This window comes from Pedobacter nutrimenti (genome assembly GCF_003208655.1).
Classification (GTDB): Bacteria; Bacteroidota; Bacteroidia; order Sphingobacteriales; family Sphingobacteriaceae; genus Pedobacter; species Pedobacter nutrimenti.
Window position 1 is genome coordinate 173,015 of the sequence record NZ_QKLU01000004.1, and the last position, 57,671, is coordinate 230,685.

A 57,671-nucleotide genomic window follows, 5' to 3' on the forward strand; every position below is an offset into this window, starting at 1 on the left:
TGGTTTGACCAGGTAATCATCTGCGCCGCTGTCCAGGCCTGTCACCACATTTTCTGTACTGGACAGGGCCGTTAGCATCAGAATAGCCAGATCATCATTGACCTTTCTGATTTCCCGGCAAAGCTGTATACCGTTCATTCCCGGCAGCATCACATCCAGGATCAGCAAGTCAAACTGGTGCTTTAAGGCCATTTCCAAACCTGTCGTCCCATCGGCGGCGGCACTGACCTCCATCCCGGCATCGCTAAGGCCCCTTACAATCACCGAAGACAGTGCAGGTTCATCCTCCACCAATAAAATTTTTATTTCTTTTTTATACATCCGTGATTTTGTATTCCTCCATTTTCCGGTACAAAGTAGTCAGGCCAATTCCCAGCAAACGGGAGGTTTCTGTTTTATTTCCCCTGGTATATTTAAGTACTTTAATGATATGGTGTTTTTCAATCGCCCTGATGGACATCGAATCATCCTGCCTGCTCGCATGCAAATGAAACTCATGTGGCAGCAGGTCCTCTGTCAGCACCTGAGCGTCAGCAAGAATCACCACGCGTTCCATTACATTTTTCAATTCCCGGATATTTCCTTTCCAGTTGTGTTGCTGCAGTAAATGAACAAAGCTTTCTTCCATCGTAAAAGCAGGCCGGTTCACTTTGGCCGCAAATTCTTTTAAATAATGCCTGGCTATTAAAGGAATATCTCCTTTTCTTTGGGACAAAGGCGGCAATTCTATAGAAAATACCGAAAGCCGGTAGTAAAGGTCCAAACGAAATTTGCCTGCCTCGGCTTCCTCTTTTAAGTCCCTGTTGGTGGCCGCAATGATCCTTACATTTACTTTTTTTGTCTGGGTATCCCCCACTTTAATAAAGGTCTGGTTCTCCAGTACGCGAAGCAGTTTGGCCTGCAGGTCCAGGTTCATCTCTCCAATTTCATCCAGAAACAAAGTACCCTCACTTGCTTCTTCCAGCAAACCTCTTTTATCTTTCAATGCACCTGTAAAAGCACCTTCTTTATAGCCAAACAATTCACTTTCCAGCAGTTCCGGGTTAAAACCACTGCAATTTAAAGCCACAAAAGGTTTCAGGCTTCTGGGGCTTTCATAATGGATCGCCTGTGCAAAAACCTCTTTACCAGTGCCTGTTTCCCCCAAAAGTAATACCGTTGTATCTGTTGCCGCGACTTTACGGGCCAGTTCCAGGGCTTCTTTAATCGCTTTGGACTGGCCCAATATGGCGTCAAAATTGTATTGTCTGGCCACCTTGTTTTCCAGTTCGTACACCCGCAGTTGCAGGTTGGCTTTGTCCATGGCTTTGTAAACCAGCGGAATGATCTTATCATTGTCATCACCCTTGGTAATGTAATCAAAAGCCCCGTTCCGCATGGCCATCACCCCATCCTGAATGGTCCCAAAAGCCGTCAGGTTAATCACTTCGGCATAAGGTTTTAATTTTTTGATCTGTTTCACCAGCTCTACCCCATTCACATCCGGCAGTTTTACATCGCTGATGACTACCCCAATCTCATTGGCCGCCAGCAGCTTTAATCCTTCTTTCCCTGTATTCGCCTGAAAAACTTTAAAGCCTTCCAGCTCGATGATCCGGGCCAGCAGACTGCAAATCTTCTTTTCATCATCTATAATCAGGACGGTATGCTGCATAACTGTTAATTTAGACAATATTAAGAATTATCCTTCATTCTGTTTGAATTTATGCCTAAAGATGACCCGGAACTACCTGAAATAACCCGTAATCAGACGTTGTTTTTCTGCATCCAGGTGTGTTTCCAGCTCGGGCATCACCTCCTCCAGCAAATGCATAAATTTTGAATTGTCAAAAGGGTTAATGTCTACCCTGTTTACGGTGAACTGGCAGCTCGTGTGATTTTTTACCGTAACCAGAATTTCTTTTTCAGTATAACTATTGGTAAAATCAATCTGTACGGTAAAATGACAGGACCCCGGATCATACTGGCTGGCTTCTATCTGCGTGACTTTCATTTCTACCGGATCGGGCAGGTTACCCTCAATCGGAAAAACAAAAGAGGAGAACCATTCCATATCTTTTATGGCCATGGCCAGTTGGCCTGCCGGAGCAACACTGCAACCCAAAACAAGGCGGTTCAGAGGCGCAGCAGATGGCTGTCCGTTTAAATTTTTGAGCGTTTTATACAATGCTGTGAGCGCATTTCTGTTTTCTATAAAATCAGTGTTCATGATCATTCTGTTTTTTATTTACAATTCGATTCTATAAGCCCGGCAGCTGCAGGTGCAGCCGCAGCAGGATCATAGAGCATAGCTGTACACAAACAATTACATCTTTTTTTTCCTTCCAGAACATTATAATTCAGGCAGCTTTTACAGCCCTCCCAAAAACTTTCATTACCGGTAATTTCCGAATAGGTCACCGGCTCAAAGCCCAGGGCAGAATTCATTTTCATAATGGTCAAACCTGAAGTAATGCTAAAGATTTTTGCCTTTGGATAGGCTTTACGCGATAAACTGAAAATTCTTTCCTTAATAGACCTGGCCACCCCGCAATTGCGAAAGGCCGGGGCAACGATCAGCCCGGAGTTGGAAATAAATTTTCCATTGTCCCAAACTTCAAAATAAGCAAAACCTGCCCATGCACCCGTACTGCTTACTGCAATAACGGCTTTTCCTTCACTTATTTTTTTTGCAATCAGATGGGGAGAACGTTTAGAAATCCCGGAACCCCGGGCTATAGCAGAAGATTCAGTTTCCCTGGCAATTTCTGCCGCATATTGTATGTCATTTATGGTTGCGATCCTGATAAAGATCAAATGATTGTTCATATCCTTTTAATTTGATACCAATCGCAATCAAAAGCAATGCCCGGTACATAAATCGCGGATACAACTCCGTTTAAACCATAAAGAAGGCAGAATTATTTTTTTAAAATGATTTTCATAAAAAAAACCACCCTATCAAAATGGAGTGGTTTTTTTCATTTAGGCATCGATGGCCTGCCAAAGCATATCTTTGAGTTCTGTAAGTCCCTTTTGCGCAACAGAGGAGATAAATATAGAAGGAATATTTGCCGGCAGTTCTTTTTTCATTTCTGCGATCAGCTCCTCATCCAGCATATCGGCCTTTGTTACAGCCAGCAAATGTGGCTTCTGCATCAGCTCCGGATTGTACTGCTGAAGCTCTGTTTTTAAAATTTCATATTCCTGGGTAATGGTCCTGTTGGTATCGGCCGGCACCATAAACAACAGTACAGAATTACGTTCTATATGACGCAGAAAACGATAACCCAAACCTTTTCCTTTGGAAGCCCCCTCAATAATTCCGGGAATATCGGCCATCACAAAAGATTTTCCACCCCGGTAGGAAACAATACCCAAATTAGGAACCAGAGTGGTAAAAGGATAATCTGCAATTTCCGGTTTAGCAGCAGAAAGCACAGAAAGCAAAGTCGATTTACCTGCATTAGGAAAACCAACCAGTCCTACATCAGCAAGGACCTTAAGTTCCAGGATCATCCACCTTTCAATTCCCGGCTCTCCGGGTTGTGCAAAACGGGGGGTTTGCAGGGTTGGTGTTTTAAAATGGTAGTTACCCAGTCCGCCACGTCCACCAGGGGTCAGGATTTTGGTTTCCCCTTCTTCTGTGATTTCAAACAAAACCTCTCCGGTTTCAGCATCCTTGGCTATGGTACCCAGGGGCACATCCAGAACCTCGTCCTTTCCGAATTTCCCGGAAGATAAACTACTCGATCCCGGCAATCCGTCTTCGGCGATAATGTGTTTACGGTATTTCAGGTGCAATAAAGTCCAGAACTGTGTATTGCCCCTTAAAATGATGTGACCGCCGCGACCGCCATCACCACCATCCGGACCACCCATTGCCGTTCTTTTATCGCGGTGCAAATGTGCAGAACCTGCCCCACCTTTACCGGAACGGCAGCATATTTTAACATAATCTACAAAATTCGAACCCTGCGACATAATTTATTTTTAATAGAAATAGCGGGAAGAACATACATCCGTCCCGCTATCTCCGGTATATTTTATTAATACTGATCAATAACTGCACAAAGATCAGCAAAGACATCCTCGATTTTTCCGATGCCGTTTACTTTTTTTAACTTTCCCTGTGCCTGGTAATAAGGTAAAACATGTACTGTTTTATTGAAGTACTCTTCAATGCGTTTTTGCAGTTTGTCTGCCTGGTCGTCAACCCTTCCGGTTTCCTTTTGGCGTTGCGCGATCCTTTTGGTCAATTCGTCCTGATCAACATCCAGGGCAATAACACCAGCAATATTGCTGCCTTTGCTCTCCAGAAATTCATCAAGTGCCTCTGCCTGAGGTACAGTACGCGGGAAACCATCAAAAATAAATCCCTTTGCTTCGGGATTTTTATCAACTTCTTCTTCCAGCATTGCAATCGTTATGGCATCCGGGACCAATTGTCCATCTGCGATTAAGCTGCTCACTTTTTGTCCTAAAAGAGTTTGATTTTTAATGTGTGCCCTAAAAAGGTCACCTGTTGAAATGTGAATTAACTGATACTTATCAATTAATTTTTGTGATTGGGTGCCTTTGCCTGCACCCGGTGGGCCAAAGAGAACAAAATTCAGCATTTGGGTTGTCTTTAAAATTTAAAAAGCCTTACTGCCAGTGGCGGAAAGGCTTTCCTCGTTTGAGATCGCAAAGTTACGGATCGCCAATCAATTTAACAAGAATTTAATAAAAATAGACACAATAAAACTCTGATTTTCCTATGGTAAGACTCAGAAATTCAGTACCGGCAGATCCCCTATCCTTTAAAATAATCCAGCAGCACCGATCCGCTCATCCAGGTCATAATGCAAACCACCAGAATTCCAAAAACGGTTAACCATAGGGGATGTTTATACTCCCCCACAATCTTGCGCTGATAAGCTGCCAGTAAAATTACAGCCAGGGTTACCGGTAAAATGAGGCCATTCAGCACCCCGGCCAGGATGAGCAGGCTGACTGGTTTTCCAACCCATACAAAAATGAGGGTAGATACCAGGATAAACGCAATAATGACCTTATTTTCCTGTTCCCTGATCTTAGCACTAAAAGATTTGATAAAAGAAACCGAAGTATAGGCCGAACCGATAATAGAAGTGACCGCTGCGGCAAACATCACCAATCCAAAAAGCCGGTAACCGATATTTCCGGCAGCCAGCTGGAACACAGAAGCCGTTGGGTTCCCAGCATCGATCAGCAGGCCTTTGGCAATTACCCCAAAGGAGGCGAGGAATAAAAAGATCCGGACTGTGGAGGCTACTGAAATTCCCATCACCGCACTCCTGCTTACTTCAGGTATGGCCTGTTTTCCTTTTATGCCGGCATCTAGCAAACGGTGCCCTCCTGAAAAAGTGATGTAACCGCCAACCGTCCCTCCAACCAGGGTAATGATGGTCATCAGGTCAATTTTTGCAGGAATTAGGGTTCTCAAAGCGACCTGGGCAACTGGTGGGGAAGAACTAATGGCAATATAAATAATGGCTATGATCATCACAAAACCCATCAGCTGGGCAAACCTGTCCATGGCTTTTCCCGCCTCCTTAATCAAAAATATAGCGATGGCCACACCCGCAGAAAGCACTGCACCGGTAATCACCGGAATGCCCAGTAAAGCCTGAAGTCCCAGACCTGCGCCGGCTACATTTCCAATGTTAAAGGCCAGACCGCCCAATACAATCAGCAGGGAAATAAAGCCCCCCAGTCCGGGCAATAGCAGATTGGCAATATCCTGCGCCCTTTTTTCCGAAATGGCAATGACTCTCCAGATGTTGAGCTGCACACCAATGTCGATCAAAATGGACGTGAGAATTACGAATCCAAAACTTGCCCCCAGGCTTTGTGTAAACACCGTCGTTTGTGTAAGAAAACCTGGTCCTATGGCTGAAGTAGCCATTAAAAAAGCTGCACCAATCAGTACGCCTCTGTTGTTCGTTTTTTTCATTTTATACGGATCCCTTCCTTTTGAAATTCCCTGTAAATCAGGGAAGCAAATTCCAGGGCTGAAGGCCCGTCCCCGTGAATGCAAATGGTATCTGCTTTGATATTGACCTCTGTGGCCTGTAGGGAAATGACCCGGCCTTCCCTAACCATTCCGATTACCTGTTTTATCGCCGCCTGGTTTGTTTTAATTAAAGCATCCGGATCTTTTCTGGAAGTCAGTGTCCCGTCCTGCTGATAGGTCCGGTCTGCAAACACCTCATTGGCCACTTTTAATCCGACATTCAGTCCCGAACGGATCAGTTCACTTCCGGATAAACCATATAAAACCAGTTCAGGATCTATCTTATAAACAGCTTCGGCTATGGCATCCGAAAGAGCTTTACTTTTTGCAGCCATATTGTAAAGGGCACCATGCGGTTTCACGTGATGCATTCTGGCACCTTCTGCTTTCACAAATCCGGAAAGGGCCCCTACCTGGTACATCACCATATCGTAGGCCTCTTCTGCAGAAATATGAAGTTCCCTCCGGCCAAAACCCTGAAGGTCCGGCAATCCAGGATGGGCCCCTATTTTAAGCTGATGTTTCAGCGCATTTTTCACTGTTTTTTTCATCACCGAAGGGTCGCCTGCATGAAAGCCACAGGCAATATTTACCGAAGAGATAAAAGGCATAATGGCCTCATCATTTCCCAGGTTCCAGGCCCCAAAGCCCTCCCCCATGTCACAATTTAAATCTGTGGTGTAATGGTTAACCATATTTTAAAGTTATTGCTTTTTGAAGTTCTTCCAGTTGCTGTTTTCTTTTGACCAACAATTCCTGCGCCTGTGCCAGGCCGATCCCTTCAAACCGGATTTGATGTCCGGCCTGCATTTGGGCCATGCATGTCAAATCGGCTGTAATGACCTGTGCAATTCTGGGATAACCACCTGTGGTCTGGTGATCGGCCATCAGCACAATGGGTTTGCCCTGAGGTGGCACCTGTACCGTCCCAAAACTAACCGCAGCAGACAACAGTTCCCCGTTCTGGTCCCGGTACAACAAAGGCCCGTCCAGGTAATGGCCCATCCGGTCTGCCTGGGTACTGAGGCTAAAAGACTGCTCAAAAAAGTCCGATCTGCTTTTGCGGGTAAAACTTTTAAATTCAGGACCTTCCAGCACCCGGATCCGGTTGCTCTGCAGATCGGGATAAATACCTGGCACCGACGACCAGTTGAATTTCTTTAAACTTTTGGTATACAATCTTTTAAAGGGGATCAGATCATCCCGTTTCAGGGCCCTGCCCTTCCAGCCTCCGATACCAGCCTTTAAATAAGTCGAGGCGCTGGATAAAACCTCCGGCAGGTTAAAACCACCATACACACAAAGGTAGGTCCGGCAACCCTTTACCGCTTTCCCGAAGGACAAAACAGCACCACGATGAACGTAAAGGGGCTTCCACATAGGAACTGCTAAGCCATCTATCTGAGCGCTCAGGTCTCCACCTGTGAGGGCAATCAGCTGATCTTTTTCAAAAACAAGTACAGGCCCCAGCAGGGTACATTCCAGACCGGCAGTTTCTTTAGCATTGCCCAACAGCAGGTTTCCGATCTGCAGGGCAAGCCCATCCATTGCACCGCTCACAGCCATACCCGACTTCTGATAACCATAACGGCCCAGGTCCTGAATACTGCTCAGCAAACCTGGCTTAATAACCCTAATGCCCATGTTTTGCTCCTTTAATTTCGATAAACGTAGTCTGGTCTATGGCTTTAAAACGAACCCGGTCCCCGGCTTTTAATAAAGCCGGCGCCGCCCTGTCGGGATCAAAAAGGTTCAATGGCGTACGCCCTATAATCTGCCAGCCACCAGGAGTTTCTATCGGATACACCCCGGTTTGCTGACCGGCAATACCGACCGATCCGGCCGGAACCACAGACCTTGGCACATCCTTTCTTGGGGTGGCAATCCGCTCGTCGAGCCCGCCCAAATAAGGAAAACCGGGTACAAAACCAATCATGTAAACCAGGTATACGGCCTGACTATGGACTGAAATCAATTCTGCTGTACTTATTTGATGGAAATCGGCCACATATTGTAGGTCAGGGCCCTGTTCTGCTCCATATAAAACCGGAATTTCAATAATTCCGGACTCATCCGGCTCCTGGATTTCACCAATATCTGCAATCATTTCCTTCATCAGGGACAGCAATTCCTTGTAGTCCAGTATCCAGGGTTCATAATACACCGTAATGGTGGTAAAAGCAGGGACATATTCGACAAAGCCTTCAAAAGTATATTCGTCCAGCCAGGCCGTCACCGCCCGGATCTGTGTATTGATCAGCGGATTTACACCCTCACCGAATTGAATCACAATCGCGGAGTCACCCAGGGGATAATATTGAACAAGGCTGGGATTGATGCTGATCATAATACTGTGTTTCAAACAAATATATATGAAATTCCACTTACATTTGTTACAGCTAAAATTTGGATGGCCCAAAACACAAAAGCATGGAAACGGTAGCGCTCCACAGTAAAGAAGGCAAATGGATTATGGTCTCTGCTATAATGGCCTCTTCCATGGCTTTTATTGATGCAACTGCTTTAAATGTTGTTTTACCTGCGCTTCAAAATAGTTTAAAAGCAACCGGACCGGAGCTTTTCTGGGTACTTAATGCTTATCTGCTGATGCTTGCCGCATTAATTCTGGTTGGCGGCACCTTAGGTGACAGACTTGGCCGTAAAAAGGTCTTTATGACCGGGATCTTTATTTTTATCCTGGGTTCCACTGCCTGTGGTTTCTCCCCCAATGCCGGCCTGCTCATTCTGTTCAGGGTACTCCAGGGCATTGGAGGTGCCCTAATGATTCCCGGTAGTTTGTCGCTGATCTCTTCTTCTATTGATGAAAAACAACGGGGCAAAGCCATTGGTACCTGGTCTGCTGCAACTACACTGGTCACTATGGGCGGGCCCGCCCTTGGTGGTGCGCTGGCCGATGCAGGTTTATGGCGCTATATTTTTTTCATCAATGTTCCCATTGGCCTGCTGGCCCTGTTTTTTTTAGGGTCAAAAGTAAAGGAAAGCCGGAACCTGAATACCACTGAAAAACTGGACTGGGCCGGTGCCATTACCATTGCTTTAAGCCTTGCGCTGCTTACCTTCGGTTTTTTGCGCATCCCTGCTGTTGGTTTTATGCACCCGCAGGGCTATGGTTCAATTGCAGCTGGACTGTTGCTGTTACTGCTGTTTATCCGGATAGAGCAAAAAAGCCCCTCTCCCATGGTTCCCTTAACTTTATTCCGCAATGCCATTTTCAGCGGAACCAATCTGCTGACCTTTTTTCTCTATGCAGGCCTTGGGGCAGGGATGCTGTTTCTTTCCCTGAATATGGTACAGGTCCAGGGCTATAGCCAGCTCCAGTCGGGCCTTACCTTTTTACCATTTACCATATTAATGGTTTTGCTTGCCCGTTTTTCCGGAAACCTTGCCGATCAATATGGCCCAAGGTTTTTTCTGATTGGCGGTCCCTTTCTTGCCGGAGCAGGTTTACTGCTGCTGTCTTTCTGCAAACAAACAACAGGCCCCCAGGAATACTGGAGCACTTTTTTCCCGGGCATTTTTCTTCTGGGCCTGGGCATGTCCCTCACCGTTGCGCCTTTAACTGCAGCAGTGATGGGCTCTGTAGATGAACACCTTTCAGGCACTGCCTCGGGCATCAATAATGCGGTATCCAGAATTTCAGGTGTTTTTGCAAATGCAGTTTTTGGTGCCCTGGCCGTATTGTTTTTTTCTGCGGCCCTCCAAAAAGAATTAAAATCCATTCCCCTGCAGCCCCAGCAGCAACAGCAGGTTATGACCCAGGCCCTGGACCTGGGAAATGCAAAAGTACCCCCGGCACTCCCGCCATCCCAAAAAAAACAGGTAACCGCCGCTTATCATCGGGGATTTATTGAAGCCTATGGAAAAATTATGAAACTGGCTGCAGGACTTGCTTTTCTGGCCTCGCTGATGAGCCTGATGTTCATTAGATCAAAGCCCGGGAAGGCGCCCGGTTCCCAGTTTCAAAACAAAGGGTAATTGAATATCAATTACCCCCGGTCGTATAAATTACAGCGCGGTTTGTATCCTGCTTTTTCCCAATCCTTTCCAGGTGGTCCTGAAACAGGTTGTGTTCTGCGGGGACAGCTGTCGCCAGGGCAGCGAGCCTGTATTGTTGTTTTGCTTTTGCAAAATTCTGCTGCTCTTCGGCATACAATCCAAGGTATTCATAGATCCTTGCTTTACAAACACCAGGTACCCTCAGTGCTTTTTGGGCAACCTCCTCGACAGACCTATCCATTTTCAGGGTGATGAGTAATTTTAGGTAGTGCTCATAAACATCCGGAAATTCCGCTTCCAGCGAGATGCATTGTTTATAATAATAACCCGCTGTCTGATAGTTTTTAAATTGATAAAAGTAACAACTACCCAATTGATAATAAGCCCTGGCGTATTCGGGGTCTGCACTTAGCACTTCATTAAATAAGTGCAGCGCCTTAGGCAATTCGCCGTAATAAAGTTCTTCTATAGCCTGTAAGTATTTTTCGTCTACAGTGTATAAAACATCCATGTGGAAATATATTGTTTTGTTAAGGCCTTTATCCGGCCTCAGCAAATAGATTTAATAAAATGAAAATTGAAATTGTAGGAATGAAATCCGGATGGTTCTAGAAGCCCGGAGCGGGATTAAAACCCATACCCTGCTCCTTTAGCCATAAAGACTGGCCAACTCGGTTTATGCGGATATGTTTAAAATATAACATGACAGTAATTTTTTTTCAAAGATAGAAAAAATTCTTAAAATAATCTCAAAACAAAAAAGCCCTTCTTTTCAGAAGGGCTTTTTTAGCAGCAACTTAACTTATTCTCCGCCGTTTTTCATTTTCATGAGCAGTGCATAGGCATTTTTAAGCACGATACTTTTTTCCGGAAGGGCCGACTTGATTTCGGTAAAACCTGCTGTGGAAACACCAGGCTGTACATTAATCATTTTATAGCGGTATTGCCCTTGGTCTGTGAACACATAAAACTTCCCCTCCCATTTTACCAATGCCTCTTCGGGCAGGGCAGTTACCGTCGCATTTTCCAGTTTAATGGTAGCATTCATGTAAGTACCCGGTAACAATTCCCTGCCGCTGTTTTCCAGGTCGCAATGGACACTGGTGCTGCGGTCGTCCTCAATGTTAGGGGTAATGAGGTGAATGGTTGCATGGTATTTCTTCTCGGGGTCTTTATTGCTGTAGCAAATGATCTTCTGCCCTTCTTTAAGCCTGGAAGCATCATTTTCCAAAACCGTCAGGCTCAGGTGCAGTTTTCTGGGATTGATCAGTTCGAATAAAACATCTGCCGGATTTACATATTTACCGGAATTTACATTCACCTTCGTTACATAAGCATCAATAGGCGCATAAATCTGTATGGTCCTGGAGATATTTTTATCCGATAAGGCAGCCGGATTTAAGCCAATTAAACGCAGTTGTTCTGCCAAAGAGCTCAACAAAATTTTCTGCTGATTAAACTCACTTTCGGTTTGCTGGAAGATTTTATCACTGGTTGCTTTTGTTAAATTCAGGCCTTTTTGCCGGGCATAATCTGCTTCTGCAAATTTCAGCTTGTTTTTTGCTGCCAGATAATCCTGCTGGAGCAGAATGTATTTCTGGTCTTCCATACTGGCCAGCACGCTTCCTTTTCTGACCATCATCCCGGGAATCAGGTTCGTTTTTTTGATAAATCCACCCAGTGGGACCGTAATGGAAAACACGTTTTCCGGTGGTGCCTCTGTCAGCCCGTTTACATTCAGGGTCGCATTCATCTCTTTTTGCACTGCTACACCTGTTTGTATGCCCGCATTTTTAAATTGCTCGGCCGTCAATTGGACCAGGTCATTTTGAACAGTATTGCTTTCTTTTTCCGTCTTGCTTTCTGTGTTTGCCTTTTTATCACCTGTACAGGAGCAAAACAAGAACAACAACAGGATGCCAATTAGGTTATTTCTTCTCATTTGATATTTCTTTTTACTTGATTGCACTTATTCTTTCCATTTCAAAAGCCGATTCATTTAACTGCTGAACCGTTGTAAAATACTGGCTCCGGATCTGTATGGCCTGATTGATCAGCAAAGCCCAGTCTAAATAGCCAATTTCACCTGCACCGAGTTTCTGGGTAGATGTTTTGATGATATTTACCGCATTGGGCAACATCGAAGCCTGATAGGACTTCAGGACACGGTGGTGCCGCTGGTAATTACACACCGCATCTTCCAGTTCAGCCGTCATTTGCTGCCGGAGGGCTTCAAGTTCCTGCTGCTGCTGAACAATTTTCACATTTGCCGCCTTGATCCTTGATTTCTGTGCCGTAAAAAACACAGGGATCCCCAGGCCTACACTTAAGGAAGAAAATCTTTTGTCTTTTCCAAAATACTGTTCGGCACCCGAACTGTTGCTTTGCCAGCCAATAATTGTACTGTTGTTGTAGCCCAGGTTTAAGGAAGGCAAAAGTTTTGCCTTTTCCAGATCAGACTGTTGTCTGGAAAGCGTAATCTGCTGCTCGCGCAGGCGCAGCAGCGGATGTCCTTTTATTTCCAGGAACGCGGCCGGAGAAGGCACATATACCGCCGTATCAGCGGCAGGCAACAGCTCGGCAGGGCTGTTGAGTAAAACTTTAAACTGGTGCAGCAGTACCAGTTTATCTGTTTTGAGTTCTTCCAACTGATTGGCAATCTGCATGCGCTGGTTTTCTGCCATTGAAAGTTCCAGTACATCTACATCACCAGCTTTAAACCTTTGTTTTGACTTTTCAAGAAAAGCGCTGTAAATCTGATCTGCCTCCAACAACAATTTTTCTTTTTCCCCAAGCACCAGCAAATGATAAAAACGCTGTTTCACCAGGCTTTTCAAATCCAGGACACGTTGCTGCAACTGTATTTCGCTCAGCTGCACATTGGTTTTATGAATGGCAGACTGCCTGATATACACCGCAGGGAACTCTATGCGCTGGCTAACAGAAATCTTATTGTCATTGCTCAGACTGTTGAACTTTCCGTATTCCAGGTCAATATTGGTTTTCTCCAGGTCAAAGGCCGTTTTTTTCAGGGCCTGATAATACAGGATATCGGTACCTGCCGCTTTCATAGAGAGGTTATTTTTAACGGCACTGTCCACCGCGGCAGCAAGGCTTATTTTTTCCTGCGCGTGAACCTGCGTAAAAGCCATACAGAGCAATAACGCTGCCGTAAGCACCCTTTTACGAGGTTTAAAATAGGCAAAGCCTTTTTCAAAAAGTATATACAACATAGGTAAAACAAATAAGGTTAAAAGGGTCGAAATCAGTAGTCCTCCAATTACGACTGTGGCCAGGGGTTTTTGTACGGCCCCTCCGGCCCCTGTACTTACGGCCATTGGGATAAAGCCAAGGGAAGGCACAAGGGCGGTCATCATCACTGCACGCAATTTAGACTTGGTGCCATGAACAACAATCCGTTTTACATCCTGCCAGCCCTCTTTTTTCAGGCGGTTAAATTCAGAGACCAGCAATATGCCATTCAACACTGCCACACCAAATAAAGCGATAAAGCCAACCCCGGCAGAAATACTGAAAGGCAGGTCCCTTGCCCATAAAGCAAAAATTCCACCCATGGCAGATAAAGGAATTGCCGTATAAATCAATAAGCCCTGCTTTACAGAACTGAACGCAAAGTACAGCAACAGGAAAATAAGCAACAAAGCAATGGGCACCACAATGCTCAACCTGGCCTTGGCTGCAGTCATATTTTCAAAAGAGCCTCCATAAGAGATGGTATAAGCTTTGGGCAGTTTCAGTTTCTGTGCAGCCTTGCCCTGCAATTCCTGTACTATGGATTGCACATCCCGGTCTTTCACATTAAAGCCCACAATAATCCTGCGTTTGGTGTCTTCTCTTTGAATTTGATTGACCCCTTCCACTTCTTCAATGCCAGCCACCAGGCTTAAAGGGATTTGCATCCCACCAGAAGCAGAAACCATCAGGTTCCTGATGTCCGATACATTTTTTCTGGCCCCCTCTTCCAGGCGCACCACCATATCAAAGCGTTTCTCCCCTTCATATACCTGTCCGGCCACCTGTCCGGCAAAAGCAGTATTGATGACCCGGTTGACATCCCCAACATTCAAACCATATTTGGCCATCCCGTCCCGGTCCAGTTTCACTACAATCTGCGGCATACCGGTCACCTTTTCTTCATAAACATTAACAGCTCCTTTTACCGTTCCGATAATTTCGGTCAGTCGGTGGGCATATAAAGCAAGGGAATCCAGGTCTTCTCCAAAAATCTTACACACCACGTCCTGTCTGGCCCCTGTCATCAACTCGTTAAAACGCATCTGGACAGGAAACTGAAAACCTACCGTAATTCCGGGAACGGCTTCCAGTGCCCTGGTCATTTTTTCACTCAGCTCGGGGAATGTTTTTGCAGAAGTCCATTCTTTTTTATCCTTAAGGATCACCATCATATCCCCTGCTTCAAAAGGCATCGGATCTGTCGGCACTTCTGCACTTCCTATTTTAGTGACCACTTTTTTTACCTCCGGAAAATCCCTAAGCAGTATTTTGGAGGCCTGCTGGGTAGTCTGAATGGTATTGTTCAGGTTGCTTCCAGTCAGTAAACGGGTCTCCACGGCAAAATCACCTTCTTCCAGCTGGGGGATAAACTCCCCACCCAAACGGCCCATCACCAAAACAGAAATACCAAATAAGATAAGGGTAACGGCCAGAATACTTTTGGGAAAGGACAGCAAACGAAGCAAAATTGGCTGATACTTTCTTTCCAGCCAAATCACCAGCCTGTCTGTTAAATTCTTTTTATGCCTGATTTTTTTATTCAGGAACAAGGCCGACATCATCGGCACATAAGTAATGGACAATAAAAATGCACCCAAAATGGCAAATGCAATGGTAAAGGCCATGGGCTTGAACATTTTTCCTTCAACACCTTCCAGCGAAAGAATAGGCAGGTAGACGATCAGGATAATGATCTGACTGAAAACCGCCGACTTGATCATAGAACCTGTTGATTTGGTTACTTCCAGGTCCATTTGTTCCTGGCTGACCCGGTCGAGTTTGCGGAAATGTTTGGAATGCGCGAAACGGTGCAAAATGGCCTCGACCACAATTACAGAACCATCGACAATCAGACCAAAATCTATGGCCCCAAGCGACATCAGGTTTCCGCCAACCCCAAACTTATTCATCAAAATAATGGCAAAAAGCATGGACAAGGGAATCACCGAAGAAACGATCAGTCCTGCACGCAGGTTCCCCAAAAAGAAAACCAGGACAAAAATCACAATTAAGGCCCCTTCCATCAAATTGGTTTCAACCGTCCGGATGGCATTATCTACCATTTTTGTCCGGTCCAGGAACGCTTCGATCACCACCCCCTCGGGCAGCATTTTCTGGATCTCGGCCATCCTCGCTTTTACCCTTTTCACCACGACAGAAGAGTTCTCTCCTTTGAGCATCATCACCACTGCACCGGCCACCTCACCCTGGTCGTTATAGGTCATGGCCCCGTAACGGATGGCCGAACCGTACTGTACTTTTGCCACATCTTTCATCAGCACAGACATCCCGCCAGCCAGTTTTTTAACGACAATTTTTTCTATATCCTGGGGACTTGCCGTTAAGCCCTCACTCCTGATGTACAATACCGAAGGGCCCTTTTCGATATAAGCCCCGCCCGTATTCTCATTGTTTTTTTCCAGCGCACCGAATATATCGGTTATGGTCAGACCATGCGCCTTTAACTGCTCTTGTCTGACGGCAATTTCATATTGTTTTAATTTCCCTCCAAAGCTGGACACCTCGGCCACTCCGGGCGTACCCAAAAGCTGGCGCCGGACAATCCAGTCCTGAATGGTTCGTAATTCTTTGGCATCATATTTACCTTCGTAACCTTTCAGGGGCCGTACCACGTATTGATAAATTTCACCAAGTCCTGTAGAAACGGGCGCCATCTGGGGTGCCCCAATGCCCTGGGGAATTTCCTGCTGGACTTGTTGCAACCTTTCGCTGATCTGCTGGCGGGCCCAGTATACGTCGGTTTCCTCGTTAAACACAATGGTCACCAGTGAAAGCCCGAAACGGGAAAAACTCCGGATTTGCTTCAAGCCTGAAATACTGCTGCAGGCCTGTTCTATGGGGAAGGTAATGAGCCTTTCAATATCCGGAGCACCCAATGCAGGAGATACGGTAATCACCTGCACCTGGTTATCTGTAATGTCCGGAAGCGCATCTATGGGTAATTTTGTCAGCTCATAAGTACCCCAGCCAATTAGCGAGAGTACAAACAAGCCTATAATCAGCTTATTCTTTACAGAAAAGCCAATGATCTTATTTAGCATAATAACCTGATTTTTTTGAATCAACACTACATCCGGAAAGCAAGCAAATGCTTCTTCTTACCGGAAAAAATTAGAATTCTGAAAACAAAGGTTAGGCTTTGGGCGGCCTGAACAAACAGCCGGGAGCAGGATCGGCATGACTACTGGATTGTAAACTGGTCTTTTGCCTGGAAAGCAGAAGAACAGGCAGTTTAAGCATCACCACAAATTTAACGGGAATTGCAAACTGGATCATCGCATGGCCTTCTATTTTTTTAAAAGGGAGCTCCATATCTTCTTTCTGATCGTCATCATCAATGTCCTGACCAAAATAGTGCATGGCCATAAAATCAATAAAACCGATGCGGTTGTCCAACTCATGGTGATGGATAAAGTGTGAAACAAGCTTAGGCAGCTTAAATACCTCGGACAAAGAGGCATTCAACACAAATACCGGAAAGAGCAGAAATAAGCAAATCTTGTTCACCTTGCAAATATAAAGGACCCAATCCAAAAAGCAAGCCTTAAAGAGATATTAAGCCTGTTACAAAGTCCTCAAAAAGGAGCGCTTATCCAGTTGCTTTTTCCATGAATTTCCGTTTAAAATGCTGGTCAAAGCCCCACATCACTAAACCGTAAAAAAGCAAAAACACCGGCAGGGTAAAAACGAACAGAAAAACATAACCATGTCTGCCCAGGGCTTTATCCCCCAAAGTCCAGTCGATAAAATCATAAGATAAAAAGTAAAACGCATACACCAGCAAACCGACCAGAAAAATACCCAATGGCAATATCCGTTTATAACCAGTTCCAGAGGTTCTGTATTTCCGGATCAGCCTGAAATGCTGCCAGCAAAGAAGGATCATGGCCATTACTGCTAAGCCAAAGGGGCTGATCCATAGTAAAATTGCCGATAAGGCAGATATTTTTGGAGAGAATTCCAATTGTAAATCACCGGAAGGAAGTTTATCCAGGGTCCAGGAGTATAAATTTGCATGTTGCGCCTGGGCCTGGCCAATGGAAGATGCTTTGATTCGGAGTTTTTCAGGAACAGATACCTCAATGTTCACTGGCCCAAAGGACTTCCAGTATTTGGAGGGAAATAAAGCGTACTCCAGTTTGTAATTCCTGATGAAACCAAAATTATTGCTTTCCAGCCGTCCGTCATAATCAACCGTAATCGTATTGATGCCTTTTTTTAAATTACAGGTAAAATAAGCCAGGTCATTGATGCTGATTAATTTTGATTCGTTCTGCTGATAATAGACAAATACATAACCATCCTGATAGGGTTTTATAAAAGAATAGGCCTTCAATTCCGCCGCAGAATTGTCCTTGAGCCTGCTCACCTTAAGCGGCTCATTATTGATCCGGACAACAGGATTCCCGAACAGGTTTACTGCAATAAATAAAAGTGGAAGCGACTGGTCTTCAGGGCTCCGCAACTCATAAGTAATGGCATACCTGGCGATATTCTCGCCCTGCGTCATTAGTTTAATCCCGATGTGCTCTTTTAGCACCTCAACAGATTTACTGGAAAACAAAACGGAGTGGTAGCTCCCATCCTCATAGGGTTTGGCCATATTCCCATACACCTGTCCGCAGACAAAAGAAAGCAACAGTAGATAAGCGTATCTGAACATTGTTTTTTTTATAGGTAGACCACAAAATAACATTTTTTTTAAAAATAATTTGAATTACCAGAACATTGCTCTACATTTATAGAGCAAACACTACAACAATAGAACATGAAACTCACTGGAGCTGAAGAACAAGCAATGGAAATTATCTGGAAAAAAAACAAAGTTTTCCTGAAAGACATCTTAGAATCTTACCCCGATCCTAAACCTGCAACCACCACGCTGGTCACTTTGTTAAAAAGGATGCAGCAGAAAGGATTTATTGATTACAAGCTGATGGGAAATTCCAGACAATATTATGCCCTGGTTAAGAAGTCCAGTTATTTTTCCAAGCACGTCAACCAGCTGATCGATAATTTTTTTGGCCGTTCCGCTTTCCAGTTTGCTTCCTTTTTTACCAAGGAAACTGAAATGACCACGGCCGAACTTGAGGATCTGAAAAAAATCATTGAAGAGGAACTCCATAAAAAGAAAAAACCATGATGTACTTATTGAACGTTATTCTTTGCAGTGCTTTATTTTTGCTGGTCTACACACTTTTGCTGAAAGATAAAACCATGTACCACTTTAACCGGTTTTATCTGCTGACTGCAAGTTTACTTTCTTTACTCATTCCACTGCTTAACCTGGAACAAAAAAATCAAACCCTACCTCCATTACAAACCGTCACCTATACCATTTTTCAAAACCAGGAAAGTACCCCGCCAGTGCAGATGCTTACAGCAGAACAGCCTTTTTGGAGCAGCAATAACACCCAAATGCTTGTTTTGGGTATCTATATACTGATCAGCAGCTTGTTGCTCCTTCGCTTTTTCAAAAACCTGTATGGTATTCACTCAAAAATCAGGCGAAATCAAAAACTGCCTTTTCGAAATATGAGCCTGGTCCTGCTGCCGGCAGAGGAAACGCCCCATACTTTCTTCAGCTTTATCTTTTTAAACAAACAGGCTTACCAGCGGGGCCAAATAGAGGAGCAGGTATTACAGCACGAGTTTGCACATGCCCGCCAGGCTCATTCTGCAGACATCATCTGGATTGAACTGCTGCAGGTTTTTTTATGGTTTAACCCCCTGATCCTGTTTTACCGCCGGGCCATACAACTCAACCATGAATTCCTTGCAGACCAGTCGGTACTGGAGATACACCACAATGTAACAGACTACCAGCAACTGTTGCTTCAACAGGTTATCCCTTCGGACAGCCTGAACCTAACCAGCCATTTCAACTTTTCCTTAACCAAAAAACGACTTATTATGATGACCAAAAACACACCCGCCTTAAAGCTCTGGCTCAGCAAACTATCTGTTGTTCCCGTCCTGGCCGTTGCCATTCTTTTGTTCTGTAATGCTGCTCCGAAAAAACTGGAATCAGTTGACCAGCTCAGAACTTCTTCCGGCAAATTGCAGATCAGAGAAAAAACCAGTCCTGCTCCAATGATCCAGTTTTTCAGGTTCCCTGCTACCAAGCAGGGTGTTTCTCCCGAAAAACTTGCCCAGTACGATGCCATCGTTAAAAAATACGCAGCAGATGAAAACAGTCTCCCGATGGTCAATAAAAACATCTCTAAGGCAGACCGGGAACAACTGGAACAAATTTTTAAACAGATGAGCAAGGAGCAGCAAAACAAACAGAATATTGTCTTCTCGATGCCCGGGAAACCATTGCGAAAAGTAAAACCAACAGCAGAGCAGCTCCAAAACTGGCAGGACGCAAAAACCTATGGTTTATGGATTGACGAAAAAAAAGTGAGTAATTCGGCTTTAAGCGGGCGTCAGCCTGAAGAATTCTCGCAGGTGATGGTCAGCAAGCTGACCAGTAAAGCACTGCACCACAACGAATATAAATACCAGGTCGATCTGATGACTGAAGATTATTATGAGAAATACCTGCAAAATCATCAGAAAAATAAAAACAAGGCCATGATGCTCTATTCCATGTCCAGACCAGCGACTAAATAAACCAAGCACACCTATACCAACAAAAAGCCCTGCATTTCTGCAGGGCTTTTTTACATCCGGTAAAAAAATACGGAATGGGTTTATTTTAATAACCAGGGTTTTGACGAAAATCCTTGGTCACATCCAAAGTGGTTTGAGGAATTGGGAAAACCCTTCTGAAAGGTTGCGAAACCGGTTTGGCACTAAAAGCTTTTTCATATTTTCCAAAACGGATCATTTGAGGACGTCTGTACAACTCCCAATAAGTTTCAAAGGCAATTTCCCGGTAAAGGCTCGCTTCATCCAGCGCTGAAATGGCTACACCAGCTGCATTTGAGTACAAAGATTCCCTTGTTCTGGAAGTCCTTAGTCTATTGATGTCGTCCAAAGCCAGTGACGTTTGTCCTTTGCGAAAATAAGCTTCTGCCCGCATGGTGTAAATGGCACCAAGGCGCACCAAAGGAATATCTACATTGCTCGAGCCGTTTCCTTCTTCCGGATCAAATTCATATTTAAAAACACGCACACCGCGGTTGATCTGGTCTTGTGCAAATACCGCCTGGCTCGGGTTATCGAAGTTCAGTTCAGGTGTAAAATCCATCCTGGTATTGGTGCTTTTTTCCATATACAATTCCGAAACTTTAATCCTTCCGTCGGTGGTCATTTCAAAACCGCCTGCCTGAGTCAGTTTAGGACCATATTGCGGCCCTGCCATAATGCCCCTGTTGAAATGAAACCAGGGCAGGTTTTTGCTTTGCGGTACAATATCCGAAGCCGGGACACTCCCTGTCGCATTGTTCATAAACCAGGTCCCATCGGCATACTGATATTTCCTTGAAAACCTCGGATCATCATGGTTGCCATCCCAGGTTGCATAAAATTCCGGAGACATACAGGCCGCATTGGTGCCCCTGTTTGCAGGCGAGGCCCTCTGGTTCCGCTCCATACTGACATAAGCAAAAGAATTGGAGCCATTCCTGATGTAATCAATTTTCTGTGTGATGGCAAAGATCAGTTCAGGTGCGCCCGAATTGTTAATGGAAAAACTATCAAAGTAATTGCTGGCCAAACGAAATTTACCCGAATTGATCAATAAGGAGGTGTAATAAATTACCCGGTCCATATCCGTTTCACTGCTGTTTACTGCCTTCTCATTAAAATTAAAAGAAGCTGCATAACGGTCTTTATAAACCGCCCTGTTGAGGTACATATTGGCCAGTAAACCATAAGCGGCCTCTTTGGTAAACCTTCCATTATGGGTAGACTGTTGTCCCAATGTAGCCAGATTTGGAATTAAACCTTCCACCTGCGTAATCAGCTCATCGATTGCTGTAGCCGCCGGTCTGATTTGCAGCGGCGCATTCTCACTGGAAGGATCGCGGTAAGGTGCCTGAGCAAAAAGGTCTATAGTGGTATAAGTATAATAGGCCAGCAAACCTTTTGCCTCAGCAATATATAAATCTTTTTGCGGTAAATTATTTGCCGTACTGGCAGCCTTTATAGCGGTCAGGGATCTGGTGATCCCATTGGTCAGCATGTTCCAGTTGTCTGTTACAATGGCATTGTCAGGGGCCCAGGTAAACTCGTGCATAGACCTCCATTTGCCACCATCGCCCCAGTCACTTCCCCTGGTAGGCAACAAAGCCTCATCTGTGGTGTATTCCTGCAAAGCAAAAACAGCCCCGTGATCTACAAAAGTGCCCTTACCTAAACGGTCATAAGCTGCAGCCAGAGCCCCTGCCGGACTGGAAGCATCTTCACCCAGTACTTCATCAAGGACCTTTTCATTTAACTTTGTACAATTGCTAAAAAACAAGACCCCAATGAGGAATAAAATGTTCCTTGCTTTAAATAGTTTGTTCTTTTTCATTTTTATAATTTTATAGTTGCGCCAAAAAGAAAGGTTTTTGCAGTTGGATAACTGGAATAATCTATACCCAGGGACTGGTTTCCACCACTTGCCTTGGGACTGTTGATCAGCGGATCGTAACCACTGTAGTTGGTTATGGTCAATAAATTTTGTCCGGTTACATACACGCCCAGACCATGCAGCCAGGCCAGTTTTTTAATTTTAAAATTGTAACCCAAACGGGCAGAGTTGAGCCTTAAAAAATCCGATTTCTCCAGATAAAGGGTCGACAGCTGCGGCGGGTTTGCAGGATTGGCACCTGAATCAAAATATTTAGTGGCCACATTCCTGTCCGAAGCCAGGTTGTTAATATTTAAGGCGTTTAAACCTGTATTATTCACCAGGTAGCCCCCGGTTTGTCCAATAATGGAAAATGAAAAATCAAAGTTTTTGTAATTCATCTGACTGTTAAAACCATAGGTAAATTTTGGCAATGCCCCTTCAATAATTACGCGGTCATTGTTGTTGATCACCCCGTCACCATTCACATCCCTGAAAACATTTCCGCCTTTGGCATCATAACCGATGTGTTCAAGCAGGTAAAAGGAACCTGCAGCATAGCCGCTTTTGTAAATGTTGGCCGCTACACCAGACTGTCCTGGACCGGAAATGGTTCCCGAAAGGATCTCTGAAACCGGAAGGTTTCTGATTTTGTTGTTTAAAGTGGCCCCGTTTACATCCACTGACCAGGTAAAATCTCCTTTATCGATCAGTTTGGAACCAAACATAAACTCCAGACCTTTATTTACAATCTTGCCGTCAATATTTACCCAAACGGTATTGGTTGGGCTCAACACCTGGGAAGGAATGTTTAAAATGGCATCGGTAGTGGTTTTATTAAAATAATCCAGGGTTCCGTACAGTTTCCCTTTCCAGAAAGAAAAGTCCAGCCCAACGTTGTACTGGGTCACCACTTCCCATTTTAAATTTGGGTTGGGTGTCCTGGTGACTGATACCCCGTTCACCAGGTTCAAATCGTCATTCAGGTAATACCCATCTGCCGGAGCAAGGGCATAACTTGCTTTGGTGATTTTATTTTCCACTTCCTGGTTACCGGTTTGCCCCCAGCTGGCCCTTAGTTTCAATTCTTCCAGTACAGGGATTTTTTTCAGGAAATTTTCCTGCGCCATATTCCAACCCAATGCAAATGATGGAAAGTATCCATATTTATTATTTGCACCAAAACGGGTTGATCCGTCGGCACGCAGGGAAGCGGTAAAAAGGTATTTGTTGTCGTAAGAATAGTTGGCCCGGGAGAAAAAGGACTGTAATTCGTTTTCCTGTGCAAACCCAAATACTCCCGTCTGTTTACCGGAAAAAGCCGGATTGTTTTCAGGCAAAACCCCGGCGTTTGCACCGGCTATACCCTCTATGTTAAAGCTGTTTCCATTTCTTTCAAATTTCTGATAAGAAAAACCGCCCAATGCTTCTATTTTATGTTTTCCGGTTAATAAACTGTAATTCAGGTAATGCTCCAGTAAAGTACTTTTGGAATTCATATTGTACTGGACATATTTCCCATTGGGGTTAATGTCTGTTAAATTTGGAAAAATAGTGGTTTTGCGGTCGGCCACCGAACGGTCCAGTCCAAGGTTAAATTTGTATTCCAAACCTTTTACAATCCGGAAAGAAACATCCATATTTCCCAGTACCCTGGTGGTCCGTGTAATGTCGCGGTACACGCTCAGCAAATAAGCCGGGTTGTAATGCGCATTCATATTGAAATTGGTATAATTCCCTTTGTCGTCAAATACATTTCGTGTCGGATTGGCCATCAGGGTATGTATAATCAGCTGACCGTTGGAACCGCCATCATCACTGGTGGGCACCCCATTGTCCCGGGTTTCACTGGCCGTCAGATTGACCCCAACTTTTAAACGCTGATTGTCCAGAAAAGATTCCGAAGCGTTGATCCTTGCAGAGGTCCTTCTGAAATCGCTGTTTTTAACAATCCCTTCCTGATCCAGCTGAGCCGCCGAAACATAGTAGTTTCCAGTATTGGTCTGTCTGGAAAAAGACAGGGAGTTGTTCCGGGTTTTCGCTTCCCGGTAAATCACATCCTGCCAGTCGGTATTGCCCCCGTGATCAAATGCTTTTTGTGTAACCGCCTTACGGTACTCATCTGCACTAAGTACCTTTAACTTATGTGCCACCCTCGACAAACCAAAATAAGAATCGGCCGTAATGCTCCCCTCTCCTTTTTTACCTTTTTTAGTCGTTACAATAACCACCCCGTTAGATCCTCTCGCACCATAAATGGCCGCAGCAGAGGCATCTTTTAAAACCGAAATGGATTCAATGTCACTGGTATTTAAAAAGTTGAGCGGATTTTTTGCTTTGGAAGAACCAAATCCAACATTCTGTCCGCCCGGGCTCACATCGTCATTGGTTAAAGGCACCCCATCGACAACAAAAAGAGGGGTGCTTCCACTCCTGATGGAGCCCACGCCACGGATGGTCACATCTACCCCACCACCTGGTTCACCGCTGCTGCTGACGACCCTTACACCCGCCACTTTACCCTGTAATAAGTTATCCGCTGAAACCACCACACCTTGTCTGAAATTTTTCTCATCCAGCTGTGTCACCGCACCGGTCACATCTTTTTTAACCTGTTTACCATAACCGATCACCATAACCTCTCCCAGGCTGGAAGCATCGGGCTCGAGTTTAATGGTCAGGGTACCACCATCAATGGCAACCAGCTTATTCCTGTAACCGATAAAGGAAACCTCCAGGTTTCTGGCCTTTACGCCCCTGATTTCAAAATCCCCGTCGGCATTGGTCACTACCGCATTTTTTGTACCCTGTTCTTTAACCGTTGCTCCGGCAAGTGGAAGGTCTTTTTCGTCCAGGACCTTTCCTTTTACCGTTTGCTGGAAAGCAGCAGCTGGTGCAATGACCTTTGTTTTTTTGTTTTTGCTGATCAGTACCACCTTATCCATAATGGCGTAATTGAAGTCGGCCTTTTCGGACAAGCTTTCCAATACTTCCTTAAGCGGCCTGGAATAGCTCACCGGATAGGTCTTTTTGTCGGCAATAATGGCATCACCGTAGCTGAATTTGTAACTGGTTTGTTTGCTTAATTGTAAAAAAATGTTGACCAACGTTTCATTTGCCGCCCGTGTATCCCGGGATAAAACTTTAGGAGTCAATGCCTTTGCCTGCCCTGTTTGAATAAACAAAAAGATTGCGGCTAAAAAACATATGCTTTTCAGGTTAAAAAAAGTATATTTATAATTCATATTTAAGGTATTAATTTGTTTGATATCTTAATGATTACCGCGGTTGTTACGAGCAACTGCGGTTCCTTTCTACTGATCCGTTTCTATTTTATTTCCATGCTGTTTGAGTTTTAAGTGTGTGATGTAATTGATTTGATCCAAAATATTCTGTAACGGTAAACCGTCTTTGAGATAAAGTGTAATTCGGGTACGCAGTATATTTTCATCTGCAGTATCAAAACTGGCCCCGTATTTAAAGCTCAGCAGTGTAAATACCTTATCCAGGGTCACCTCATTTAAAGTGATGTCTTTTTTATACCAGCTGTAGAGCGAAAGGTCATTCAGTTTTTGCTTTTTAAGTCCGGACGAGGGGCTAAATACCGCATTTTCATTAGGCGTTAAAAAAGCAATCTGCTGACCGGAAGATACCCGCACCTTGCCCGTCAGTACGGTAACACTCGATTTGCCCTGGTCCAGGCTGATGTGGAAAGAAGTACCTAGCACCCTTGTTTTAATTTGCGGAGAAGTAATGACAAAAGGGTGCGTGTGGTCTTTGGCTACTTTAAAAAAAGCATTTCCCTTTAACAGGGATACAGACCTGATTTTTCCCTGAAAATGTTCGGGATATTTAAACACGGAATTCGCTGCCAGATAAACCACAGTACCATCTTTAAGCCTAACCGAATCGGTAACAGATGCAGTGGTCAGCACAAGTTCTTTAATGTTCTGCTCCGCAGACCTTAACCAGATGCCCAGGCCAAGCACCAGTAAAACCGAGGCCGCAATGGCATATTTATAAACAGCCCAAAAAGGTCGTTTTATAGGCTGGAGCTTTTGGATGTTGTTGTAAATCCTGGCAGAAATTGCGTCTTTCGCCCCCATTTGGGTATTGTCCCAGGCCGAAGCATCGTATTCATGCTGCATAAAATCATCCAGCAACTTTTGTTCTGCCGGAGAAATCGTGTTCTCCTTACTTTTATCTGTAAGGTGGCCCAGGTAATGTGTGTTCTTTTTAGTCATGGTACTTATGTTCGGCTATAAGTACCAGGGAGGCTTAAAAAGTACTATCCAAAGTTGTTACGAAATGATTAAGGTATTGTTAAGCTGAAAAAAAAGATAAATGCTCACCGGGATCAGCAGGCCGGAGTTTTCCCCGGCATGAAACCGGAGTTGTTTTAAGGCCGAAGAGATCTGGTTTTTTACTGTTTGCCTGGAAAGCTTCAGTTCGTCTGCTATCTCTTCAATGCTCATTTCCCTTATTTTGTTCATCATCAGGATCTGTTTTCTTTTTTCCGGAAGATTTTCTAAAAGTGCATACAGGGTATCGAGTAATTCCGGATCAACAGAAGGAAGCTGTTCTATAAAATAGTCTTCAAATTTTTCTTCTATTATGGTGGTGTCAAAACGTCTTTTCCGGTATTCCTTTAAAACCTGATTTTTAGCTGCCCGGAACAAATAACTTTCAACAGACAAAACTTTCAGTTCTGATCTTCTTTCCCAAAGACTGGTAAAAATGTCTTGTACAATATTTTCAGAAAGGTGCGCGTCACGCGTCATCCTGAAACAAAAAGCATAGAGCTTTTCCCAATGACAACTGTAAATGTGCTCAAAGTTCTTAAGATCTATCATAAAGTTGTACGTATGGCGTGGCTTTATTTCAAAGACACGAGCAGGATCGTAAACAGAACGATGAACAGTACTGCATCATCATAAAATATCCGCCGGCTTTAAACTGCGTACTAAAGTACAGCAGCCATGTTAAGCAGATGTTAGTGATAAAAAAAGAAATCGTTTTTTATATTTTGGAAGCTACCTTTTCCTTTCCTTCCACAAAAATACGTTTGGCAGACACCCGCATTGGATTGAACTCAAATTCAAACAGGGTCCCATTATTCGGATTACCATACAAGTCGAAGATCATGGTGCCCATCAGCTTCCCATCGGCCCCGTAATACAAGGCTTTCAATTCGTTGAAATACATTTCCTGACGCATGCCCTTGGGATTTCCTTCGAAGACCACCTGTTTAATCCGATCATCTCCCCTGTAGCTGGTCATCATATCATAGGCAATCGGATCGCCCTGCACCGGAGTGCCCTTATAGGTGTATACGTCAATGCTTTCTTCCTTACCATCCTTATAAATGGCATCCTGACTGATTTTCCCATTGTCAAGATAAAGTTTCACCGCCCCGTTTAATACACCGTTTTTAAAAACAGAAGTACCACTCAGCTTTCCATTTTCATGATAATATTTAACTTCCCCGTCAAATTTTTCCTCGGTTTTAGAGAGTGAAAAACCTTCAAACTGCAGTTTTCCGGATTTATAATAGTCTTTAAAAAAATATTTTCCATTAACAGCCTTTGGTTCTGGTCTGTAATAAACCATTTCTTCTTTAACTGTGGGTTTCCAGTTGGCATCAAAATACTTTGTTTTTTCCTGGGCAAAAATGGCAGTTGCTACAAAAAACAGAATAAGGAACAGAAGGCGTGTTTTCATATTTCGAGGCTTAATGAGAGAACAAATTTAACAAGTTTATGTTTTCTAAAGTGAAAAAACCGTACCAGATTTCTGGGGGCTTTTCAATTATATTAAAACTATTCGCCATCTGATTGGTTTTCAAAGCGCTGAACTTCATCCCGGCATAACTTAAACATAAAATAAGCTGAACAACGCTCCGCAAAACTTTAGGTAATTTAGTTCAAACTATAAAATTCAACAGAAATGAATACACAGGAAGTAGCGGACCGACTGGTCCAGCTTTGCCGTGAAGGTAAAAATGTCGATGCCATCAATGAGCTGTATGACGAACATATTGTGAGCAGGGAGCCTGCAGGGACCCCAATGGAAATCACCGAAGGAAAAGAAGCTGTCCGGGACAAGACAATCCAATGGATCAACAGTGTTCAACAGGTTCATCATGAAAGCTTTTCGGATGCCATGGTGGGCGGTGATTTTTTCTCTTGTGTGATGGAAATTGATGTAACGTATAAACAGCATGGCAGAATGGCCATGACCGAGATTGCCGTATATGAAGTTAAAAACGGAAAAATTATTGCAGAGCAGTTTTTTTATCGTATGCCTGCTTAAAAATTATAAAACAAAAAAGCCCGCTTCAATCAGGCGGGCTTTTTGCTAAGCGATCATCGGTTTATATTTGTTCCAGTTCAGCCCAATGATCCAGAGGTTAATGGCCAAAAGCGGTAAAGCGAAGGCAAGCCCCGATGGATCTACAACCAGGTTGTGTATGGTGACCCCCACCATAACCGGTAAAATAACGATGGCACCCAGTGCGCGGGTTTTGGGAAAAATGAATAACAGGCCGCCCAATACCTCAATAAAACCCACCAGCGGGATCAGCCAGATGATACTCCCGAGTGCCGTCATTACTTTCATTTGCTCGATGGTTAATCGGGGCATAGGCATGTAATTAAAAAATTTGTTTAGCCCCGCATTGATGAACATCAGCCCAAAAAGCAGGCACAGGATAAATTTGACAATTTTCATTTCATTTATTTTAGTGGTTAACGATCCGGTTTATAAACAAAAACTTATCATTAAGTTAACACATTTCTTCAAGAAAAACATTAAAAAAGGTGTATGCTAATGCTAAAAAAATTAATTTCAACCTGTAATCTAAAACCACTATGCAGCTTCCGGACCCTACGCTGATCCTTAAAAATGTAAGCAGACATATCCAGCTTAACCTGAATGAACAGGAATACTTTCTTTCCTTGCTGCAAACCCGTGAACTGCCCCGAAAAAGCTATTTGCTCCGGCAGGGTGAAATTTGCAGATCTGAAAACTTTGTCCTTAAAGGCTGCCTGCGGGCCTATACCACAGATGAAGACGGAACAGAACATATTGTGATGTTCGGCCCCCAGGACTGGTGGATCAGCGATCTGGCCAGTTTTTTGAGCCAAAGGCCTGCCACTTATACCATTGACGCCCTGGAAGACACGACCCTGCTGCAAATCAGTAAAACCGACCTGGAAAAATTATACGGTAAAATTCCCAAATTCGAAAGGTTCTTCAGGCTGTTGCTGCAAAATGCCTTTGTTGCTCAACAGGATAGAATCCAGCAAAATCTTTCTTTTACGGCCGAACTGCGTTACCTGGACTTTATTAAAAAATACCCGCGGCTGGAACAACTGGTTTCCCAGAAACAAATTGCTTCTTATCTGGGCATTACCCCCGTTTTTTTAAGTATGATCCGCAGAAAATTAAGCCGCAGGTAATTTATTAAACTACTTTAACGTTTCGCATTTTTCTTCTGCATTCTTTTGTTCAAAAAAAAGACAGATGAAAACAGCAGAAATCAATACCAACAGCCATGTTCTGTTGCGTGCTACCCTAACCGCAGGTGTATTAGATGCCCTTGCCGCCATTGTGGTGTATTACTTATTTTTCCATTACAATCCTGTTCAGGTTTATCAGTTTGTAGCCAGTGCCCTGCTTGGGCCACAGGCCTATAAAGGTGGCCTGCCCGTTGCCCTTTTGGGTTTATTTTTCCATTTTTTTATTGCTTTTGCCGCAAGCCTGGTCTTTTATATGGCTTATCCCCGAATTCCGTTTCTGGCCAAACATTATATCCTGTCTGGTTTGGGCTACGGTTTGCTGATCTGGCTGGTTATGAACCTGCTGGTCCTTCCCCTCACTAAAATTCCAGCGGCCCCTTTTGATGAAGTTTCTGTGATTGCCATACTCTGGCATATGCTGCTGGTTGGCCTGCCGGTTTCAGTGATTATTCACAAAAACAAGTAAAATTTCCGTGCCTAATCGAAAATGAATCCTGTCTGTTAAAGGTTTGAACACCTTTAACAGACAAGATTACAATGTGATTTATTTAACCGTCATCTGTTTTTTACTCACCGTATGTGCACTAAAATAACCCAACGCATTGTTATTGATATTTGAAGGCGGATTTCCAGGCGTTGTTCCCCCACCCGGACCATTCTGGGATTGCTGGCTTAGGGTAAACCAGTACAGAAATATATTTTTATCAATACACTGCATTTCTACTTCTACCACATCTCCGGTCCTAAGCTGGTCCTGATCTTTATTGTTGCCCGTGTAAAACAGTACGCTGGGCACATTGTTCCCGTCGGTGAGGCGGTCATTTTCGGCATAGACCTGTTTGGACTGAACGCCGTTGACCTTCATCACAAAACGATACTGATTGGCCACCCCGGCCGGGTCCTTGTAGTGTACTTGTGCCTGTTTTTGGTCATCGCCTCCAAAATTAAACACCTTCACGTCCAGGGAATCGATACCTACCGCCACAGGCATGACCGAACTTGCTGTATACACCTGGTTATTTGCCGTTACCTTGAGTGTATAACTGCGGCCGGTTTCTCCTTTCAGTGAACTGAATGTATAGGTCCCCGGAGCAGTTTCAGAGAAGCTCCAGGAATGGCCCTGATCGTCGCTTACACTCACCACAGCGCCACCAACAGGCGGATAGGTATTCAGATCCGTATAAGGTACAGATTTACTGATTTTAACAACCTGCTGCCCCTGCTGGTTCGTCATATTGCCTTCAATTACCAATTGACTGACGGCGTTGTCGAGCTTTACATCAATTACTTTTTCGCAGGCCGTTAGCCCAACCACCCCGGCCAGAAGCACCGATATGTATTTAATTTTTTTCAACATGATCTTTAGAATTTAAAATTATAGGTCACTGAAGGGATAATCCCAAAAAGACTGGTCTGTACCGCTTCGGTCCTTGTCGGATCGTTTTCCTTATCCCTAAACCTGATGGCATAAGGATTTTTGCTGTTTAATGCATTGTAAAGGCTAAATGTCCAGCTGGACTGAAACCGGCGGGTTTCTTTGGCTTTTAAGGTTGCCCCGATGTCCAGACGGGAAGTATTTGGCATGCGGCCCGCATTTCGGTCTGTATAATAATAAGTGGTCAGCCCGCCAATATTATATTTTCCGGCCGGATAGGTGACCGCATTTCCTGTATTAAAAATATAGTTGGCAGAAACCGACCAGCGTTTGTTTAAATTGTACATGGCCACCAGGGACAAATCGTGTGTGCGGTCTTGTCTGGCAGGGAAATATTTTCCCTGGTTAATGCCATCAAACTGACGTTCGGTTTTGGAGAGTGTATAACTGATCCAGCCGGTCAGCCTGCCCCTGGTTTTTTTTCCGTAAAGTTCTATTCCATATGCCCGGCCTTTTCCGTACAGCAACAAGGATTCTACTTCATTATTTGCCGTCAAATCTGCCCCGTCCCTGTAATCGATTTGGTTCTGCAGCCATTTGTAATAGATTTCAGCAGAAAACTCATAGGTATTCTGATCTGTATTTTTAAAATAACCAAGGGCCACCTGGTCGCCGATTTCGGGCTTGATGTTGTTGCTGCTCATTACATACTGGTCGGTTGGCGAGCTGGTGCCCGAATTACTCAGGATATGGATGTTCTGGGTATTGCGGTTGTAAGAAGCCTTAATTGCATTCTGATCATTGACGCTGTAACTTGCTGAAAACCGGGGTTCCAGGTTAAAGTAGTTTTGAATGAAGTCACCGCTTTTATACGTACTTGTTGAAACCAGGCCTCCAGCGGCCGAATAGGTATTGATCTTTCCAGGACCGAGCAGCGAAAACTGGCTTAGGCGTAGGCCAAACAACAAATTAAATTTTTCGCTCATTTTCCACTCATCCGATAAATAAGCCCCGAATTCCAGGCCGTAACGTTTTTCTATTGACAGCGGATTAAAACTGGAATTTGCTGTAGTGGTAATATCTGATGGTGCAATCTGGTGATGCGTTCCTTGCAGACCAAAACGCAGGATGTGCTTGCTGCTGAAGTATTGAAAATCCTGTTTAAAATTTAAATCCCTGATCATGGATTTCACCTTTGCATTGCTCTTTTCATCAATCAGCTCTATGGCATAGCTGTAACGGTTGTATATGAAAGAGGTATTTGAAAACAACCGGTTATTGAAAACATGGTTGAAACGGATGGTCGCAGTTGTATTTCCCCAGTCATTGGCAAACAGGTCTTTGATCCCGATGTTGTCCTGACCAAAATAGCCCGACAGGAACAGGGTATTCTTGTCATTAAATTTATAATTCACTTTCGCATTAATGTCATAGAAGTTGAGCGTATTTTTTTTCAATACAGAATCTCCAAAAGCCTTTAGCAAAAGATCAATATAAGTACGTCTTGCGCTGATCATAAAGGAGCTTTTATTTTTTACCAGGGGACCTTCTGCTTTAATGCGTGAAGCAATGAGGCCTAATCCGCCTTCTACCCCAAATTTTTTATCGTTACCATCCTGCATTTTAACATCCAGCACAGAAGACAAACGTCCTCCATATTGCGCAGGCATACCGCCCTTATACAAACTGACATCTTTAATCGCATCTGCGTTAAAAGTGGAAAAGAAACCCAAAAGGTGCGCTGAATTGTAAACCGTGGCTTCATCGAGCAAAATCAGGTTCTGGTCGGCGGCACCACCACGGACAAAAAAACCGGTATTGCCTTCACCGCCCGACTTTACGCCCGGCAAAAACTGAATGGTTTTTAAAACATCCTTTTCACCCAATAAGACCGGCACATTGTCCAGGTCCTTCATGTTGATTTTGTTTATGCCCATCAGGGGACTTTTTACATTTTCATTTTTCTTTTCTGCTGCACTGATCACCACCTCCTGTAAGGCAGAAACCCCGGCAAGTTCCACATTGATGGTCATCGCTTTACTGAGCTGCACTTTTTGAACAGAACTTTGATAGCCACTGTAGCTGACCAGCAGACTGTATGCTCCAGCCTGGGCAGTCAAGGAATAAAAACCATAGGCATTTGTGGCCAGTCCTGTATTCAGAGACGCGCTTTGCAACTTAACGCTAGCCCCGATCAGGGTTTCTCCTGTTGCCGCATCTTTTACCGTACCGCTGATGGTATAACGCTGCTGAGCAGATAAAATAAGCGGAGCTGAAATCAGGAAGGATGCCAGAAAAAGTAATACTATTTTCATACGAGCTTGATATTTCATGTCACGAAAATATCCAAAGCCTGCAACCGCACCTCCAAAAAAACCATGAGCTGTATAGAATAGATCATCAGCCGTTAAAAAAATATACTGACCCGTATTCCTGTTTTTAAGCCCTCTTGCAGCACGCTGATCTGCCCTCTAAAACAAAGCCTTTTGTTTTCTAAGAGTTGACCGAAAAAAACTATGTAATTATGATGTCCTAATTATTTTCTCATCAGATGAAAACTATATAAACGACCCTGTTATCACCCTGTTACCACCCTGTTAAGACCTAGTTATCACCTAGTTTTTTTTGGACAGTTTATCCGCTGTTTTTGGGCCAGTTTCCAGCAGTAAACGGAGGAAATCAGATCAGTCATTTAAGGCCCATGCGAATGCTCGGTAGCACCAGCATAAAGATGCCTTTTTCAAATTTCTTAAAAACAAAAAGCCCTGGAAAAATCCAGGGCTTTTTATACGTTTAAGTTTTTGCAAACACTAGTTCCAATTGTCTATTTTGACATCATAAGGATTGGGTGCGCCTTTCCCTTGTTCAATCAAAGATTTCAGGCTCATCAGAAACAGGGCCCATTTAGTGCTGCAATGGTGCATAAATTCTACCGGCTCCCTCCAGTCCAGGTGTTTAAAAAGAACAATAATGTAATCGCCTTCTTGTTTCAGTTCCCAATTGATCCGGGTGCCAATCCATTCTTCATGTCCAGCGACAACCTCCCAGGTTACATGTGCAGGGGATTTGAGTTCAGAAACTTTCATATCGAAGCCTCCTGCCCCAAAGCGGAATTTAATAATATCTCCAACCTGATTGCCTTCTCCTTCAGTATCCTCCGTCCACCATCCGGCAAGACCGTCCCTGGTGGTTAATGCCCGGTAAACATCGTCCAGGGACGAAGATTTGATTCCAATTCTGTGCAAAATATTTGCCATACGTTTTTCTCCTTTCTTTTACGTAAAGTTAAGCGTCCAGAAACAGATATATAGGGTACAAAATAGACATTCTGCCGGGCCGATCTGGACATTAGAACATCTTATCCGTTAAAAAGTAGTCTGAAAATTCTAATTTCTAATATTATCTTTATCTGAGTCACTTCTCTTTTCATTTATGCTCTTTTATATATCCGTCTTTCTTTTTATCTTAATCATTTTTGGCATCGCTATTTTTTTATGCTATTGGATCCCAAAGAAATTCGGTTTTCCTAAAACCGGAAAAATTCTGGCATGGATAGCTGGATTTTCTATTGTCATTCTAATCGGAACATTCATTTTTGAAGATCAATTTTTCACCAAGTCCAATGCAAAAAATTTCCTTTTTCAGCAAGGAATAATTCTTAATGATGATTTTGAAATTATGGAAAATAAATCTATGTGGGGCCCAGGTGATTATTATAATACTTTTAGTCTTAAAATTTCAACCAAAGACAGATTAAGATTAATAAAAGAGATTTCTAGTGCTGTAAATTTTAAAATTATCAACAAAAGTGAAGAAGATGATATTCAAAAAATGAAAAGCGATAAGATTATTCAAAATTACGAGACCGAGACACAATTTGTCCGGACTTATTTTGAACCCTCCAGCGGAAATTACGCACCTGTTTATAGAAAAATTGAAATTGATAAAAAAAAAGACTTACTCATTTTCGAAGATATAGAAGAATAAATATCAGGAAAGATATAAAAAGGGCCCTGTTAATAATTTACAATAACGAACCCTTTTGTTTTATTATTTCATCGAGCGCAGACCGATCATATTCCCTTCCGTATCCTCTATAAGGGCAATAAAACCAAAATCGCCTACACTCACTTTCGGACGAAGTACTTTACCACCGGCAAGCTCCACTCGGCTTAATTCCGTATCAATTTCCTTTGTATCAAAATAGACCAGAGTTCCACCAACACCTGGCTTTGCCATGTCCAATTTGACCAGGGCGCCACCTATAGCCCCCAAACTCTGATCACCGGGAAAAGTAGCATACTCCATGTGTGCATGTTTTTCATTGCTAACTGGTACATCTGTAAGCTCGCATTTAAATACTTCAGCATAAAACTTTTTTGCCCTATTGAAATCTGAGGTATAGATTTCAAACCAATTCACTGTTCTTTTCATTTATCTCCACTTTAAATTAAACCAATAATTCAAAATTAAAACGGATAAAAACAGATCCACTTGTCATAGGACAAGAAATGCTAATCCTTAAAAATTTCCTTCCGGATCCGGCTCAACGATGTGTCTGTGATCCCTAAATAAGAAGCAATGTATTTTAAAGGAGATTGAGTAACGATCTGGGTCCTTTCTTTGATAAGGTTTAAATATCTGTCAGTTGCATTGATGGTTAATGCATGAATTGAACGCTGTTTTAAAATAAACAATTGATTTGTTGCCCAGGCCCGTCCCCACTCCCTAAAGCCTTCTATATTGTGCAACAACTGTTGAAAAGCATCGTATTCAATTTTCCATGCAATACCTCCAGACAGGGCCTGAAAATTTTCGGCAGAAGGTATCCTGTGAAACAAAGAAAGAGATTCTATTAAAATTTCTCCGGGACAATAAAACTCCGTGGTGATTTCATTGCCATTATAGTCGTAAAGAAAAGACCTCAATAATCCTTTTTCAATCAGATAAAAGGATTTGGAAATTTTTCCTTTTTCCAAAAGTAAATCGCCTTGTGAAAATTCAACTCTGGTATGCGCTTCACCAATCAGTTTATAATTTTCTGGCCTCAGAAGCGAGTGATGGTAAATCGTCTGAAATAATTCCATTTAACTTTTAAATTTTAATACCGGTTTTTAATGGTATTAAATTAAATGATTTTTTATGGATTTACGCTCCCTTCTTCAGCAAAACTGCACCAGATGGGTACGTCACTCCCACCCGGTACAGATGCCTTTTCAACTTTTAAAAATTATACCTCAGGCCCAGCTGCATTTGCGCTCTTGACCCAAAGTAATCGATGCTGTAGGGTTTACCCGGGTTGTTAAAGGTAAAAACCGGATAATTACCAGCGTTTTGCTGCGGAGGAAACAAATTCTGTGTTAAACCCACACTGCTGGTTGAATTAAACGTATTTGGTGAAAAATATTGTAGCCCCCAATTCCTGCTGATCAGATTGGTAATGTTCATCACATCCACCGTTAAGCTGACAGACTGAGAACCTTTCCGGTTGACAAACAGCTCATGGGACAGGTGCAGGTCTGCCTGGATGTTCCATGGGGTACGGCCCTGGTTCCGTTCTGTAAACATGCCCCTTCTGCTACTCAGGTACTGGTTTCCATCAATAAAAGCATTAAAAGCTTCGGCCTGCTGCGCTGCCGTTTTTCCCGTCAGGTCTTTAAAATAACGGATGGCCTCTTCACGCATTGGAATATAGGTTAAACTCACCTGCTGTGGTAAACCCTGCGTACTGCCGTTGACAATGCCGTAGGTAAAAGGGCTGCCCGATTGCGCGCTGAAAAACAAACTGATATTGGTTTTACCGGCTTTTTTCCACTGGTGGTCATAGCTGATGCTCGATACGATGCGATGGCGGACATCAAAGTTGCTATAGCTCAGCGAAGGGTTGTTCGGCACCAGCGACTGGTTCAGCTGCCAGTTGCTTTCCATAGAGTTCCGGACCCCATTGCTCAGATCTTTAGATTGTCCGTAGGTATAAGAAGCCGAAATGTTCAACACCTTGGCAAATGTTTTGGCAATGGTACCGCTAAGGCTGTAACGGTAACCTTCTGAGGTATTGCTCAACAAATAAATATTTGAAAAGCGGGGATCAACTGTTCCCGAATAAACAGGCTGTTGTTTTTGTTTGTCATAACCATAGTACAGCGGGTTGTCTTTGGTATTGAGCTGCTGGAACAATACGTCGTTTAAACTTTTGGTGTACATCCCTTCCAGGGTAAAACGCCATTCGCTTTCTGTTTCGTAATCTATTCCCAAACTACCCCGCAGTACCTTAGGCATCACAAAACCATTATCGATCAGGTCTACCTGCGTACGCCCGCTGCCCGGATCGTTCACTATGGTCCCGTTTTGCCCGATAAACCCGGCAATTCCGTTCGGACTTGGCTTTACCGGGTCTGTTCCTGGTACAAAAGGCTGCTGATCGGCCTTCTGGTCAATGGCACCAAAATTATTACCGGTATTGTAATAAGCATAGGCCAGCCAGGCGAAAGGAATACGGCCGGTAAACATTCCCAGACCGCCCCTGAAAATCAGTTTCTGGTTACCCAGGGCATCGTAACGGAAACCCAAACGCGGGGAAAGCTGGACCTGGTTTAAAAATTTGTTCTCTATACGTTTTAACGGTGTATAGCTGTAGGTTGTTCCAAAATTCGGATCGGCCATAATGTCCCTGACCTTATCACTTAAACTAGGCATGGTAGGCAAATTCACCACATCAGCCCTCAAACCCGGGGTAATACGCAGTTTGTCGCTGATGCGGATCTCATCCTGCACATACAGGCTGTACATGTTCACCTTAAAATTTGCCGCAGGGTTGCTCAGCAGGTAGTCACGGCTGTTATTGAAATAGTTATAACTGCCCCTTACCCTGTAAGGGTTGTTGTTGACATAGTCTTCAATGCTCAGGTAATCCACACGGCCATTCCAGGCATTTACAAAACCATATTTAATGTTGTACAACTCATTGTGGGTACCCACTAAAATTTTATGGCGGCCTTTGGTCCAGTTCAGGTTTGCGGTAAACTCCCAGGTTTGCTGTTTCATATTAAAAATACTCGCCTCACGGTCTGTACCCAAATAAATCGTTGTACCTGGTGTCCTGCCCATAATCTGTACCTGCGGCAGGGCCGGATCACCCTGTGGGTCCCTGCTGTCTTTCACATTTGTAAAACCAACAATCAGATTGGCCGACAGTTCATTGTTGAAGCGGCTTTTCAGTTCGGCCACGGTGCTGCTCTGGTTGTTTTCCTGTAAGAAAGCCATGCTGCTGAAACGGAAATCCTGCTGGTCGCGGTCCATATGCGTCGCCTTACTGAAAATGGTATTGTTGCGGATGGCCAGCTGGTGTTTGTCATTGATGTTCCAGTCCAGGCGGTTAAAAAATTTCTGCGATTTGCTCCAGGTATTAAATACCCCCGCGGTACCTAAGTTGACCGCATTGCCATAGCGTGTTTTGGTGGCCTGTTCAATGGCGCCTGCATCGGCAACACTAAAAATTGCGCTGGTTTCGGCTGTGCCAACGTACAATTGTGTCGGGTCCTGGCGGCGGGTAATTTCTTCGTTGCTGAAAAAGAAAAGTTTATTTTTAATCAGCGGGAAGCCCACACGAAAACCCGTCTGGTAATCGTAAAAGTCACTGTTCATTTTGCCAAGGCCACCTGCCCGGTCGCTGCCGGTTATGGCAGCGTTTCGGCCAAAACCATACACCGAACCAGTTAAAGTATTGGTACCACTGCGGGTCACCGCATTCACAGATCCTCCTGTAAAATTTCCGATTTTCACGTCAAAGGGCGCAAGGTACACCTGCATGTCTGCTATGGCATCTATAGAAATCGGATTGGTGCGGGTACTGCTCCCGTTCATACCTGATGTTCCGGTCTGCCCGCCCAGCGAGGGGCTAAAGCCAATGGCATCGTTGTTGACCGCACCGTCAATCGTAACGTTATTGTAGCGGAAGTTCGTGCCGCCAAAACTGTTGTCCCGGCTTCCCTGAGGGGTTGAACGGGTCAAATCGGTTATCGAACGGGAAACAGAAGGCATGTTACGGATTTGTTCGGCCGAAATGTTTTTGCCCGTTCCATAGGTATTGGCCGATGGTTTGCGCGCATGCGCCGTAATGGTGACCTCGCTCATGGTTTGCGCGCTGCTGCTGAGTACAAAAAGCAGTTGCTGCGCTACACCCAGGCGAAGGTAAATGTCTTCACGGGTATCGGTTTGCATGCCCACCATGCTTGCACTTACCCGGTAAGGGCCGCCGGTACGCATATTGTTAATGGTAAAACGCCCGTCCTTATCGGTAGAAAGGCTGTATTTTGTTCCCGAGGGGGTATGTACCGCGATGATCGAAACACCCGGCAGTGCTTCCGCCCCGGCATCTGTAACCCGTCCGGTCAGTGCGCCTGAAGTTTCCTGGGCAAGTGCAGCTGCCGGTGCACAGAACAGCAGAAAAAAGGCCATGATCATCCCTGACCAACGATATAAATTGTTGATTGTTTTCATCTTTTTGTTTGCTATGTTTAGAAATTACCTCAGCACTTCTCCTATAATATGGATCACCCCGTTACCTGTCACGATATCTGTTTTTACCGGTGTAATGGCCGATGGGTTTGTTGCCCCTTTAAGCGTTATTCCAGTAAAACTATTCGGTACATTATACTCAGCGAGTAAATTGACCGTCATTGTTTTATCATTCAGCATTTGCTCAGTATAACTGGTGGTGCCCACAGGTGTGAGCAGGAAGTAGTCCTGCGCAAACTTGCGTTCTTTAGCAATATGGTAGCTTAACCAGGTTTTGAGAACGGCCGGATCGGCCTGCTCTATGGCTTCCAGGCTGGCATAACCATATCGCTTTACCGCATCGTTATTTGGTGCAAAAACCGTATAACCGGTGCTGCCGGTTAAAGTCTCCAGCAATCCGGATAGTTTCAAAGCCTGATAAAACAAGGTCACCGTTGTATTCGCTGCCAGTCCCTGTTTCACCGTAGCATGAACATTCGGCACCAGTATACGGTCCAATACCTGCAGGGTACCGTTATCCGCTTTGGTATCGGCCTGCAAAACACGCCCACCGTTTATGGTGGTGAGGGTGTCCTGTCCACGTTTCACACGGCTCCAGTACACCTTTGTCCCCAGCAAAGTTTCCAGTTCCTGGTTCATTTTCAAGGGCTGTCCTGCAAATGAAAATGCCGCTTTGAGTGTATGGTACCGGTTTTCTTCGGCAAGTTTAGACACGGGCTCATCAAGCACCGCCGCCGGATTGTAATATATTTTTTTATAAGCGACATCCGATGGGGCCAGTAAAGTATAAGATCCCGGCTGACGAAGCGTTTCGTCCAATCCACTCCTGTATAAGGAAGTAGCCAGATAGGTCAGGCCAAAGTTATCCCTCACCACGTCTGTCAATGTATTTTTCTTTTGGTTTTGCGGGGAACCGGCATCATTCTTCTTGCAAGAAAACAAGGTGAGCGGCAACAGGGTGCAAAACAGGTATTTCTTTAATTTCATAACCTTCATTTCTTTATTTTATTTCTTGTGCCACATGCTAAAATCATTTGGAACAAGGATTCTGTCTACAACATGGATAGGCCCCTGGAGGGTATTGATGTTTTCTTCTACAACAGTTGCCGGTTGGGGATTTGCTTTAATGTGTTTTACCGTTAACTGATGGTTGGCCAACCTATTGAATCGATAAGGCACATATCCGCTTACCCAGCTGCCCCCGTTTATGGTCGCATACATTATCGGATAATTTGCAAGGATCCTGTCATCCAGCATATGTCCGTAAAAAGTGACCTCGTTCATGTCTTTTTGTCTCTGTACGGACAGGCCAACCATGGTATAATCGTCATTATAGATTACGTTGCTAAATGTCTCTGCGGTATACTGATACCTTAGCAAACTGTCTATAGGCGTAAGTTCGTTGCCATTGAACATGTCTTGCGGCGGTATCCGGTTTTGTAAGGCCCTCAGGTCTGCTTCATTCTGGATACCCATTTGCCGGAAAGCCTCATTTGTAGGCGCAAACAATGTAAACCGGATCAGGTGACGGGGATAATAAACGTCTTCATACATAGTGCCCTCATAATGAAAGCCAGCATCTACCAGAAAATTCAGCGGTGGTTTATACATAGGGTACATGTTCAGGATCATATCTTGTTCATAAGCTTCATTGCTGATTTCCATCGCTTTTAGATACAAACTGAAACGGCCGTCTTCCCGCAGTATATCTATCATTTGCTTTTCCGGCTTTTTCAGCACACGGTCTATAAAAAGAGCTGTACCTTTTGCAACAGAGGCTTCTTTACTGACTTTTACAGCTATGCCATTATCCAGTAACTGACCTTCTTTAACCGTAAGGGAGTGGCGGTATGCATAAGGAACAGTTCCCAGTACAGCCCCCTCTCTTCTTATGCCTTCCTTGAATTTAGAATGTTTCAATAAAGAAGGGATGATTAAGTCCGTTTGTGCGGCCTTCAATTGTTCCAGACCAATATTACTGGCTGCTATATGATAGCGCAGCAAGTCCTGCAAGTCATTTTTAGTAGCAGCGGCAATTTTAGCACTGCTCAATCCTGCTTCTCCCATCGCTTTATCAGAGGGAACAAAAAAGGTTAATTTATTCTGGGTCTCTTCGACACCCAATACCTTGTCCATTTCTGCTTTTTCCCAGGCAGCCTTGAACAGGCTATATTCACTGCCGAGCAAAGTGCTCAATGAGGGATAATCAGGTGCTTGAATGGGTTCCCCCACCGGGTCAGGCATAAATTCGCTTTTCTTGCATGCCGTAATGACCAACATCAGCAGCAATACCATTGCCGTTAATTTCGTATATGAAAATACTTTCATCATCAATTTATATTTAGTCCTTAATTGATTTTCGCTTCCGCAGGTAAAACCAGCAAGCCGGTAATGCCGTGTACCACTCCGTTATCGGCTTTATAATCTGTACGGTAACCGGGTTGTAAATTGGTTTTGCGCAGCGGAATACCACGATCGATCAGCCGCTTTTCCACAATAAACGGCTCCATTTCCAGATTACTGGCTATAGCGAAAAGGTAGTCCTCATCACCGACAATAGGGGCACGGTAAAACGGGCCTCCGTAATACCCTGAGCCAGCCTGTTTTCCGTATATGATCATATCGGAAATAAAAAAATGATTGTACAACAGGTATACACGCCATAACCGTTTATAATAGGCGGCAGGGTCCAGGCTTTCCAGCTGTTGTTTTGTGATCCCTTCCTTTTCAAAAGCCTGGTTATCCGGGGCAAAAACAGTGATATATTCCGGCCTGGCCAAACGGTCCCAATCGCCCGTACGTTTAAGCAGGGTTACAAACAGACTGTACTCTTTCCTGCCGGATAGGATATCCTGCACACTAGGCTGATATTTTAATACTTTATCAATCAGGTGAAGCACTCCATTCGACAGCACGATATTCTGGGTAGTTTTTGGGGCCAAAGCACCATTCACATAAAGGTCCCCCCTGATGTTACATGTTGCACAGGCTTTTTCATATTTATAGCCCACAAACAATTCTTTACCTGCCAGGTTAACATACTTGTTGTCTATGGTATTGGCAGGAACATCATTGCGGTAAAGTATACGGGGCAAAATGTGGTATTGCAGCATCCTGCGCAGGCTGTCCTGGTTCATAGCGGCAAAATCGCTTGCACGTACAATACCTAAATCGTTGAAGGCCTTGTTGCTGGGTGCAAATAAGGTGTAAGGGCCTTCTTTGCTCAGCAGTTCCAACAGGTTGGCCTGCTTTAAAGCCGCATACAGTAAAGTGAAGTTGTAATTGTTCTTTACAAAATCTGCAGCATTGCTGTAGTTATCGCTTTCTTTATAGACCACCAGCTCATCGTGCTTACAGGCATTGAAAAATAAAAGAAAAAAAGCGAACAGGTAAAACATCACTTTTTTTAAGCTCATATAAGATATCTTGTTGCTCATCGTCTTAATAAATAGGTTGTGGATACTTGCGCTGCACAGTCGTCAGAAATACGTTTCCGTTAACAATTTCTATACTGTTCACGACACCAAAAGTTCTGGGGTTATAGATACCTGAATGCGTGCTTATGGTGAGCCCCGGAAAAAACGCGTTCAGATAAAAGTTCGGGTTATATTGTGCATGGTCCATCTGCAGGTATGCATACCTTCCTTGCAATGACTCCACAGATGCATTCAAAAATGTATTGGGCGGTTCCGAATAAGTCATAGAAGTTGCCGGATCTATGGGCGGGGCACAGAATTGTAAAAACTGCCAGGTATTGGAATAAACCTGCTTATTCGATTTTAAGAAAACCGGAAAGCCATAATAAGGCGTCACCTTTGGATCGTGCACGGTCCTGAACACCGTTCCGGCAAACTGAAAACTGAATTCAGGAATCCGCTCATGCTTAGGATTTCCCCTGAAATCTACCCCACCGGGTGTGATGTGCGTCATAAACACATTCATCGTATCGCGGACACCGTACCTGAACAGACTACTGGTCGATGGTACAGGCAATTTCAGTTCAGAAGCGGCACTCCTAAAACCATCTGCACTGAGGTTATAAAAATTCACATAACTGAGCGTATCTGAAAAGGCTTGTTTATGAAAGGTTTCCTGACGGACATACAATCCGTTTTTTTTGGTTTTAAAATTCAGTTGCAAAAGATGTATGGTATACACCTCACGGACAGAAAGGTCAATCACCGTATCCAGGAATACTTTACGCTGCTGTTCATCCGGGAGCTGTGCAAAAGGCACATTGCTGATCGGACGCGACATGAATAAAAAACGGCGTTTACCTGATTTCACCTGCGCCCAGTTGGTCAGATCAAAACCATTGAGAATGGGTCCGGTAGGTACAAGTTCCTTACCCGGATATTCAGGGTTGAATTTAGAGGTACTCAAACCTGCATGTGCCGCATTGGGTGCAGCGTAAATGCCACGTTTATCCAGAAAGTCACCCACCACCAGGCCGCCTACAGGTTTCCCTGAAGCATCAAACTCCGGATCGATGAACATGCAAAAGAAAGGCTGCAGTTCTTCTTTATTGTCTAAAGTAAGGGTATAGGTCAGGTTGTTGAATACGCGGATATAGGCGGGATCTTCTACCACACGGTACTCTGTCTTTTTACAAGAGGACAGGTAAAGGGCAGTAAAAGCAAATAATAAAAAAATTAAAATCTTAGTCTTCATAGCTTTAATTCTATTTAGTGTGTTTAATGACCATAAACTTTGCTTTTTCCGCAGAACTATTCTTGTCCGGATCACCGATAACAGCAATGGAATAGACACCAGGTTCGTGCGCCGGCACTTTACGCCCTACAGCAGTATACAGGCTCTTATTGGCCACAAGACTTTCACTGGATAATGGTGTAATTTGCTTCAGCCAGTCGCCCGGAACACGTGCCGGGGCAGAGCTATAGGCCATAAACTGATAGTACCCGCCTGAGGCGGTGGTGCCGTACAGTACAGAAGCATAGGGTTCATCGGTTTTGAGGATACCCAGCTGTTCATTTACACCACTGCCGTTGGCCAAATTCTTTGCATAAGGCAATCCATCTCCATTGGTAAAGGTGACATAGGGCAACTGGCTGCTGAAATTTAAAAACCTGAAGTTGAAATAATATTCAGACTGGTACCTGTCTATCGTACTGTTGGTCCCGTCCTTTCCGCTGCCAATGTAACTTGTACCGGCAAGGTTATTGGCTGCCAACAGGCTTTTTACCTGTTTGTCCTGGTCTGTATAGACCCAAAATGTATAATTCTGACCTCCCAGAAGTTCTACTTCTTTGGAAAGCAGCGTTTGCCCTGTTTTAGACAGGACTTCCAGCACCTGCTTTCCGGCAACCACCCGTTTATATTCCGAGGCTGTACCGTAGGCCGTTACCGGGCTGGATTGCCCTTTTACTTTCAGGACCAGGTCCTGGCCTATGACCGTATTGGCCAGTTGTACCTGTGTATAAGTTACATTCTGCGGTTCGCTGACATCTGAGATGATGCGGAAACCATTCTGTATGGTCTTGACATCGTCAGTATTTGTCGTCCAGATAAAATCTGCAGGGTGAATGACAATGGTATATACACCGCCGGGTTGAAAAGTACGGATAGGTGCATAAGTAAGCCCGGAATTTACAGTTGAAAAACCAGGCCCTGTCATTTGCATGGTTGAGGTAAACCTGTCAATGTAGTTGTAATACGTCTGGCCTGCAGCAGGTACCTGACGGCCATCGTCTGTCAAAACTTTAAACTGATAGGTACCATAAGGTACTTCCACGTATTCTGACCAGGTATTGCTGGCAATCCCTGAGGTTGCCGTGCTCACCGGGGTCCCGTCTGCATAAACCAGGCTCAGTTTTGTGAACAGGTCTTCCACCGTATAGGTTGGTGCAATTTTCCTGGACAGGTTTAAGATGCGGATTTTAAAATGGTCCGGTTTTGAAGGCGCCGTGATACTCCGGGGCACCTCCAGTAAATCGGTCGGGTTCTGTACCAGCGACTGGTGATTGACCAGCAGGTAGTAATCTTTCGGCTGCTCATCGTTATCTTTTATACTGAAGGTCACTTCCCGGGAAGGAACAATATTGGTTATGGTGGAAATGAAAGTCGTTTTCAGATCGGCTTTACCGTCTTTGCGAAACAGTCCCTGCGGAACAGGCCAGGTTTGTCCTAAAAAACCATCCTTTGGAAAATAGCGTGTCCCCGGAGGGGTCAGTTCCCCTGGCGGAATATTTCCTGAACGCTGCGGAGGAACAAAAAAATTCGTTAAGCTGTCCCCGTTGGCAATCAGCTGGTTGTTTTTGGATAAATTGACCAAACGTACATTGGATGACTTTACCGCATCGGTTATGCGGCGATAGTCGTAAGTATAATCCGCATTGTCCTTTTTACATGCTGCGGCAAGCAGAACAGTAAAAATGAAAAGCAGAAAACTGCGGATGGGTATAATGCTGTATTTCATGACTAAAACAAATTATAGGTAAAACCAAACATGAACTCGGCGCCCCGTTTATAACTGCGGTTGATGTATTCATTGCCGTACCATTTACCACCTGTATCCGGGTTTGAATACACGGTTTTGATTGCCGGGTTTAAAATGTTTTTGGCATAGCCTTTAAAGAGCAACCTTTTATTTAAGCGCTGACTGAACACCAGGTCCAGCATGGCAAAAGGACGGGTATATAAATCGGGCTCGCCGGTCAGATTAATCTGTACCAGACGCTCCCCTACCATGTTAAAAGTGGCCGTCAGGTCTGTACCTGATTTTTTACTGGCATAATTCAGCCAGGCGTTAATGCTGTAAGGAGCCTGTTCAAACAAAGGGCTGTTGGTTGGAGCATTCCGGTCCACAGACCAGTTTGCAGCCAGCCTTTCCGGGGTCTTTTTGACATTACTTTGTGCCAGCAACAGATTTGTTCCCAGAAAGAAACCCTTAGCAGGCGCCCAGATGGTTTCCAGGTTTTTAACCAGCTCCAGCTCCAATCCATATACACGGCCCTTATTGGGATCATTCTGGAACTGGATCACCGGAAATTCCGGAAAGGTTGCCGCCAGTCCCTGGGTCTGTAAACTGAAAACTTTCACCAGCTGGTTATTGATTTCCTTACCGAAAGCCGATACCGCGATCACCTCACCCGCTGCCGGGAACCATTCCCAGCGGAAATCCAGGTTTTTGGTCGACTGGTTGATCAGGTTTCTGTTCCCTACCACAAGTCCCATCTGGAAAGCATCAAAGTCATAGACATTGGTGATTTCCCTCAGCTCCGGCCTGGCCAGGGTCGTATTGAATGCGGCACGGAAATTCATATTGTCGTTCAGTGTATACGTCGCATTTACTGAATAATAAGGTTTGTAGCCCTGCTTATACACAGAATTAGGGTTCTGCGGGTTCAGATTAATCATTCCGTTCTCATTTGCAGCAATCAGGGAAGGGTCCAGAAACACATTTTTAGTGTCTACAGCAGATTGAATATTGGTGTTTTCAAAACGGACACCCCCTACTACCCTGAGTGCATCGGATACCTTCAGGTCAAGCATTCCATAGACCGCATTGGTTTCGTAAAAACCGGTATAGTTGTTTGGAGATTTCTGGATGTTGTACAGGAAACCACCTACAGGAAAATCACCTTCTCCCACGCCACCGGAAGGCGTTTTTATACCGATGACCTCATTGCTGACCAACCGGTTCAGGTTACCTTCCACTTCGTACAAAGGAATATAAGAGAACCGGCCTGCCTGGGCACCGGCATAAGATCCATAATTGGTAAAGTTAGATCCCGGCAGGAACAATACATTTTCCCCGAATTTACGCTCCCTGTTCAGGTAATTGATCCCGACTTTAAATTCCTGTTTAGTACCTAAAAAAGAAAATGGAACGGCCAGGTCAGCCTTGTAGTTGTAATTCGTCTCTTCCAGTTTACGCCAGCGCCTTCCGTTGGGATCGGCCTGCATAATCCCGTAAGGGCCAAAACCATTTACATAACCGGAGGTCAATGCATAATACCTGTCGGTATAAATGTATTTGGCAATTGGTGTATTAGGGAGATTATTGATTACCGGTATTTCATACACACCGCCGTTTCTGGGTTTATAATCCACCAGGTTCACAAAACGGTAATCCGGATCGTTCTGACCAGATTTTGAGGTGGCAATGTTATAGCTTAACCGCGGTGAGTATTCCTTATTGAGCAGCTTGTGTTCCCCCTGTAAGTTAAAGGTATTTAAGCTCCTGAAAGTTTGTTTCAAAGAGTAAGTGGTGCTGTTCACATCACCGGGCAGGCCGGAATAATAATATCCCCCGCGCAGGTTAGAAGCGGTATTTTCACCACCCCAGCTGCCCATGTACTGGAAGCTGACCTCATGTCTTGGATTGAAACGGTAAGTTAAACCGGCCAATAAGCCATAGTTCAGTGTTTCTATCCCTGTATTTTCTTTATAAGTCTGGTATTTCCCCATCACAATATTGTTGGTGGTGGTATAGTTGGGGATTTTACGCTGGCTGTAGACATATGGGTTTCCCGTTACGACGCCCTGGTAAATACTATATTGTGTCAGGTTTCCATCATAGATGTTTGAGGTGCGGCGATAGTAATTTCCACCAAGAATAACCCCCAGCTGGTGGTGGTCAAAAACTTTATAACTGTTTCCGAAGGTAGCCGAGTACAACTGGTTGAGCGGGGCCCTTTTGGTTTGTGTGGTCAATACCGGGTCAAAACCCTGCATAATGTTATTGATGCGGGAAACTTCTTTTCGGGCATCCGCATTGTAATTGCTTGCCGCAATCATTTTTTGTATAGAGCCAAGACCATCAGGATACTGTTTGGACAGGTTTAAAAAATCAGCGGACAGGTCCTTCTTGTTGATTTTTGTACCAAGGAAGCCCATGTCACTGTTCCAGAAACTGTTGTAACGGCCCCCAATACCTATATTGGAATTAAACCCGGTTTGGGTAATGACCTCAAAGGTCATTTTTTCAGGCACAGATTTCGTTTTCAATTCCACAATACCTGAAGCGGCATCGGCAGGTTTATCTGGTGTTACCGTTTTATATACGGTAATGTTATCCAGTAAAGAAGCAGGAACCAGGTCCAGCGGGATGCTGCTCCGATCCGGATCAGAAGAAGCGAGCCTGACCCCATTCAGCTGACCGATGACCGAACGGTCACCCAATCCTCTGACAGCTATATATTTATCATCGGTAATGGTTACCCCGGAAACCCTTTGCAGGGCCTGGGTTGTGGTAATACTTGCTGTTCGTTCAATTTGCTGGGCAGATATGGCATCCTGTACAATAGACGATTTTTTACGCTCATCCAGTACCGCGGTCTCCGTCCTGGTGTTCCTGCGGGCCTGAACGGTAACCTCGCTCAATGCCGTACTGGAAGGACTTAAAGCCACGGTAATCCCCTCGCTGTTTTTACCCAATTTAACTTCCCTGCTGTTGTAGCCCATATAACTGAACACCAGGGTCACTTCAGGACTGCTCAGGCTCAGGCTAAAATTCCCGTTCTGATCGGTCATAGTCCCTCCTGGTGCATCTTTAATCCTTACCGACACCCCTGGCAGGGTTTCTTTGGTGTTTGCATCAATGACTTTTCCGGTTAAACGGTACTGGACCGGCCGGGCAACAATGGTGACAAAACCTCCGGCCACTTTGTATTCCAGCGGCGTATTTTTCAACACCTGGTTAATGGCATCCCTGACCGTGATTTCCTGCGCATTTAGGGTCACTGTTTTGCGGACCGGGCTGAGTAGGTCGGTCCTGAACAGAAAACGGATGTTGCTGCTTTGTTCAATGACAAGCAAGCTCTCTTTGACACTGGCATTTTCGATGTTTATCCGAACCTTTTTTTCCAGATTCTGACCATATCCAGAACTTGCAATCAATACATTGGCAAGGATGAGCTGGATGACAACCGAAATAAATGAACACTTCATTATAAAATAGAGGTTATCTTTTATTTTTAATGGTATGGAAGGATACTGATATAATCCTTTTTGCATATTTTTGAAAAATTAAGGGTTAACCCGGCATGCCGGGATTGCTTTTAATGTTCATTAAGCCGGACTGACGTCGAAATCCTCCGTGCTTATGGATTCAGATGCGTCCCTGTCTTTGTGCAGGGACGTTATTTTATAAGTAGAATAGCTTTACATATATCTCCTTTCCCGTTTCATTTCTCTGGTTTTAATAAATCGCAACTGTATTTTTATTTTTGAGTTCGTATTTCAGCCCCGTCACCGCGGCCAGTCCGTCCAAAAGTTTGTTAACGGGCACATTGGTATCCAGGTTTACCGAAACCGGTATATGGCCAAGGGATTTTCTCCGGATGCTGATCCGGACATTGTACCATCTGCCCACTTCGGTTAAAAGCTGCTGCAGCGGAACCGCTTTAAAAACCAGCAAACCCTTTTTCCATTTTTCAGTATCCTCCACATTGGCCTGGCTTGTATTGGCTTTACCCTGATCGTAGGTCAGCTTAAGGCCCGGGGTTAAAACCGCCAGGGATTGTAACTGATGGTCCCCCTCTATACGGTCTACCCTTACTTTACCTGTTGTCACCGCCACACTCAGCGGCTGACCGGCAAAAGCAGTGACTTTAAAAGAAGTACCCAGTACCATGGTCCTTACCTTTCCCGTATAAATGACAAAAGGCTTTTTAGGATTTTTGGTCACCTCGAAATAGGCTTCCCCCTCCAGGTGAACGGTTCTTTGTTCTCCCAAAAAACGGCGGGTATAAGACAGTTTACTGCCTGCCCCCAGGTAAACCCTGGTGCTGTCGCTGAGCAGAAAAGAACTCCGCCTGCCATAAGGATTGATTTTCTGCTCCAGTACTGCCGCATTTTTCTGTTGCTGGAGTTCATTGTTTTTAAAATTCAGTACACCATAAACGGCAAAACAAAGAATGATCCCAGTCCAAATGGCGGCATTCCGTAAAAAATAGTTTTTTTGACGGTGGATTTTAAGTTCAGTGTTTTGTTCTCCAGGTAAGCCAAGACGTTGTTCCAGCTCTCCCTTCCATTGCTGTAAAGATGCGTCATCGACCTGAAAACCATCAGCCGCTTCCCACTGCTCCTGCATGAGGGTATTTAAAAGAAGTTTGCCCCTGGGCTCCTGAAGAAAATGGTTGACCACCCGCTGTTCTGCGGCCGTACATTCACCTGCTATAAATTTTTTCAGTAGTGCCTTATCTACGGGCTGATCCATTTCACATCTGTTTGAAAGGGCGTAACGCTGTTTTTGGAAAACAGTACTAGTGGCAGAAAATATTTTTCACCTCAAAACACCTAAGCGACTGTCTATCAGTTATAAAAAAAAATAAAAATTCGTTCCCGTCAGGAAAAAAAAGTAAAGACGGAGATCAACAGGATAGATACCTCGTGGTATTCTTCCATCTGTTCCCGGAAATATTTGAGGGTTGCACTCATCTGATTGCGTACGGTGTGTACAGAGAGGCTCATTTTTTCGGCAATTTCGGCATAGGTCAAATCCTCGCCTCTGCTGAATTCAAAAATCTTTCTGCGCTGGGGCGATAAGCCCTCCAGTTTACTGGCATACAGGTTTTCAAGTTCTTTGTGAAGAAATGGTGCATCTGCCGAAAACGCAGTGCCCTGATGGTATTCATGATGAAGGTCAAGCGACTCGGTCATGATCCTGGATTTGCGCAAATGGCTGTATACGGAATTTCTGACCGCTTTGAACAAATAGGGTTTTAACCCCTGCTCTGCATAAATTTCCCCTTCGTTTTTCCAAAGCCTTACCATCACATCCATCGCCAGTTCTTTGGCAACTTCCGTGTCTTTGAGCAAAGAAAATGCAAAACCATACAATCTTTTAAAATAACGGTCAAACAGTAAACTGTATGCTTTTGCGTTTCCGGTACGAAAGGCATTCAATAATTGCTGATCCGATAATTCCGTCTGGGGCTTCATGGCTTCATTCAAAATGACTGAGCCAAATTTAGCCGCATAGCGATAACTGATTAAAAGGGCAATATTATCCTTTTGTTAAGAAATTAAGTTCAAAAGATCACCCAGAGAACATTCCCGAAATGCTGCTTATAAATGATCTTCCAGGTACTGCCTGGCCTGGTCCTGCGTTAAAACAGCAAAATCCTTATAACGGTCATGGACATCAATAATTTCTTCAAGGGCTGCCTGTACCAGTTGTTGGTTTTCCCACAACTTAAGGTGGGCAACCACCGTTTGGATACAGCCTTTCTTATAGGAAATTTGTCCGATTACATGGACCAGTGTATTTCTGACCCTTGCGGTTTTATCGTATTGCAGTTCCTGCAGCAGGGGCAAAATATCCTGCGGGTATTTGCGCCCCCGGAGTTCTATACCATGACAAATTTCCCTGCGGATTTCTTTGTCCTGGTGGTGCAGGTACGATCTTGCCCATTCCAGCACCGGCACGGGGTTTATCTCGCCCATTTTTTTTATGGAACCAATCACTGCGTTTCGCGGAGAATGGTGCTCATCAAATAAGCCTTTATCAAAAAAGTGCTTTACACGCTCAAAGTCTGTTTTGCCGATTTCCCCTGCAGCATTAATGACAGTTTGCCGGATTTTAAAATCAGGTTCCGGAAAAAGTTTTTCCAGGGCGCTGATGATTGCCGGCCTTAGTGGAGCATCAGCTATATATATTTTACCAATGGCCAGATAGGCCGATTTGCGGATGTACGTATCTTCGTCGGCAAAATAAAGGGTTGTTTCTTTAAGGTCTGCGCTGGCCAGCTCTGCAAAAATGTTTTTGTTGATTTCAGCAACAAGATTTAAACGTTCCTGCTTATTTAAATCGTAAAATCCCATATATCACAATTGTATTTAAGCTCAGGAAAATCCTTTTCTGATCAGTTCCATAAAAGTTTCATTATTGGACCGCTTAAAAATAATGTCCCGGCATCCATTGAACCGGACAAATGCTTTTAAGGCCTGGACAAATTTTTCAATAATGGCCGGTCCAAGGTCCAGGGCTTCAAAATGGATGTTATGAACAAGGAGTATTTTTTGTTTGCGGTCGGCTTTGGCGTCCATTCTAGCTATAAAAGTTTCTCCGGCCAGTACGGGCAAGGAAAAATAACCATACAGACGTTTGGGCGCGGGTACAAAACATTCGATCTGGTAATCAAAATCGAAAAAGTCCTTTAAACGATGACGGAAAACGTTGAGGATGTCAAAGGGTGAAAGAATAAAGACCTCATTAGAGAGTTGAACGTCCACTTTCTGGTCGGGCAACATATAAAAAGGGCCTTTCAGGCCTTCTACAGTGACCACTTTTACCATGCCCTGCTGAACCATTTTTTCCAGCTCTTTTTTAAGCCCGTTGTCTTTTACCCTCCGGGCACGCCAGGCCATTTCTTTTACTGAAGCAATACCCAATGCGGCTAAGGTACGCCGGATCACAAAACGGGCATACTCCTCTACGGAGGGTGTGCTCAGGTCTGTTTCCTGCGGCACCATATTGATTGGCAGGTCATAAACTTTCTGAAAGGCTTTGGTCCGACTGATCATCAGGCTTCCATTCAGGTAAAGCCTTTCCAAAGCCACTTTAGCCGGCCGCCAGTCCCACCAGCCAGAGCTGGCCTCCAACCTGTCATATTCAAAATCCCCGACCATAACCGCCCCTTCCCGTTCCACCCGGTCCATAATCTGTTTCATTAAATTGAGTTCTGGCCTGCTGAGTGTTTTGCCTTGTGCTTCAAAGTTTTTTTTTACGGGCAGTGAAAAACGGAAATCGTGCATGGGCAGGTAACCTGCATCGGAAGTGAAGTACTCGTACACACGCCCTTGCTCGCACAGTTCCGCCAGCCAGGCGGTTTCATAATCCGGTATGCGTGCCGCCATCACATGATGATGGGCCCGCTCCACCACATAATTGGTATCTAGCTGTACAAAACCCAGGTGGTCAATGACATTATAAACTGCTTCTATCCCCTTTCCGAACTGTGCTTTTCGGGCAAGTCCGGCAGCATTAAGAATAATTTTCCGTGCCTGTGATTTGCTAAGAATTGTATTTTCCATTAGGGTTTTGCTGGATGCAATTTAAAAAATACCTGTCGCTATTGGATATTAAAAATACAATTCAATACCTTTTGCTCGTTTTCTGGTTAAAAAACACCGTTAAATATCGCTTTATCGTTTATTTAATTTAAACACTGCGGCTTCCAGTGCTGCATCCTTAACCAGTAGGTTCTTAAGCTGCTCAGGTCCTGTATTGACATCGGGGCTTATGCCTATATTTTCCAGGTTCCGGCCACTTGCACTGGTAAATATTTCATTAGATAAAGTAAATTCCCAACCGTTTGGCAATTGCTTTGGCAATGCGTCTGAAAAAATACCTTGAGTTTTATGACCGATGCGGATGAAATTTTTAAACGCCATTGTCCCCAAAGTAAAAGTTTCAGCAGCGCTGGCGGTATGATTACTGGTCAATAGCACCACAGGCTTTTTATAGGTGACTTCGGCTGGTTCGACAAATATTTCCTGTTTTGCGGTAAGCCCTTTCCCAATCCAGGCCTGTTTGTTGAAGACTAAAGTCTTTGCTGCGACAAAATGCTTCAGCAATTCCAGTGATACCGCATCAAATCCTCCATCGTTAAACCTTAAATCTAAAATAATTCCTTTGGTGCCACGCAATTCATTCAGCGCCCTGCTGATGATCTGACCAGCTTTAGCGGCTTCTTTAGCTTGGACATCAGTTTCTTTATAAACATGATTGCTGTATTTTTCCCAATATTTATCTCCCGTAAGCGAATCGGGAATATTAAAGTCAAGGTAGCAGATCATTCCATTAATCTGAATATAACCAATATCTCCTTTGATAACACCCCAATTGATCAGTCCCTTTCCTTCGGAGTTCCTCCCTGCGATGGTAGGGTCTTTTAAATTTTGATACAGCACATGATCACGGATTTCTTTTAAAGGAAGCACTTCCACCACTGCATCGGCTGTTTTTGATGGCGTCCCCTTAAGTTCTTCCGGTTTGGCAATAGTGGTATGCCCGTCGCCAACCCGGACTGTCATTTCGCTAAGCAGCCCGTACAATTCTGCAGGTGTGGTCTGCTTACTGATTTTAATTCTTGTATGGGTATATAAACTGTCCCAATTGATATTTCTTGTTTTGAAGTAGGCATAATTCTCCCGGAAAGTATGATAAAAGACATCAAAATTGTAAAGTGGGTCTGTATTTAAGTTCCCCTTGATCTTGCAGTGATCTGGTAAACCAGCTATTCGTATTAACCTGTATGTCGTGATGCCACTGCTGAGCATCAGGGTATCTTGGGCGATCTGTTTGAATTGTCCTAAAAAACCCAGGTCTTTAAGTTTTAACTTTTCCTTGGAGACACAGCTGAAGCTGGTGGTGTCATAAAGATTTACAGCGCTATCCCTGATGTCTATGATTTTTCCGTAACCTTCCATTTTCCAGGTTCCTTTCAGGTTTCTGGCATTTTGTGCACATGCAGAAAAGGTTATCGCTACAGCAATTAAAATACAAAGGTGTAGCAGAGCAGTTAATTTTAATTTCATGCCTAAAGTTAACTGCTATCGGATTTCGGAGGTGTTAAACATTGTTAAATGTAGTCTGCAATCCCTCACAGGCTTTTAAAATGGCCGTTTTTGAGCGTCTGAAGCTCGTGTTCCAATACGGAGTCAGGACGGATGGCTTTGTAATTTTACTTAAACAAAAAAGCCTTAGATTTCTCTAAGGCTTTTTGTGCACTGGTAGGGATTCGAACCCCAAACCTTCTCATCCGTAGTGAGATGCTCTATCCAGTTGAGCTACAAGTGCATTTCCGTTTCGCTAACGGAATGCAAAAGTAACATTAGAAATTGGAAATCAAAACTTTTTCTGAAAATAATTAGCCTGCAATTTCTTTAAATCTTTCTTAAAAGCTGTTAAACCCATAAAAATCAAACAGATCAGTCTGAAAAAAAAATCATCAAAAAACATTCCCATTCAGATTGATTCTATTTAGTCATTTTTCAGGAATTTATATTTATCTGAAATTACAATGAGATACATTTGAATATGAAAAAAAGAGATTTCGGTTTTGTGGTTGGGACCACCAGCCTTGCCTTTGTCGTTTCACAGCTGGATGTATCTATTGTAAACATCGCTTTACCTCAAATTTCCAAATCCTTTTCTGCCAACATCAGCGAACTGCAATGGATCGTTGATGCCTATACCATTGCTTTTGCAGTACTGATGCTTTCTGCAGGGGGCATGAGTGATTTACTGGGTTCAAAAAGAATTTTTCAGTTTGGATTATTCGTTTTTGGCCTGGCCTCCCTGGGCTGCGGGCTCTCCTGGGACCCCGCCAGTCTGATCGGCTTCAGGGTATTGCAGGGGGTTGGGGCAGCCACCATGATCCCAAGTTCGCTTTCTATTTTAAACCAGAGTTTTTCTGAAGATAAAAAACAAAGATCGAGGGCTGTTGCCCTTTGGACAGCTGCCGGCGGGGTGTCTATTGCCGCCGGGCCTATTTTAGGTGGTTTTCTGATGCACATCAGCAACTGGCGGATGATTTTTCTTGTCAATATCCCCCTGTGTATTATAGGCCTGGTGCTGAGCATTAAACTTATAGAAAGTGAACGTCATCCCGGTAAGGGTTTTGATATTCCCGGGCAACTGACCTGGATGCTTGCCTTGACCACTTTAATTGCCGCAATTATTGAATGGCATAGCCTGGGCTTTAAACATCCCCTGATCTGGGGCGGTTTGCTATTCAGTGCAGCCATGCTGCTGCTGTTTCTTTGGATTGAAAAAAAGTCGCCCTCTCCCATACTTCCCCTGGACCTTTTTAATTCCCCAACCTTTAATGTCTTGGTACTGGTTGGCATTATGCTTAACAACGCCTATTACGGGACCGTATTTGTACTGAGCCTGTACCTTCAGGATGTTTTGCATTATTCTTCCCTTTCTGCAGGAATGGCCTTTTTGCCGCTGACTGCGGGTTTTATCATCTCTAACCTGATCAGCAGCAAAGTGATGGCCATTTATGGCACAAAAGTTCCAATTTTAATTGGATTGACCCTGGCTGCTATAGGGTTTTCGGCCCTGCTGCTTGCTGGTCCCGCTACCCCTTACTGGCAATTGTTTTTCCCTTTCATTACCATTCCGCTGGGTATGGGCCTGGCTGTTCCCGCCATGACCACCGGCATACTGGCCAGCGTAGCCAAAACCCGTTCGGGTACAGCTTCTGCAGTATTAAATACCACCAGACAGGCCGCAGGAGCCATTGGAGTGGCCATTTTCGGCGCCCTGGCCAATGGGGGCGCTGTCCATATTGTGCATGCCATTACCATCAGCGCTGTTGTTTCTGCTTTATGTTTACTTGGTACTGCCCTGTTGATTTTCAAATACCTGCAGGCGCATTAAAAGACAAATGTTTTGGTTTACCGGCCCTCATTTACCGGATAAGGCCCTTCGGAAAAGGTAGTCTCATGGTAGCTCTTTGTTCCGACCAGTAAAGCCATTGGGCTTTTGGCCGGCTCCCCTGCCTTTAACTGCTCAATTGCAAAACCAAACGTATACCTGGGTTTCCAGTCCAGCTCTTTTTGGGCCAGGTCACTGACATATACCCGGTCAATTTGATCAAACATCTCCCAGCCCCGGTCTTGGTACACCTGCACATAATCCGGAAGCCGTCTTTGCAGTACAGCAGCTGCATTTTCATTCAGCTCCACTAAATCCGAAACGGAAAAAGGGCTGGCGGCCGAAATGATGTATTTCGAAAAACCAATTTTTCCGGCACGCTGGGCCGCCAAAATATGCGCGGCAACAGCATCTTCTATATCTACCCGGCGAAATAAATATTCATTTACTTTTGAATTGTCATTAGAATAACGCTCCCTTATTCCTTTCTGATCGTCGTCCTCGTTAAAAAAACGGGAGGTGCGGAGAATAATGCAGGGCAGCCCCTGGTTTCTGTGAAACAACTGGCAAAGGTTTTCTGCTGCAAGCTTAGTCACCCCATAAATATTTTTTGGAACAGGGACCAGTTCCTCTGTTACCCAAACGGCAGGGCCTCCATTTTCAGGCACCATCGCATCACCAAAAACACTGGTGCTGCTGGTAAACACAAAAGCGGCCACGCCAGCGGCCGAAGCTTCCTGCAACAGGTTTAAAGTCCCCGAAACATTCGTGTCTATAAAATCCTGCAGACTGTGGGTCACCACATGAGGTTTGTGCAGGGTTGCAGTATGAAATACCCATTGTACACCTGACATGCATTGCTTTACAAAAGCACTATCGGTGATAGAGCCCACATGAGTGGTGAAATTAGAGGCTTTTACATCCAGGCCAAGCACCTGGTAATTTCTGTTTTTTAATGTACGGACCAGGGCTTCTCCCAAATGCCCTGCACTTCCGGTAACCAATACCTTCATGCCTTAAAATTAACAAAAGTGGTCCATGCGACAAAACCAATCTGTAAAATCAGAGGGTAAATAAATAACCATTAC

The 57,671-nt window shown here is 44.3% G+C and carries 47 protein-coding genes and 1 tRNA gene (1 of these 48 cut by a window edge); 8 read left to right on the forward strand and 40 right to left on the reverse strand.

The annotated features are described in order from the left end of the window. From B0O44_RS12195 to pxpB, 10 genes are all read right to left on the reverse strand, one after another. Positions 1-321 carry the beginning of a response regulator transcription factor gene (locus tag B0O44_RS12195; protein WP_110830806.1) on the reverse strand. 384 nt of this gene lie to the left of the window's left edge, so only the first 321 of its 705 coding nucleotides appear in the window; the start codon lies at positions 319-321; its stop codon lies beyond the left edge, outside the window. After that, positions 314-1,654 (reverse strand): sigma-54-dependent transcriptional regulator, encoded by a 1,341-nt coding sequence (locus B0O44_RS12200; protein WP_110830809.1) that lies wholly within the window; start codon positions 1,652-1,654, stop codon positions 314-316. Before B0O44_RS12200 ends, B0O44_RS12195 begins: the two co-directional genes overlap by 8 nt. A gap of 72 nt (positions 1,655-1,726) precedes the next feature. Beyond that, positions 1,727-2,209, reverse strand: coding sequence for a zinc-binding metallopeptidase family protein (locus tag B0O44_RS12205; protein ID WP_146229819.1), 483 nt, complete (start codon positions 2,207-2,209; stop codon positions 1,727-1,729). 14 nt (positions 2,210-2,223) lie between these two features. Then, the gene (locus tag B0O44_RS12210; protein WP_110830814.1) at positions 2,224-2,808 is read right to left on the reverse strand and encodes an N-acetyltransferase; all 585 of its coding nucleotides are present in this window, start codon (positions 2,806-2,808) and stop codon (positions 2,224-2,226) included. A 156-nt stretch (positions 2,809-2,964) separates the two neighbouring features. Next, the gene (obgE, locus tag B0O44_RS12215) at positions 2,965-3,963 is read right to left on the reverse strand and encodes a GTPase ObgE (protein WP_110830817.1); all 999 of its coding nucleotides are present in this window, start codon (positions 3,961-3,963) and stop codon (positions 2,965-2,967) included. A gap of 65 nt (positions 3,964-4,028) precedes the next feature. Then, on the reverse strand, positions 4,029-4,598 hold the full coding sequence (locus B0O44_RS12220) for an adenylate kinase (RefSeq protein WP_110830819.1): 570 nt from the start codon (positions 4,596-4,598) through the stop codon (positions 4,029-4,031). 176 nt (positions 4,599-4,774) lie between these two features. Beyond that, complete coding sequence (locus B0O44_RS12225) at positions 4,775-5,956, reverse strand: NRAMP family divalent metal transporter (RefSeq protein ID WP_110830822.1); 1,182 nt, start codon at positions 5,954-5,956, stop codon at positions 4,775-4,777. Further along, positions 5,953-6,711 (reverse strand): LamB/YcsF family protein, encoded by a 759-nt coding sequence (locus B0O44_RS12230; protein WP_110830825.1) that lies wholly within the window; start codon positions 6,709-6,711, stop codon positions 5,953-5,955. The genes B0O44_RS12225 and B0O44_RS12230 overlap by 4 nt, the downstream gene beginning before the upstream one ends. Beyond that, the gene (locus B0O44_RS12235) at positions 6,704-7,660 is read right to left on the reverse strand and encodes a 5-oxoprolinase subunit C family protein (RefSeq protein WP_110830827.1); all 957 of its coding nucleotides are present in this window, start codon (positions 7,658-7,660) and stop codon (positions 6,704-6,706) included. The genes B0O44_RS12230 and B0O44_RS12235 overlap by 8 nt, the downstream gene beginning before the upstream one ends. After that, positions 7,650-8,363 carry a 5-oxoprolinase subunit PxpB gene (pxpB, locus tag B0O44_RS12240; RefSeq protein WP_110830830.1) on the reverse strand — a complete coding sequence of 238 codons (714 nt, stop codon included), beginning with the start codon at positions 8,361-8,363 and terminating at the stop codon, positions 7,650-7,652. The genes B0O44_RS12235 and pxpB overlap by 11 nt, the downstream gene beginning before the upstream one ends. A gap of 83 nt (positions 8,364-8,446) precedes the next feature. Here pxpB and B0O44_RS12245 point away from each other — a divergent pair, with 83 nt between their 5' ends. Continuing rightward, on the forward strand, positions 8,447-10,012 hold the full coding sequence (locus B0O44_RS12245; protein ID WP_110830832.1) for an MFS transporter: 1,566 nt from the start codon (positions 8,447-8,449) through the stop codon (positions 10,010-10,012). 7 nt (positions 10,013-10,019) lie between these two features. Here the strand turns inward: B0O44_RS12245 and B0O44_RS12250 are convergent, their stop codons facing one another. The 5 genes from B0O44_RS12250 to B0O44_RS12270 form a co-directional block, all read right to left on the reverse strand. Beyond that, entirely contained in the window at positions 10,020-10,544 is a 525-nt protein-coding gene (locus B0O44_RS12250) for a tetratricopeptide repeat protein (RefSeq protein ID WP_146229820.1), read from the reverse strand. 291 nt (positions 10,545-10,835) lie between these two features. Then, positions 10,836-11,975, reverse strand: coding sequence for an efflux RND transporter periplasmic adaptor subunit (locus B0O44_RS12255; RefSeq protein WP_146229821.1), 1,140 nt, complete (start codon positions 11,973-11,975; stop codon positions 10,836-10,838). Between the two features lie 13 nt (positions 11,976-11,988). Further along, positions 11,989-16,350 carry a CusA/CzcA family heavy metal efflux RND transporter gene (locus tag B0O44_RS12260; RefSeq protein WP_110831932.1) on the reverse strand — a complete coding sequence of 1,454 codons (4,362 nt, stop codon included), beginning with the start codon at positions 16,348-16,350 and terminating at the stop codon, positions 11,989-11,991. A 91-nt stretch (positions 16,351-16,441) separates the two neighbouring features. Beyond that, on the reverse strand, positions 16,442-16,816 hold the full coding sequence (locus tag B0O44_RS12265) for a hypothetical protein (protein ID WP_146229822.1): 375 nt from the start codon (positions 16,814-16,816) through the stop codon (positions 16,442-16,444). Between the two features lie 82 nt (positions 16,817-16,898). Continuing rightward, a complete protein-coding gene (locus B0O44_RS12270) occupies positions 16,899-17,972 on the reverse strand; it encodes a hypothetical protein (protein WP_110830844.1) in 1,074 nt (357 codons plus the stop codon). Positions 17,973-18,077: 105 nt separating this feature from the next. On the opposite strand from B0O44_RS12270, the gene B0O44_RS12275 reads away from it, so the two are divergent. Next, positions 18,078-18,452: a BlaI/MecI/CopY family transcriptional regulator gene (locus tag B0O44_RS12275; protein ID WP_110830846.1), complete on the forward strand. Its 375-nt coding sequence runs from the start codon at positions 18,078-18,080 to the stop codon at positions 18,450-18,452. Next, positions 18,449-19,927, forward strand: coding sequence for a M56 family metallopeptidase (locus B0O44_RS12280; protein ID WP_110830850.1), 1,479 nt, complete (start codon positions 18,449-18,451; stop codon positions 19,925-19,927). Before B0O44_RS12275 ends, B0O44_RS12280 begins: the two co-directional genes overlap by 4 nt. Positions 19,928-20,012: 85 nt before the next feature. Here B0O44_RS12280 and B0O44_RS12285 read toward each other — a convergent pair whose 3' ends face one another. The 5 genes from B0O44_RS12285 to B0O44_RS12305 form a co-directional block, all read right to left on the reverse strand. Then, the gene (locus tag B0O44_RS12285; RefSeq protein ID WP_110830853.1) at positions 20,013-21,776 is read right to left on the reverse strand and encodes a RagB/SusD family nutrient uptake outer membrane protein; all 1,764 of its coding nucleotides are present in this window, start codon (positions 21,774-21,776) and stop codon (positions 20,013-20,015) included. Between the two features lie 2 nt (positions 21,777-21,778). Continuing rightward, positions 21,779-25,060: a SusC/RagA family TonB-linked outer membrane protein gene (locus tag B0O44_RS12290; protein ID WP_110830856.1), complete on the reverse strand. Its 3,282-nt coding sequence runs from the start codon at positions 25,058-25,060 to the stop codon at positions 21,779-21,781. Positions 25,061-25,129: 69 nt separating this feature from the next. Then, entirely contained in the window at positions 25,130-26,059 is a 930-nt protein-coding gene (locus B0O44_RS12295) for a FecR family protein (RefSeq protein WP_110830859.1), read from the reverse strand. Between the two features lie 57 nt (positions 26,060-26,116). Continuing rightward, positions 26,117-26,668 carry an RNA polymerase sigma factor gene (locus tag B0O44_RS12300; RefSeq protein WP_110830862.1) on the reverse strand — a complete coding sequence of 184 codons (552 nt, stop codon included), beginning with the start codon at positions 26,666-26,668 and terminating at the stop codon, positions 26,117-26,119. Between the two features lie 166 nt (positions 26,669-26,834). Next, positions 26,835-27,536 (reverse strand): toxin-antitoxin system YwqK family antitoxin, encoded by a 702-nt coding sequence (locus tag B0O44_RS12305; protein ID WP_110830865.1) that lies wholly within the window; start codon positions 27,534-27,536, stop codon positions 26,835-26,837. A 225-nt stretch (positions 27,537-27,761) separates the two neighbouring features. Here B0O44_RS12305 and B0O44_RS12310 point away from each other — a divergent pair, with 225 nt between their 5' ends. Beyond that, positions 27,762-28,127, forward strand: coding sequence for a nuclear transport factor 2 family protein (locus tag B0O44_RS12310; RefSeq protein WP_110830868.1), 366 nt, complete (start codon positions 27,762-27,764; stop codon positions 28,125-28,127). A gap of 45 nt (positions 28,128-28,172) precedes the next feature. Here B0O44_RS12310 and B0O44_RS12315 read toward each other — a convergent pair whose 3' ends face one another. After that, complete coding sequence (locus tag B0O44_RS12315; RefSeq protein WP_110830870.1) at positions 28,173-28,544, reverse strand: DoxX family protein; 372 nt, start codon at positions 28,542-28,544, stop codon at positions 28,173-28,175. 140 nt (positions 28,545-28,684) lie between these two features. Here B0O44_RS12315 and B0O44_RS12320 point away from each other — a divergent pair, with 140 nt between their 5' ends. Next, positions 28,685-29,275: a Crp/Fnr family transcriptional regulator gene (locus tag B0O44_RS12320; RefSeq protein WP_110830872.1), complete on the forward strand. Its 591-nt coding sequence runs from the start codon at positions 28,685-28,687 to the stop codon at positions 29,273-29,275. Between the two features lie 64 nt (positions 29,276-29,339). Beyond that, positions 29,340-29,801 carry a hypothetical protein gene (locus tag B0O44_RS12325; protein ID WP_110830875.1) on the forward strand — a complete coding sequence of 154 codons (462 nt, stop codon included), beginning with the start codon at positions 29,340-29,342 and terminating at the stop codon, positions 29,799-29,801. Positions 29,802-29,879: 78 nt separating this feature from the next. Here the strand turns inward: B0O44_RS12325 and B0O44_RS12330 are convergent, their stop codons facing one another. From B0O44_RS12330 to B0O44_RS12340, 3 genes are all read right to left on the reverse strand, one after another. Then, positions 29,880-30,692 (reverse strand): DUF4249 domain-containing protein, encoded by an 813-nt coding sequence (locus tag B0O44_RS12330; protein WP_110830877.1) that lies wholly within the window; start codon positions 30,690-30,692, stop codon positions 29,880-29,882. Between the two features lie 5 nt (positions 30,693-30,697). After that, positions 30,698-33,025, reverse strand: a complete 2,328-nt coding sequence (locus B0O44_RS12335; protein ID WP_245943653.1) for a TonB-dependent receptor — start codon at positions 33,023-33,025, stop codon at positions 30,698-30,700. A 495-nt stretch (positions 33,026-33,520) separates the two neighbouring features. Then, positions 33,521-33,967 (reverse strand): SRPBCC family protein, encoded by a 447-nt coding sequence (locus tag B0O44_RS12340; protein ID WP_110830883.1) that lies wholly within the window; start codon positions 33,965-33,967, stop codon positions 33,521-33,523. 175 nt (positions 33,968-34,142) lie between these two features. Between B0O44_RS12340 and B0O44_RS12345 the strand changes: the two genes are divergently transcribed. Next, positions 34,143-34,697 carry a hypothetical protein gene (locus B0O44_RS12345; RefSeq protein WP_110830885.1) on the forward strand — a complete coding sequence of 185 codons (555 nt, stop codon included), beginning with the start codon at positions 34,143-34,145 and terminating at the stop codon, positions 34,695-34,697. Positions 34,698-34,760: 63 nt separating this feature from the next. On the opposite strand, the gene B0O44_RS12350 is transcribed toward B0O44_RS12345, so the two are convergent. The 15 genes from B0O44_RS12350 to B0O44_RS12420 all read right to left on the reverse strand — a co-directional run bounded on the left by B0O44_RS12350 (position 34,761) and on the right by B0O44_RS12420 (position 54,996). Next, on the reverse strand, positions 34,761-35,144 hold the full coding sequence (locus tag B0O44_RS12350) for a VOC family protein (protein ID WP_110830888.1): 384 nt from the start codon (positions 35,142-35,144) through the stop codon (positions 34,761-34,763). A gap of 80 nt (positions 35,145-35,224) precedes the next feature. Beyond that, positions 35,225-35,797: a Crp/Fnr family transcriptional regulator gene (locus B0O44_RS12355; RefSeq protein WP_110830891.1), complete on the reverse strand. Its 573-nt coding sequence runs from the start codon at positions 35,795-35,797 to the stop codon at positions 35,225-35,227. Between the two features lie 136 nt (positions 35,798-35,933). Next, positions 35,934-39,209 (reverse strand): TonB-dependent receptor, encoded by a 3,276-nt coding sequence (locus B0O44_RS12360; RefSeq protein ID WP_245943654.1) that lies wholly within the window; start codon positions 39,207-39,209, stop codon positions 35,934-35,936. A 24-nt stretch (positions 39,210-39,233) separates the two neighbouring features. Continuing rightward, positions 39,234-40,214, reverse strand: a complete 981-nt coding sequence (locus B0O44_RS12365; RefSeq protein ID WP_170123324.1) for a fasciclin domain-containing protein — start codon at positions 40,212-40,214, stop codon at positions 39,234-39,236. 18 nt (positions 40,215-40,232) lie between these two features. After that, positions 40,233-41,558, reverse strand: a complete 1,326-nt coding sequence (locus B0O44_RS12370) for a fasciclin domain-containing protein (protein WP_110830899.1) — start codon at positions 41,556-41,558, stop codon at positions 40,233-40,235. A gap of 17 nt (positions 41,559-41,575) precedes the next feature. Further along, complete coding sequence (locus B0O44_RS12375) at positions 41,576-42,664, reverse strand: fasciclin domain-containing protein (RefSeq protein ID WP_110830901.1); 1,089 nt, start codon at positions 42,662-42,664, stop codon at positions 41,576-41,578. Positions 42,665-42,668: 4 nt separating this feature from the next. Then, entirely contained in the window at positions 42,669-43,898 is a 1,230-nt protein-coding gene (locus B0O44_RS12380) for a hypothetical protein (protein ID WP_110830904.1), read from the reverse strand. Between the two features lie 10 nt (positions 43,899-43,908). Beyond that, positions 43,909-45,663 (reverse strand): hypothetical protein, encoded by a 1,755-nt coding sequence (locus B0O44_RS12385; protein WP_110830907.1) that lies wholly within the window; start codon positions 45,661-45,663, stop codon positions 43,909-43,911. Positions 45,664-45,665: 2 nt separating this feature from the next. Next, positions 45,666-49,139 carry a TonB-dependent receptor gene (locus B0O44_RS12390; protein WP_245943655.1) on the reverse strand — a complete coding sequence of 1,158 codons (3,474 nt, stop codon included), beginning with the start codon at positions 49,137-49,139 and terminating at the stop codon, positions 45,666-45,668. 250 nt (positions 49,140-49,389) lie between these two features. Next, positions 49,390-50,409: a FecR family protein gene (locus tag B0O44_RS12395; RefSeq protein WP_110830912.1), complete on the reverse strand. Its 1,020-nt coding sequence runs from the start codon at positions 50,407-50,409 to the stop codon at positions 49,390-49,392. Between the two features lie 128 nt (positions 50,410-50,537). Continuing rightward, complete coding sequence (locus B0O44_RS12400; RefSeq protein ID WP_110830915.1) at positions 50,538-51,134, reverse strand: RNA polymerase sigma factor; 597 nt, start codon at positions 51,132-51,134, stop codon at positions 50,538-50,540. A 126-nt stretch (positions 51,135-51,260) separates the two neighbouring features. Continuing rightward, entirely contained in the window at positions 51,261-52,016 is a 756-nt protein-coding gene (locus B0O44_RS12405; RefSeq protein ID WP_110830918.1) for a HEAT repeat domain-containing protein, read from the reverse strand. A gap of 21 nt (positions 52,017-52,037) precedes the next feature. After that, on the reverse strand, positions 52,038-53,228 hold the full coding sequence (locus tag B0O44_RS12410) for a winged helix-turn-helix domain-containing protein (protein ID WP_110830921.1): 1,191 nt from the start codon (positions 53,226-53,228) through the stop codon (positions 52,038-52,040). Positions 53,229-53,339: 111 nt separating this feature from the next. Beyond that, positions 53,340-54,734, reverse strand: a complete 1,395-nt coding sequence (locus tag B0O44_RS12415; protein WP_110830924.1) for a S41 family peptidase — start codon at positions 54,732-54,734, stop codon at positions 53,340-53,342. A 188-nt stretch (positions 54,735-54,922) separates the two neighbouring features. Continuing rightward, positions 54,923-54,996, reverse strand: a tRNA-Arg gene (locus B0O44_RS12420). A gap of 240 nt (positions 54,997-55,236) precedes the next feature. Between B0O44_RS12420 and B0O44_RS12425 the strand changes: the two genes are divergently transcribed. Then, complete coding sequence (locus B0O44_RS12425) at positions 55,237-56,586, forward strand: MFS transporter (RefSeq protein ID WP_110830927.1); 1,350 nt, start codon at positions 55,237-55,239, stop codon at positions 56,584-56,586. Between the two features lie 17 nt (positions 56,587-56,603). On the opposite strand, the gene B0O44_RS12430 is transcribed toward B0O44_RS12425, so the two are convergent. After that, complete coding sequence (locus B0O44_RS12430; RefSeq protein WP_110830931.1) at positions 56,604-57,596, reverse strand: NAD-dependent epimerase/dehydratase family protein; 993 nt, start codon at positions 57,594-57,596, stop codon at positions 56,604-56,606. Positions 57,597-57,671 lie beyond the last annotated feature (75 nt).

Bases quoted from the DNA above. Each gene is read 5' to 3' on its own strand.
- B0O44_RS12205 (WP_146229819.1), bottom strand. From the start codon at position 2,209: ATGAACACTGATTTTATAGAAAACAGAAATGCGCTCACAGCATTGTAT.
- B0O44_RS12225 (WP_110830822.1), bottom strand. From the start codon at position 5,956: ATGAAAAAAACGAACAACAGAGGCGTACTGATTGGTGCAGCTTTTTTA.
- B0O44_RS12305 (WP_110830865.1), bottom strand. From the start codon at position 27,536: ATGAAAACACGCCTTCTGTTCCTTATTCTGTTTTTTGTAGCAACTGCC.
- B0O44_RS12220 (WP_110830819.1), bottom strand. From the start codon at position 4,598: ATGCTGAATTTTGTTCTCTTTGGCCCACCGGGTGCAGGCAAAGGCACC.
- B0O44_RS12230 (WP_110830825.1), bottom strand. From the start codon at position 6,711: ATGGTTAACCATTACACCACAGATTTAAATTGTGACATGGGGGAGGGC.
- B0O44_RS12200 (WP_110830809.1), bottom strand. From the start codon at position 1,654: ATGCAGCATACCGTCCTGATTATAGATGATGAAAAGAAGATTTGCAGT.
- B0O44_RS12395 (WP_110830912.1), bottom strand. From the start codon at position 50,409: ATGGATCAGCCCGTAGATAAGGCACTACTGAAAAAATTTATAGCAGGT.
- B0O44_RS12255 (WP_146229821.1), bottom strand. From the start codon at position 11,975: ATGAGAAGAAATAACCTAATTGGCATCCTGTTGTTGTTCTTGTTTTGC.
- B0O44_RS12370 (WP_110830899.1), bottom strand. From the start codon at position 41,558: ATGATGAAAGTATTTTCATATACGAAATTAACGGCAATGGTATTGCTG.
- B0O44_RS12235 (WP_110830827.1), bottom strand. From the start codon at position 7,660: ATGGGCATTAGGGTTATTAAGCCAGGTTTGCTGAGCAGTATTCAGGAC.
- B0O44_RS12315 (WP_110830870.1), bottom strand. From the start codon at position 28,544: ATGAAAATTGTCAAATTTATCCTGTGCCTGCTTTTTGGGCTGATGTTC.
- B0O44_RS12210 (WP_110830814.1), bottom strand. From the start codon at position 2,808: ATGAACAATCATTTGATCTTTATCAGGATCGCAACCATAAATGACATA.
- B0O44_RS12280 (WP_110830850.1), top strand. From the start codon at position 18,449: ATGATGTACTTATTGAACGTTATTCTTTGCAGTGCTTTATTTTTGCTG.
- B0O44_RS12295 (WP_110830859.1), bottom strand. From the start codon at position 26,059: ATGACTAAAAAGAACACACATTACCTGGGCCACCTTACAGATAAAAGT.
- B0O44_RS12415 (WP_110830924.1), bottom strand. From the start codon at position 54,734: ATGAAATTAAAATTAACTGCTCTGCTACACCTTTGTATTTTAATTGCT.
- B0O44_RS12340 (WP_110830883.1), bottom strand. From the start codon at position 33,967: ATGGCAAATATTTTGCACAGAATTGGAATCAAATCTTCGTCCCTGGAC.
- B0O44_RS12350 (WP_110830888.1), bottom strand. From the start codon at position 35,144: ATGAAAAGAACAGTGAATTGGTTTGAAATCTATACCTCAGATTTCAAT.
- B0O44_RS12290 (WP_110830856.1), bottom strand. From the start codon at position 25,060: ATGAATTATAAATATACTTTTTTTAACCTGAAAAGCATATGTTTTTTA.
- B0O44_RS12385 (WP_110830907.1), bottom strand. From the start codon at position 45,663: ATGAAATACAGCATTATACCCATCCGCAGTTTTCTGCTTTTCATTTTT.
- B0O44_RS12360 (WP_245943654.1), bottom strand. From the start codon at position 39,209: ATGAAAACAATCAACAATTTATATCGTTGGTCAGGGATGATCATGGCC.
- obgE (WP_110830817.1), bottom strand. From the start codon at position 3,963: ATGTCGCAGGGTTCGAATTTTGTAGATTATGTTAAAATATGCTGCCGT.
- B0O44_RS12410 (WP_110830921.1), bottom strand. From the start codon at position 53,228: ATGGAAAATACAATTCTTAGCAAATCACAGGCACGGAAAATTATTCTT.
- B0O44_RS12245 (WP_110830832.1), top strand. From the start codon at position 8,447: ATGGAAACGGTAGCGCTCCACAGTAAAGAAGGCAAATGGATTATGGTC.
- B0O44_RS12365 (WP_170123324.1), bottom strand. From the start codon at position 40,214: ATGAAATTAAAGAAATACCTGTTTTGCACCCTGTTGCCGCTCACCTTG.
- B0O44_RS12405 (WP_110830918.1), bottom strand. From the start codon at position 52,016: ATGGGATTTTACGATTTAAATAAGCAGGAACGTTTAAATCTTGTTGCT.
- B0O44_RS12300 (WP_110830862.1), bottom strand. From the start codon at position 26,668: ATGATAGATCTTAAGAACTTTGAGCACATTTACAGTTGTCATTGGGAA.
- B0O44_RS12355 (WP_110830891.1), bottom strand. From the start codon at position 35,797: ATGGAATTATTTCAGACGATTTACCATCACTCGCTTCTGAGGCCAGAA.
- B0O44_RS12325 (WP_110830875.1), top strand. From the start codon at position 29,340: ATGAAAACAGCAGAAATCAATACCAACAGCCATGTTCTGTTGCGTGCT.
- B0O44_RS12375 (WP_110830901.1), bottom strand. From the start codon at position 42,664: ATGAGCAACAAGATATCTTATATGAGCTTAAAAAAAGTGATGTTTTAC.
- B0O44_RS12320 (WP_110830872.1), top strand. From the start codon at position 28,685: ATGCAGCTTCCGGACCCTACGCTGATCCTTAAAAATGTAAGCAGACAT.
- B0O44_RS12330 (WP_110830877.1), bottom strand. From the start codon at position 30,692: ATGTTGAAAAAAATTAAATACATATCGGTGCTTCTGGCCGGGGTGGTT.
- B0O44_RS12310 (WP_110830868.1), top strand. From the start codon at position 27,762: ATGAATACACAGGAAGTAGCGGACCGACTGGTCCAGCTTTGCCGTGAA.
- B0O44_RS12380 (WP_110830904.1), bottom strand. From the start codon at position 43,898: ATGAAGACTAAGATTTTAATTTTTTTATTATTTGCTTTTACTGCCCTT.
- B0O44_RS12285 (WP_110830853.1), bottom strand. From the start codon at position 21,776: ATGAAAAAGAACAAACTATTTAAAGCAAGGAACATTTTATTCCTCATT.
- B0O44_RS12400 (WP_110830915.1), bottom strand. From the start codon at position 51,134: ATGAAGCCCCAGACGGAATTATCGGATCAGCAATTATTGAATGCCTTT.
- B0O44_RS12425 (WP_110830927.1), top strand. From the start codon at position 55,237: ATGAAAAAAAGAGATTTCGGTTTTGTGGTTGGGACCACCAGCCTTGCC.
- B0O44_RS12345 (WP_110830885.1), top strand. From the start codon at position 34,143: ATGCTCTTTTATATATCCGTCTTTCTTTTTATCTTAATCATTTTTGGC.
- pxpB (WP_110830830.1), bottom strand. From the start codon at position 8,363: ATGATCAGCATCAATCCCAGCCTTGTTCAATATTATCCCCTGGGTGAC.
- B0O44_RS12335 (WP_245943653.1), bottom strand. From the start codon at position 33,025: ATGAAAATAGTATTACTTTTTCTGGCATCCTTCCTGATTTCAGCTCCG.
- B0O44_RS12390 (WP_245943655.1), bottom strand. From the start codon at position 49,139: ATGAAGTGTTCATTTATTTCGGTTGTCATCCAGCTCATCCTTGCCAAT.
- B0O44_RS12250 (WP_146229820.1), bottom strand. From the start codon at position 10,544: ATGGATGTTTTATACACTGTAGACGAAAAATACTTACAGGCTATAGAA.
- B0O44_RS12270 (WP_110830844.1), bottom strand. From the start codon at position 17,972: ATGTTCAGATACGCTTATCTACTGTTGCTTTCTTTTGTCTGCGGACAG.
- B0O44_RS12275 (WP_110830846.1), top strand. From the start codon at position 18,078: ATGAAACTCACTGGAGCTGAAGAACAAGCAATGGAAATTATCTGGAAA.
- B0O44_RS12260 (WP_110831932.1), bottom strand. From the start codon at position 16,350: ATGCTAAATAAGATCATTGGCTTTTCTGTAAAGAATAAGCTGATTATA.
- B0O44_RS12430 (WP_110830931.1), bottom strand. From the start codon at position 57,596: ATGAAGGTATTGGTTACCGGAAGTGCAGGGCATTTGGGAGAAGCCCTG.